The organism is Alcanivorax sp. DP30 (assembly GCF_009882945.1).
Lineage (GTDB): Bacteria > Pseudomonadota > Gammaproteobacteria > Pseudomonadales > Alcanivoracaceae > Alcanivorax.
On record NZ_WTUY01000003.1, the window covers coordinates 57,672 to 115,050 of the forward strand.

The 57,379-nt window shown below is 57.9% G+C and carries 53 protein-coding genes and 2 tRNA genes (2 of these 55 only partly in view); 24 read left to right on the forward strand and 31 right to left on the reverse strand.

Annotated features, from left to right (window positions below):
* The 4 genes from relA to cysM form a co-directional block, all read right to left on the reverse strand.
* Window positions 1-2,115: the 5' portion of a GTP diphosphokinase gene (gene relA, locus GQF00_RS04725; RefSeq protein WP_161318021.1), read on the reverse strand. The gene continues 123 nt to the left of window position 1, outside the view; only the first 2,115 of its 2,238 coding nucleotides appear in the window; it begins with the start codon at window positions 2,113-2,115; the stop codon falls past the left edge of the window.
* A 95-nt stretch (window positions 2,116-2,210) separates the two neighbouring features.
* Entirely contained in the window at window positions 2,211-3,551 is a 1,341-nt protein-coding gene (rlmD, locus tag GQF00_RS04730) for a 23S rRNA (uracil(1939)-C(5))-methyltransferase RlmD (protein ID WP_161318022.1), read from the reverse strand.
* Window positions 3,552-3,668: 117 nt separating this feature from the next.
* The gene (locus tag GQF00_RS04735) at window positions 3,669-4,439 is read right to left on the reverse strand and encodes a 3'-5' exonuclease (RefSeq protein ID WP_161318023.1); all 771 of its coding nucleotides are present in this window, start codon (window positions 4,437-4,439) and stop codon (window positions 3,669-3,671) included.
* Window positions 4,436-5,341 carry a cysteine synthase CysM gene (gene cysM, locus GQF00_RS04740; protein WP_161318325.1) on the reverse strand — a complete coding sequence of 302 codons (906 nt, stop codon included), beginning with the start codon at window positions 5,339-5,341 and terminating at the stop codon, window positions 4,436-4,438. The genes GQF00_RS04735 and cysM overlap by 4 nt, the downstream gene beginning before the upstream one ends.
* A 150-nt stretch (window positions 5,342-5,491) precedes the next feature.
* Between cysM and GQF00_RS04745 the strand changes: the two genes are divergently transcribed.
* From GQF00_RS04745 to GQF00_RS04760, 4 genes are all read left to right on the forward strand, one after another.
* Window positions 5,492-8,188: a response regulator gene (locus GQF00_RS04745; protein ID WP_161318024.1), complete on the forward strand. Its 2,697-nt coding sequence runs from the start codon at window positions 5,492-5,494 to the stop codon at window positions 8,186-8,188.
* A 49-nt stretch (window positions 8,189-8,237) separates the two neighbouring features.
* Complete coding sequence (mnmH, locus tag GQF00_RS04750) at window positions 8,238-9,332, forward strand: tRNA 2-selenouridine(34) synthase MnmH (protein WP_161318025.1); 1,095 nt, start codon at window positions 8,238-8,240, stop codon at window positions 9,330-9,332.
* A 161-nt stretch (window positions 9,333-9,493) separates the two neighbouring features.
* Window positions 9,494-10,801: an acyl-CoA dehydrogenase family protein gene (locus tag GQF00_RS04755; RefSeq protein ID WP_161318026.1), complete on the forward strand. Its 1,308-nt coding sequence runs from the start codon at window positions 9,494-9,496 to the stop codon at window positions 10,799-10,801.
* A gap of 14 nt (window positions 10,802-10,815) precedes the next feature.
* On the forward strand, window positions 10,816-12,021 hold the full coding sequence (locus tag GQF00_RS04760) for an acyl-CoA dehydrogenase family protein (protein ID WP_161318027.1): 1,206 nt from the start codon (window positions 10,816-10,818) through the stop codon (window positions 12,019-12,021).
* Window positions 12,022-12,110: 89 nt separating this feature from the next.
* Here the strand turns inward: GQF00_RS04760 and GQF00_RS04765 are convergent, their stop codons facing one another.
* Together GQF00_RS04765 and GQF00_RS04770 are read right to left on the reverse strand one after the other, a co-directional pair.
* Window positions 12,111-12,548, reverse strand: a complete 438-nt coding sequence (locus GQF00_RS04765) for a hypothetical protein (RefSeq protein WP_237440400.1) — start codon at window positions 12,546-12,548, stop codon at window positions 12,111-12,113.
* A complete protein-coding gene (locus tag GQF00_RS04770) occupies window positions 12,545-12,874 on the reverse strand; it encodes a helix-turn-helix transcriptional regulator (RefSeq protein ID WP_237440401.1) in 330 nt (109 codons plus the stop codon). Before GQF00_RS04770 ends, GQF00_RS04765 begins: the two co-directional genes overlap by 4 nt.
* A gap of 103 nt (window positions 12,875-12,977) precedes the next feature.
* Between GQF00_RS04770 and GQF00_RS04775 the strand changes: the two genes are divergently transcribed.
* Window positions 12,978-14,231: an NADH:flavin oxidoreductase/NADH oxidase family protein gene (locus tag GQF00_RS04775; RefSeq protein ID WP_161318028.1), complete on the forward strand. Its 1,254-nt coding sequence runs from the start codon at window positions 12,978-12,980 to the stop codon at window positions 14,229-14,231.
* Between the two features lie 392 nt (window positions 14,232-14,623).
* On the opposite strand, the gene GQF00_RS04780 is transcribed toward GQF00_RS04775, so the two are convergent.
* Window positions 14,624-16,642, reverse strand: coding sequence for an NADPH-dependent 2,4-dienoyl-CoA reductase (locus GQF00_RS04780; RefSeq protein WP_161318029.1), 2,019 nt, complete (start codon window positions 16,640-16,642; stop codon window positions 14,624-14,626).
* A gap of 153 nt (window positions 16,643-16,795) precedes the next feature.
* On the opposite strand from GQF00_RS04780, the gene GQF00_RS04785 reads away from it, so the two are divergent.
* From GQF00_RS04785 to GQF00_RS04795, 3 genes are all read left to right on the forward strand, one after another.
* Entirely contained in the window at window positions 16,796-17,389 is a 594-nt protein-coding gene (locus tag GQF00_RS04785; protein WP_161318030.1) for a TetR/AcrR family transcriptional regulator, read from the forward strand.
* Window positions 17,390-17,576: 187 nt separating this feature from the next.
* Window positions 17,577-19,685: a molybdopterin-dependent oxidoreductase gene (locus GQF00_RS04790; RefSeq protein ID WP_161318031.1), complete on the forward strand. Its 2,109-nt coding sequence runs from the start codon at window positions 17,577-17,579 to the stop codon at window positions 19,683-19,685.
* Between the two features lie 286 nt (window positions 19,686-19,971).
* Entirely contained in the window at window positions 19,972-21,087 is a 1,116-nt protein-coding gene (locus GQF00_RS04795; protein ID WP_161318032.1) for a helix-turn-helix transcriptional regulator, read from the forward strand.
* A gap of 114 nt (window positions 21,088-21,201) precedes the next feature.
* Here GQF00_RS04795 and GQF00_RS04800 read toward each other — a convergent pair whose 3' ends face one another.
* Complete coding sequence (locus GQF00_RS04800) at window positions 21,202-22,488, reverse strand: acetyl-CoA C-acetyltransferase (RefSeq protein ID WP_161318033.1); 1,287 nt, start codon at window positions 22,486-22,488, stop codon at window positions 21,202-21,204.
* 327 nt (window positions 22,489-22,815) lie between these two features.
* Here GQF00_RS04800 and GQF00_RS04805 point away from each other — a divergent pair, with 327 nt between their 5' ends.
* Window positions 22,816-24,234: a 3-oxoacyl-ACP reductase gene (locus tag GQF00_RS04805; protein ID WP_161318034.1), complete on the forward strand. Its 1,419-nt coding sequence runs from the start codon at window positions 22,816-22,818 to the stop codon at window positions 24,232-24,234.
* A 258-nt stretch (window positions 24,235-24,492) separates the two neighbouring features.
* Here the strand turns inward: GQF00_RS04805 and GQF00_RS04810 are convergent, their stop codons facing one another.
* Window positions 24,493-25,446 carry a sterol desaturase family protein gene (locus GQF00_RS04810; protein WP_161318035.1) on the reverse strand — a complete coding sequence of 318 codons (954 nt, stop codon included), beginning with the start codon at window positions 25,444-25,446 and terminating at the stop codon, window positions 24,493-24,495.
* Window positions 25,447-25,535: 89 nt separating this feature from the next.
* Here GQF00_RS04810 and GQF00_RS04815 point away from each other — a divergent pair, with 89 nt between their 5' ends.
* From GQF00_RS04815 to GQF00_RS04830, 4 genes are all read left to right on the forward strand, one after another.
* Window positions 25,536-26,441 carry a LysR substrate-binding domain-containing protein gene (locus GQF00_RS04815; protein WP_161318036.1) on the forward strand — a complete coding sequence of 302 codons (906 nt, stop codon included), beginning with the start codon at window positions 25,536-25,538 and terminating at the stop codon, window positions 26,439-26,441.
* 71 nt (window positions 26,442-26,512) lie between these two features.
* A complete protein-coding gene (locus GQF00_RS04820; RefSeq protein ID WP_161318037.1) occupies window positions 26,513-27,010 on the forward strand; it encodes an FxsA family protein in 498 nt (165 codons plus the stop codon).
* A gap of 342 nt (window positions 27,011-27,352) precedes the next feature.
* A complete protein-coding gene (locus tag GQF00_RS04825) occupies window positions 27,353-28,681 on the forward strand; it encodes a Na+/H+ antiporter family protein (RefSeq protein ID WP_161318038.1) in 1,329 nt (442 codons plus the stop codon).
* Between the two features lie 396 nt (window positions 28,682-29,077).
* A complete protein-coding gene (locus GQF00_RS04830; RefSeq protein ID WP_161318039.1) occupies window positions 29,078-30,553 on the forward strand; it encodes an AbgT family transporter in 1,476 nt (491 codons plus the stop codon).
* A gap of 157 nt (window positions 30,554-30,710) precedes the next feature.
* Here GQF00_RS04830 and GQF00_RS04835 read toward each other — a convergent pair whose 3' ends face one another.
* The 7 genes from GQF00_RS04835 to GQF00_RS04865 form a co-directional block, all read right to left on the reverse strand.
* Window positions 30,711-31,097, reverse strand: a complete 387-nt coding sequence (locus GQF00_RS04835) for a DUF4870 domain-containing protein (RefSeq protein ID WP_161318040.1) — start codon at window positions 31,095-31,097, stop codon at window positions 30,711-30,713.
* Window positions 31,098-31,153: 56 nt separating this feature from the next.
* The gene (gene queF / locus GQF00_RS04840) at window positions 31,154-31,978 is read right to left on the reverse strand and encodes an NADPH-dependent 7-cyano-7-deazaguanine reductase QueF (RefSeq protein WP_161318041.1); all 825 of its coding nucleotides are present in this window, start codon (window positions 31,976-31,978) and stop codon (window positions 31,154-31,156) included.
* Window positions 31,979-32,041: 63 nt separating this feature from the next.
* Window positions 32,042-32,815 (reverse strand): ABC transporter permease, encoded by a 774-nt coding sequence (locus tag GQF00_RS04845; protein ID WP_161318042.1) that lies wholly within the window; start codon window positions 32,813-32,815, stop codon window positions 32,042-32,044.
* Window positions 32,812-33,744, reverse strand: a complete 933-nt coding sequence (locus GQF00_RS04850; RefSeq protein ID WP_202560388.1) for an ABC transporter ATP-binding protein — start codon at window positions 33,742-33,744, stop codon at window positions 32,812-32,814. The genes GQF00_RS04845 and GQF00_RS04850 overlap by 4 nt, the downstream gene beginning before the upstream one ends.
* Before the next feature lie 44 nt (window positions 33,745-33,788).
* Window positions 33,789-34,457 carry a histidine phosphatase family protein gene (locus tag GQF00_RS04855; RefSeq protein ID WP_161318043.1) on the reverse strand — a complete coding sequence of 223 codons (669 nt, stop codon included), beginning with the start codon at window positions 34,455-34,457 and terminating at the stop codon, window positions 33,789-33,791.
* Between the two features lie 317 nt (window positions 34,458-34,774).
* Window positions 34,775-34,850 (reverse strand) — tRNA-Gly (locus GQF00_RS04860).
* A gap of 33 nt (window positions 34,851-34,883) precedes the next feature.
* Window positions 34,884-34,959 (reverse strand) — tRNA-Glu (locus tag GQF00_RS04865).
* A 173-nt stretch (window positions 34,960-35,132) separates the two neighbouring features.
* Between GQF00_RS04865 and GQF00_RS04870 the strand changes: the two genes are divergently transcribed.
* Complete coding sequence (locus GQF00_RS04870) at window positions 35,133-35,792, forward strand: glutathione S-transferase family protein (RefSeq protein ID WP_161318044.1); 660 nt, start codon at window positions 35,133-35,135, stop codon at window positions 35,790-35,792.
* Window positions 35,793-35,931: 139 nt separating this feature from the next.
* On the opposite strand, the gene GQF00_RS04875 is transcribed toward GQF00_RS04870, so the two are convergent.
* The 8 genes from GQF00_RS04875 to ccmA all read right to left on the reverse strand — a co-directional run bounded on the left by GQF00_RS04875 (window position 35,932) and on the right by ccmA (window position 42,385).
* Window positions 35,932-36,423, reverse strand: a complete 492-nt coding sequence (locus tag GQF00_RS04875; RefSeq protein ID WP_161318045.1) for a GDYXXLXY domain-containing protein — start codon at window positions 36,421-36,423, stop codon at window positions 35,932-35,934.
* Complete coding sequence (locus GQF00_RS04880; protein ID WP_161318046.1) at window positions 36,416-37,717, reverse strand: DUF2157 domain-containing protein; 1,302 nt, start codon at window positions 37,715-37,717, stop codon at window positions 36,416-36,418. Before GQF00_RS04880 ends, GQF00_RS04875 begins: the two co-directional genes overlap by 8 nt.
* A 287-nt stretch (window positions 37,718-38,004) precedes the next feature.
* On the reverse strand, window positions 38,005-39,492 hold the full coding sequence (locus GQF00_RS04885; protein WP_161318047.1) for a RimK family protein: 1,488 nt from the start codon (window positions 39,490-39,492) through the stop codon (window positions 38,005-38,007).
* 212 nt (window positions 39,493-39,704) lie between these two features.
* Window positions 39,705-40,166 (reverse strand): cytochrome c maturation protein CcmE, encoded by a 462-nt coding sequence (gene ccmE / locus GQF00_RS04890; RefSeq protein ID WP_161318048.1) that lies wholly within the window; start codon window positions 40,164-40,166, stop codon window positions 39,705-39,707.
* Window positions 40,163-40,342 carry a heme exporter protein CcmD gene (gene ccmD / locus GQF00_RS04895; protein ID WP_161318049.1) on the reverse strand — a complete coding sequence of 60 codons (180 nt, stop codon included), beginning with the start codon at window positions 40,340-40,342 and terminating at the stop codon, window positions 40,163-40,165. The genes ccmE and ccmD overlap by 4 nt, the downstream gene beginning before the upstream one ends.
* 1 nt (window position 40,343) lies before the next feature.
* On the reverse strand, window positions 40,344-41,102 hold the full coding sequence (gene ccmC, locus GQF00_RS04900; RefSeq protein ID WP_161318050.1) for a heme ABC transporter permease CcmC: 759 nt from the start codon (window positions 41,100-41,102) through the stop codon (window positions 40,344-40,346).
* The gene (gene ccmB / locus GQF00_RS04905) at window positions 41,103-41,771 is read right to left on the reverse strand and encodes a heme exporter protein CcmB (protein WP_161318329.1); all 669 of its coding nucleotides are present in this window, start codon (window positions 41,769-41,771) and stop codon (window positions 41,103-41,105) included.
* Window positions 41,768-42,385, reverse strand: a complete 618-nt coding sequence (gene ccmA / locus GQF00_RS04910; protein WP_161318051.1) for a cytochrome c biogenesis heme-transporting ATPase CcmA — start codon at window positions 42,383-42,385, stop codon at window positions 41,768-41,770. Before ccmA ends, ccmB begins: the two co-directional genes overlap by 4 nt.
* Before the next feature lie 132 nt (window positions 42,386-42,517).
* Here ccmA and GQF00_RS04915 point away from each other — a divergent pair, with 132 nt between their 5' ends.
* The 6 genes from GQF00_RS04915 to GQF00_RS04940 all read left to right on the forward strand — a co-directional run bounded on the left by GQF00_RS04915 (window position 42,518) and on the right by GQF00_RS04940 (window position 45,657).
* Window positions 42,518-43,069, forward strand: coding sequence for a lipocalin family protein (locus GQF00_RS04915; protein ID WP_161318052.1), 552 nt, complete (start codon window positions 42,518-42,520; stop codon window positions 43,067-43,069).
* A complete protein-coding gene (locus GQF00_RS04920; protein WP_370519462.1) occupies window positions 43,041-43,466 on the forward strand; it encodes a DUF4279 domain-containing protein in 426 nt (141 codons plus the stop codon). Before GQF00_RS04915 ends, GQF00_RS04920 begins: the two co-directional genes overlap by 29 nt.
* Window positions 43,456-43,926, forward strand: a complete 471-nt coding sequence (locus tag GQF00_RS04925; RefSeq protein ID WP_161318053.1) for a CYTH domain-containing protein — start codon at window positions 43,456-43,458, stop codon at window positions 43,924-43,926. Before GQF00_RS04920 ends, GQF00_RS04925 begins: the two co-directional genes overlap by 11 nt.
* Window positions 43,927-44,023: 97 nt before the next feature.
* On the forward strand, window positions 44,024-44,575 hold the full coding sequence (locus GQF00_RS04930) for a carboxypeptidase-like regulatory domain-containing protein (RefSeq protein ID WP_161318054.1): 552 nt from the start codon (window positions 44,024-44,026) through the stop codon (window positions 44,573-44,575).
* Between the two features lie 217 nt (window positions 44,576-44,792).
* Window positions 44,793-45,110, forward strand: coding sequence for a multidrug efflux SMR transporter (locus GQF00_RS04935; RefSeq protein WP_161318055.1), 318 nt, complete (start codon window positions 44,793-44,795; stop codon window positions 45,108-45,110).
* A gap of 82 nt (window positions 45,111-45,192) precedes the next feature.
* Entirely contained in the window at window positions 45,193-45,657 is a 465-nt protein-coding gene (locus GQF00_RS04940) for a DUF1456 family protein (RefSeq protein WP_161318056.1), read from the forward strand.
* Window positions 45,658-45,849: 192 nt separating this feature from the next.
* Here the strand turns inward: GQF00_RS04940 and GQF00_RS04945 are convergent, their stop codons facing one another.
* Entirely contained in the window at window positions 45,850-46,779 is a 930-nt protein-coding gene (locus GQF00_RS04945; RefSeq protein ID WP_161318057.1) for a LysR family transcriptional regulator, read from the reverse strand.
* A 383-nt stretch (window positions 46,780-47,162) separates the two neighbouring features.
* Here GQF00_RS04945 and GQF00_RS04950 point away from each other — a divergent pair, with 383 nt between their 5' ends.
* From GQF00_RS04950 to GQF00_RS04965, 4 genes are all read left to right on the forward strand, one after another.
* A complete protein-coding gene (locus GQF00_RS04950; protein ID WP_161318058.1) occupies window positions 47,163-48,140 on the forward strand; it encodes a DUF1852 domain-containing protein in 978 nt (325 codons plus the stop codon).
* Between the two features lie 22 nt (window positions 48,141-48,162).
* Complete coding sequence (locus GQF00_RS04955; RefSeq protein ID WP_161318059.1) at window positions 48,163-49,188, forward strand: methionine synthase; 1,026 nt, start codon at window positions 48,163-48,165, stop codon at window positions 49,186-49,188.
* Between the two features lie 83 nt (window positions 49,189-49,271).
* A complete protein-coding gene (locus GQF00_RS04960; RefSeq protein ID WP_161318060.1) occupies window positions 49,272-49,781 on the forward strand; it encodes a flavin reductase family protein in 510 nt (169 codons plus the stop codon).
* A 165-nt stretch (window positions 49,782-49,946) separates the two neighbouring features.
* Window positions 49,947-50,729, forward strand: a complete 783-nt coding sequence (locus GQF00_RS04965) for a sulfite exporter TauE/SafE family protein (protein ID WP_161318061.1) — start codon at window positions 49,947-49,949, stop codon at window positions 50,727-50,729.
* Window positions 50,730-50,893: 164 nt separating this feature from the next.
* Here the strand turns inward: GQF00_RS04965 and GQF00_RS04970 are convergent, their stop codons facing one another.
* The 6 genes from GQF00_RS04970 to GQF00_RS04995 form a co-directional block, all read right to left on the reverse strand.
* A complete protein-coding gene (locus GQF00_RS04970; protein WP_161318062.1) occupies window positions 50,894-52,060 on the reverse strand; it encodes a CmpA/NrtA family ABC transporter substrate-binding protein in 1,167 nt (388 codons plus the stop codon).
* A 201-nt stretch (window positions 52,061-52,261) separates the two neighbouring features.
* Window positions 52,262-52,849, reverse strand: a complete 588-nt coding sequence (locus GQF00_RS04975; RefSeq protein ID WP_161318063.1) for an ANTAR domain-containing response regulator — start codon at window positions 52,847-52,849, stop codon at window positions 52,262-52,264.
* Window positions 52,850-53,415: 566 nt separating this feature from the next.
* Window positions 53,416-54,594, reverse strand: a complete 1,179-nt coding sequence (locus GQF00_RS04980; RefSeq protein ID WP_237440402.1) for an alginate export family protein — start codon at window positions 54,592-54,594, stop codon at window positions 53,416-53,418.
* A gap of 127 nt (window positions 54,595-54,721) precedes the next feature.
* Window positions 54,722-55,561, reverse strand: a complete 840-nt coding sequence (locus GQF00_RS04985; protein ID WP_161318065.1) for an ABC transporter ATP-binding protein — start codon at window positions 55,559-55,561, stop codon at window positions 54,722-54,724.
* Window positions 55,562-55,577: 16 nt separating this feature from the next.
* On the reverse strand, window positions 55,578-56,579 hold the full coding sequence (locus GQF00_RS04990) for an ABC transporter permease (RefSeq protein WP_161318066.1): 1,002 nt from the start codon (window positions 56,577-56,579) through the stop codon (window positions 55,578-55,580).
* A gap of 28 nt (window positions 56,580-56,607) precedes the next feature.
* Window positions 56,608-57,379, reverse strand: the 3' portion of a protein-coding gene (locus GQF00_RS04995; protein ID WP_161318067.1) for a CmpA/NrtA family ABC transporter substrate-binding protein. 590 nt of this gene lie beyond the right edge of the window; the window shows 772 of its 1,362 coding nt (coding positions 591-1,362); its start codon lies beyond the right edge, outside the window; the stop codon is at window positions 56,608-56,610.

A 57,379-nucleotide genomic window follows, 5' to 3' on the forward strand; every position in this document is an offset into this window, starting at 1 on the left:
CTGGTGGGACTGGGTGTGCACCGCAGTGACATTCACCTTCTCGTTGGCCAGAACCGCAATCACGTCCTTGAGCAGCCCCTGGCGATCCCAGGCGCGCAGGAAGATGTCCACCGGGTAGGTAATCCGGTCTGCCTCCCCCCAGCTCACCTCAATCACCCGGTTGGGATCATCACTCTGCATGGCCAGCAGCTTTTCACAGTCCGCCCGGTGTACGGTGACTCCCCGCCCCTGAGTAATGAACCCCATGACTTGATCGCCCGGCACCGGCTGGCAACAGCCCGCCATATGGGTGAGCAAATTACCTACGCCCTGGATGGTCACATCACCACTCTGGGTGGCCTTGGGGCGGGAGGGCACAAAGTCCAGCTCCTGCTGGCTGTCATCAGGCTGGAGGGACTGCACCTGATTGACCACATGGCCGGGACGCAGATCTCCGGCCCCGAGGGCCGCCAGCACATCGTCCCCGCTCTTCAGGTTCAGATGCGGCGCCAGTTCATTCAGGTCCACCTTTTCCAGAGCCAGGCGGGACATCTCCTTCTCGAGAATCGCCCGGCCCTGGGTAATGTGTACGTCACGATCCTGCTTTTTGAACCATTGCTGAATACGGGCACGGGCAGAGGAGGTCGCCACATAGCCCAGGGACGGGGTCAGCCAGTCGCGGCTTGGCCCCCCTTCCTTTGTCGTAAGAATGGAGACCTGCTCACCGGTATTCAGAGTGTAATTGAGCGGCACAATATGGCCGTTAACCTTGGCCCCACGGCAGCGATGACCCACTTCGGTATGAATGTGATAAGCAAAGTCCACCGGGGTGGCACCGGACTCCAGATCCACCACGTGGCCTTCCGGGGTAAATACATAAACCCGATCGCTGGCCATGCCATGGCGCAACTCATCCACCATGGTATCCGGGCTGTCATCGCCCAGCTCTTCGTGCCACTCGAGCACCTGCCGCAGCCACGCAATACGCTGCTCATAATCGCTGACGCCGCCCTTGCCTTTCTTGGCGCCTTCCTTGTAGCGCCAGTGGGCACACACGCCCAGCTCCGCCTCTTCGTGCATATCAAAGGTACGGATCTGCACTTCCAGCATCTTGCGTTCCGGGCCGACTACCGCGGTATGCAGGCTCTGGTAACCGTTGCCCTTGGGGCTGGCAATATAGTCGTCGAATTCCTTGGGAACATGCTTCCACAGGGAGTGGACGATACCCAGGGCGGCATAGCAGTCACGCACTTCCGGCACCAGAATACGCACAGCGCGAACATCGTAGACCTCACCAAAATCCAGATGCTTTTTCTGCATCTTCCGCCAGATGCTGTAGATGTGCTTGGCGCGGCCGTGCACTTCGGCCCCGTGGATACCGCTTTCTTCCAGATACCCCCGTAGCTGCTCAAGCACATCCTGAATGTACTCTTCGCGGTCCAGCCGCTTTTCATCCAGCAACTTGGCGATTTTCTTGTAGGCACCGGGTTGCAGGTAGCGGAAAGACAAATCCTCAAGTTCCCACTTGAGCTGGCCAACCCCCAGTCGGTGCGCCAGCGGGGCATAGATATCGAAGATTTCCTGAGCCACCTTGCGCTGCCGATCCGGCTCAGCCTCTTTTACGGCCCGGATAATGACCGTCCGTTCAGCCAGCTTCACCAACGCCACGCGGACATCGTCCACCATGGCCACCAGCATTTTTCGCATGTTATCGAGCTGGCCATCCTGCTGACCCAGCACCGCCTTGCGGGTGGGATTCAGCGACGTACTGATGGCCGCCATGCGCAGCACGCCTTCGATCAGGCGAGCCAGATCCGGGCCGAACTCCTTTTCCACTTCCAGCAGGGACATTTGCCCTTCGCGCACTGCCCGGTAAAGCACCGCCGAGGGCAGCACATCGGTATCCGCGCCCAGATCCACCAGTACCTCGGCCATTTCCAGGCCGATGTCCAGACAGCCCTTGCCATAGGGCCAGTGGCGCCCTGCCGCCTCTCCAGCCTGCTGGCATTGTTCCGCCCGCTCACAGGCGAGTTCCAGCTGCTCCCGGTTTCGCAGGGGCGCGCGGGATTCCAACTGGGCCAGCCAGTCACGCCAGTGACTTGCCGCCCCTTCAGGCTGACGACGAACAGTTACCATTAAAGCCTCTCCGAGGCGCAGGATGCTGGGAGCCGAACACAGAACGCTGAGGGTCACTCCGCGTCAGGGGTCCGGTATCAGGCGTCCGGCGCTTATTATTTCTTTTCAAACAACGCGATGGACTCCACATGGGTGGTATGCGGAAACATGTCCATCACGCCCGCCGCCTTGAGACGGTATCCCAGGGCGGTGAGTTCCCCAGCGTCCCTCGCCAACGTTGCCGGGTTGCAGGAAACATACACAATCTTTTTTGCACCAAACCGGGGCATCAATTTAATCATCTCCAACGCACCGGTGCGGGGTGGATCAATCAGAATACGATCATACGCCTTTGACGCCCACGCCTGCCCTGCAATGTCCTGGCTCAGATCCCAGGCATGAAAGTCCAGATTATTCAGGCCGTTACGGGCGGCGTTTTCATAGCCTCGCTTGACCATGGCCTGACTGACCTCCACGCCTACCACTTTAGCAGCCCGCTTTGCGGCAGGAATGGTGAAGTTACCCAGCCCACAGAACAGATCCAACACGGTGTGCTCCGGCGCTATATCCAGCAAATCCAGTGCCAACGGCACCATCTTGCGGTTGATCTCGCCGTTCACCTGGGTGAAATCCGTGGGATGGAAGGCCAGCTCCACATCCGCCGAGGGATGGCGGTAGTAAAGCCGCTCTTCGTGCTCTGCGCCGGTGAGCGCCGGCCAGATACGATGCACCGTACTTTCATTGCCCGGTTGCAGATACAGATGCCAGCCAAGGGGCTGACAGAACGCCAGTAGCGCCTGTTGATCATCTTCCGGCAACGGATCCAGATGACGAATGATCAATGCCACGATCTCATCGCCAGCCGCCAGCTCAATCTGCGGAATGCGAGAGCGGCTTTGCAGGCTGTGCATGAGGGCACGCAATTCATCAAGGCGATGCCCCACCTGCGGCACCAGAACCTCACAGCCATGCAGCTGGGCGATGAAGCTGTTGCGCTTTTCCCGGAAGCCCACCAGGGTTTCATCCTTGGCTTCCACATACTTCACACCCATGCGCGCCTTGCTGCGGTAGCCAGTCACCGGGCCGGTCAACGGCGCCAGCCATTCCTTGGGCTCGAGACCACCAAAGTGCTGCAATTGCTCGCGCAGCACCGCTTCCTTGCGGGCAATCTGTACCTCCGGGCTCATGTGCTGCAGGCTACAGCCGCCACACAAATTGCTGTGTTCACAGGGCGGCGTCACCCGATCCGGTGAAGCCTTGACGATTTCTACCGCCTTGCCTTCATCGAACTTCTTGCGCATATAGGTGAACTTGAACATCACCTCTTCACCGGGCAGGGCGTTGTCGATAAAGGTAGTTTTGCCATCCCGACGGGCAATGCCCCGGCCATCGTGACTCAGGGATTCAATGCTGGCGGGTTCCGGGGTTTCCGGAAGAGGCTTGCGTTTACGTGCCATGAAATTCTCAACGTTGATGGCAGAGATTGGCTGACGCCAACTTCCGCACTACGGTTCATATACGGGTGGAGCGTATGGGCAGGGTGGAAATTGGCGTCAGTCAATCTCCGCCGGGGTTCACCCCTGCCAGCTATCAAGGAAAGACTGGAAATGCGGCAGGCCTTCTTCGGCAAGGTAGTCTTTCAACAGGCTCAACTCTTGCTCATAGCCGACTGGATCCAGATCCCCTCGCATGAGCAGGAAGCGCACATAGACCAACCAAGTATTAAGCACATCGGTTTCGCAGTAATCACGAATCCCCTTGATGTCACCGTCCTGGAAGGCATCAAATACCTTGGCGCCGCTCATACCCATCTTGCCGGGGAACCCCAGCAGGGTAGCGATCTGATCCAGCGGCGCATTGGCGCGGCCATTGTACATGGCCAGCACATCCATCAGGTCCAGATGACGCTGATGATAACGACTGAGGTAGTTGTTCCACTTGAAGCTGGAGTCTTCATTGCCGCTTTCCCAGTAACGGCGGGCCTGCACACCATGCCTGAGCGCGCGGTAATGGAGCACCGGCAGGTCGAAGCCACCGCCGTTCCAGCTCACCAGGTTCGGAGTGAACCGTTCGATGCCGTCATAAAAGCGCTCAATCAGCTCCTTCTCGGTGCTGTCTTCATCCCCCAGGGACCAGACCTTGATGCCCTGTGCAGAGCGCAGTACCACGGAAATCGCCACGATGCGGTGCAGGTGCAATCGCAAAAATTCGGTGCCGTTTTCCTGGCGGCGCAGGTTGAACAAGGCGCTTGCGGTGTCCTTGTCGCTGAGCCCATCCAGATCGTAAATCTTGCGGCCGCCCTCCAGGTCCGGAATGGTCTCAATATCGAATACCAGTACGTTCATGCCTGCTCCTCACTTGCCTGAAAGACGCCGGTGGAAAGATAGCGATCACCGCGATCGCAGATGATGGCGACAATCACCGCATTCTCCAGCTGTTCGCTGAGGCGTAGCGCCCCCGCCACAGCACCGCCGGACGATACACCGCAGCAGATGCCCTCTTCGCGGGCCAGCCGGCGCATGGTCTGTTCCGCCAGTGCCTGATCCATATCCATGACCAGGTCTACACGACGGTCGTCATAGATGGAGGGCAGGTATTCCTTCGGCCAGCGACGGATACCGGGAATCGCCGAACCTTCCGTGGGCTGCAGACCCACAATCTGGATGTCCGGATTCTGTTCCTTGAGGTACATGCTGCACCCCATGATGGTACCGGTGGTCCCCATGGAACTGACGAAGTGAGTAACCCCGCCCTCCGTATCACGCCAGATTTCCGGGCCGGTACTTTCGTAATGGGCCAGCGGATTATCCGGGTTGGCAAACTGATCAAGCACCCGCCCTTCCCCACGGGCCTGCATGGCCTGGGCCAGATCCCGCGCCCCTTCCATACCCTCTTCCTTGCTCACGGAAATCAGCTCGGCGCCATAAGCGGCCATGGCATCACGGCGCTCCTGACTCTGGTTGGCCGGCATGATCAGCTTCATCCGGTAACCACGCATGGCAGCTGCCATGGCCAGGGCAATACCGGTATTGCCGCTGGTGGCTTCGATCAAGGTGTCGCCGGGCCGGATCTCGCCACGGGCTTCTGCCTTGAGGATCATGTTCAGGGCCGGGCGATCCTTCACGGACCCTGCCGGATTATTCCCTTCCAGCTTCACCAGAATGGTATTGGTGGTCTCGCCCGGCATCCGCTGCAGGCGTACCAGGGGCGTGTTGCCCACAGTCTGTTCGATGGTTTTCAGATTCATGGCGCGAATTGTACCTAATTCCGTGGGCCTTGGCGGCACCTGTGAAAATGGCTTTGCTGTACCGGTTGCCGGCACCATGGCAGCGCCGGCATTCTCGGGCATAATGGACGCAAACAACCGCGAGTCATAACAACCGTCACCCGGGGATTCATGGCAAAACAAAGTCTGCACTCACGCCTGATGATCATGGCAGTCATGCCCGCCATGCTGGCTGCATTGCTGGTGGGCGGCTATGCGCTGATCAGTCACCTGGTCAACGTGCAGGACAGCAATGTCCGCCGACAGCAACTGATCGCTGACAGTTTTGCCGCCCAGCTGGAAAGCATGCCCCTGAATGACTCCGCGGGTCAGCGGGCACTATTACGTTCCCTGTTGGAGGAAGAGGATGTGCGGGCGGCCAACCTGACGTTCTACGATGGTCGCCCTCCCCAACATGCCGGCCCCCGACTGATTCCGCCCCCCAAAGGACTCACCCCAATAGATGGACGCCTGGATACCGGCCGGAGCTGGCAACTGCAGCGTGAGATTAACCCGGGCAACCCGGCCACCGTGACCATCGAATTTACCCGCCAGGGGCAATACGTGGCCATACTGGAAAGCGTGGTTACGCTTATTCTGATCATGTTGGGTGTCGTCCTGGTGGCGATGGTTCCAGCCCTGCGCTTTGCCCGCCAGCTGACCCAGCCCATTAACGAGATGGTATCGGCGGTGCATCGCATCCGTGACGGTGACCTGTCCATGAGTATCGATACCCGGGCCCGCGGCGAGTTGTCCGAGCTGGAAGTCGCCCTGCGTCAGATGGTGTCGGCCCTGGATGATGCCCAGACCGAACTGCAACAGAACGTGGATCAAGCCACCCAGGATCTGCGTGAAACCCTGGAAACCATCGAGATCCAGAACATCGAACTGGACATGGCTCGCAAGGAAGCCCTCAAGGCCAGCCAGATCAAGTCAGAATTCCTGGCCAACATGAGCCATGAAATCCGTACCCCGCTCAACGGTATTCTCGGTTTCACCAAGCTGCTTGAGCGTTCTGACATGACCCCCCGTCAGCAGGATTACCTGAGCACCATCCACAAGAGTGCCGACTCCCTGCTGGCGATCATCAACGACATCCTCGACTTCTCGAAGATCGAGGCGGGCAAGCTTTCCCTGGAGCACAGCCCCCTTAACCTGCATGACCTGATTGAAGATGTGCAAACCATGCTCGCTCCCATGGCCCAGGAGCGAGGACTTGAACAGGCAGCCATCATCTATTCTGATGTCCCGCTGAACCTTCTCGGTGATTCACAGCGCATCCGCCAGGTGCTCACCAACCTGATCAGTAACGCCATCAAGTTCACGGACACCGGGTCGGTGGTCGTGCGGGCCATGCTGGAAGAAAACCGCGGCGCAGAGGCGGTCATCAAGATGACCGTCACCGACACTGGCAATGGTGTCAGCGCGGAGCAGCAAAAGTCCTTGTTCAACGCCTTCACCCAGGCTGACCAGAGCGCCCGCCGCCAGGAAGGCGGTACCGGGCTGGGGCTGGCCATCAGCAAGCGGCTCGTGGAGGGCATGGGCGGTGAGATCGGCATTGAAAGCAGTGAAGGAAATGGCGCTACCTTCTGGTTTACCCTGCGGGCAGAGCGGGATCCCAAACAACGCCCTGCCATGTTCACCGAAGAACTCAGACACAAGACCGTAACGCTGGTAGAAACGGATGAATACGGTCGCCTGGGCCTGTACCACATGCTCAGCCACTGGCAGATGGAAATCCGCGAATATCACAGCCTCAAGCACCTCATGGACGCCGCCGACCAGGGTGAACTGGTAAAGACCGATTTTCTGGTGGTGGGTACACCCAATCTGAACACCAACCCGGATCTGCAGCAGCAGGTGGAAGATCTTGCCGCCCTGGGCAACCCCATGCTGCTGCTCAGCAACAACCCGGAAACCGTCTCTCGCTGGCTCGAGGATTTGCCCCATTGCCAGGTGCAGGGCAAACCCGCTACCCGGCAACGACTGCTTAACGCCCTGCTCGCCCTGAGCGGCGAAGAGGACGTGGACAGTCTCGCCATTCACCCCACCCTGGAACTGGAGCATCCCGTTTCGGTGATGGTGGTGGATGATCACCCCGGCAACCTGAAACTGGCGCGGGTCTTCCTGGAGGAACTGGGCGTGGATGTCACCGCCTGCGACAGCGGTGCCAGTGCCCTGGAAGCCTTCGCGGCAGAAGACTTTGATCTGGTATTCATGGATATCCAGATGCCCGGCATGGATGGCAAGACCACCACCGCCCAAATGCGGGCACAGGAAAGTGGTAGCAAGCACACCCCGATCGTGGCCCTCACAGCCCACGCTCTGGAAAACGAACGCCGGGATCTGCTCGACAGTGGGCTGGATGACTACCTGAGCAAACCCATCAGCGAGAAGCAGCTTCGCCACACCCTGGAGAAGTGGGTACTCAGAACCACCCGCGACGATCTGATCCAGAAGCCAGAAGAGCCCGATGCCAGCAATCTGGAGGTCTTTGATGCCGCGCTGGCCCGACGCCGTGCCGGCGGCCGGGAAGCCCTCGCCAATGAAATGCTGACCATGCTGCTGGACAGCCTGAGTCATGATCGGCCGGCCATTTCTGCCGCCTTTGATGGTGGCGATGACGACGCCCTGCTGGAAAAAGTGCACAAGCTCCACGGCGCCACCCGCTATTGCGGCACACCCCGGCTGGAACACGCGGCAAAAGCACTTGAGGAAGCGCTGAAAACCGGCGTCCCACGCGACAAGCTGGGGCCGCTGGTCATCACCCTCTGCGATGAAATCTGCGCGCTGGAGCATTACTGCCAGGCATCGGAAGTCACCGAATGAATACCGAAGCCGTGGTCTGGCAGAGAAACCTCGATTAAACTCGCCCACCATGCGCGACAATACCCGTGATTACCTCAACCTGTTTCTTGACGACATCCCCTTATTGGATGTCCGCGCCCCTGTGGAATTCAGCAAGGGCGCTTTCCCCAATGCCACCAACCTGGCCCTGATCAACGATGACGAACGGCATCAGATAGGTATCTGTTACAAGCAACACGGCCAACAAGCCGCTATCGATCTGGGCAATACACTGGTCTGTGGGGAAGAACGGGAGCGCCGCATGCTGGCCTGGCGCGAATGGTGGCAAACCCACCCCCAGGGCTACCTTTACTGCTTCCGTGGCGGCCTGCGCAGCCAGACCACCCAGGCCTGGTTACGGGAAGCAGGAATTGACGCACCGCTGATCACCGGTGGCTACAAGGCCATGCGCAACTTCCTGCTGGAAGAAATGGAAAAATGCATAGCCGCCCTGCCCTTCGAGATCCTTTGCGGTCGCACCGGTTGTGCCAAAACCCGGGTGATCGAAGCCCAGCCCAATGCCCTGGACCTGGAAGGCCTGGCCCACCATCGCGGCTCCGCCTTCGGCCGCCGCCCGGGCGGACAGCCCAGCCAGATCGATTTTGAGAATGCCCTGGCGATTGCACTCATCAAGATGCGCGCCAGTGATTATCCGACCGTGCTGCTGGAAGATGAAAGCAAGCTTATCGGGCGCTGCCACCTGCCCTTCTCCCTGCAGGACAGGATCAAGTCCCGCCCCCGCATCATCATCAACGAATCTCTGGAATCCCGGGTGCAAGTGACGCTGGAAGACTATGTGGCAGGACCACTGGAAGAATACCGCCAGCATTTCGGTGACCAGCAAGCCCTGAAGTATCTGGGAGATGAATTGCTTGCGGCCATGGACCGCATCAAGAAGCGCCTCGGTGGATTGCGCTATCAACAGCTGCGCCAACAACTGGAAGAAGCGCTGGCCGTGCAGGCCATCAACGGGGAAACAGAACTGCACCGTGAATGGATTCACGCGCTGCTGGCAGACTATTACGACCCCATGTACGACTACATGCTCGCCAAGCGAGAAGGAAACATTCTCTTCGAAGGAAGCCGGGACGAAGTCTCGACATTCCTGAATCAACGCCGGGGCTGAAGCCTTCCCGCCCACTCCTATCCTTTTCCAGCTCCAATAACCAGAGCTGTAGCGACTGGCGGTTGCCTACAGCGCAGACCCATCAGTCACACTGGTCAATGTGACTATCCCCTTCGCCGTCATAATCGAGTGCATTCGATATAACAACAGAGGCAACACCCATGGCTAAAGATGCAGTTGGTTATGCGCTCACCGCGCTGAACCGCCTCGCCAGTTCCGAAGTGCTGGACAAGATGGGCATGCGCAAGAGCGTCGAGCGCCTGGCCTACACCCTCACCAAGAGCGGCTTCCAGGTCATCACTACCACCGCGCGTACCTTCAAGTCCGACAAACCGGGCAGCAAACCGGCACGTCTCAATGCCCCCGGTCACACCCGTGATCTGTTCGATCTGGGCATTACTGACGAACAGCAAATGATTCGTGAAAGCATGCAAGCCTTTGCTCGCGAAGTGCTGCGTGAGCAGGCAGAGCACGCTGACGCTGAACAAAAGACCGGCGATGAGGTACTGGCCCAGGCGCAGGAACTGGGGCTGAACTTCTTTGCAGTACCGGAATCACTGGGCGGTGCCGCCAGTGAACGCTCCACCGTGACCACCATGCTAATCGCCGAAGATCTGGCACACGGTGATATGGGACAGGCTGTCGCCATCCTTGCACCCATGAGTGTGGCCAACGCACTCACCCAATGGGGCACCGCCCTGCAGCAGGACAAGTACCTGAGCGCCTTTGCGGAAGAGAACCCGCCCAAGGCCACCATTGCCGTGAGCGAACCGCGCCCGCTGTTCGATCCCATGGCCCTGCAGACTACCGCCCGCCAGGACGGCAACGAGTATGTGCTCAACGGGGAGAAATCCCTGGTGCCTCTGGCCGGAGAAGCCGAACTGTTTCTGGTTGCCGCCCAGACTGACGAAGGCCCCGCCGTATTCATCATCGAGGGTGGCACGGAAGGCCTGACAGTGGGCGAGGATCCTTCAATGGGGATCCGTGCCAGTGCCCAGCGCCCGCTGAAACTGGACAACGTGCGCGTGTCTGCCGAGAACCGCCTGGGTAATGGTGACTTCGATTACCGCGCCTTTGTGGATCTGGGCACCCTCGCCTGGTGTGCTCTGGCCATCGGTACCTGTCAGTCCGTGCTCGATTACGTGGGCCCGTACTGCAATGAACGCACCGCTTTCGGCGAGCCCATCAGCCACCGCCAGGCCGTGGCGTTCATGATTGCCGACATGGCCATCGAGCTGGATGCCATGCGCATGCTCACCTACCGCGCTGTGTGTCGTGCGGAACAAGGCAAATCCTTCCAGCGTGAAGCCCACCTGGCCCGCACCCTGGTAAAAGACAAGGCCATGAAGATCGGCACCGACGGCGTTCAGCTGCTCGGCGGCCACGGCTTCACCCATGAATACCCGGTCGAGCGCTGGTACCGGGATCTGCGTGCCATTGCCGTCGCCTTCGGCGGCCTGCACCTGTAAGGAGGGTCAATAACATGAATATCGAGATTCCCAAGAAGTTCAAACCCCTGATCAACAACGCCTATCAGGTGGCTCAAAGCACCCTCCGCCCGCTGTCACGCAAGTACGACCGTGGCGAGCACGAGTACCCCAAAGAGCTGGATATGCTTGCCTCGGTACTGGATGGCTTCAATGAGGGCGACCCGGCCAACTCCGCCGGCGCCGCCACCACTGGCAGCGGCAAGGTACAGGACGACGGCAGCGTCAAGAACGGTTCGAATATGGGCGTGTGCCTCGGCGCCATGGAAATGTGCTACGGCGATACCGGGTTCCTGCTTGCCATGCCTCGTCAGGGCCTGGGCAATGCAGCCATCGCCGCCGTGGCCAACGACGAGCAGCTGGAACGCTTCAAGGGCAAGTGGGCCGCCATGGCTATCACTGAACCCAGCTGTGGTTCCGACTCCGCAGCCATTCGCACCACGGCCAAGAAAGACGGCGATCACTACGTTCTCAATGGAGAGAAAATCTATGTGACGTCTGGTCAACGCGCCGACTGCGTGGTGGTTTGGGCCAGCCTGGATCCCAAACTGGGACGCGCCGCCATCAAGTCCTTTGTAGTGGACTGGGGCACCCCCGGCATGGAGCTGGCGCGCCTGGAGAAAAAGCTGGGTATCCGTGCCTCCGACACCGCGGCCATCAACTTCAATGATTGCCGGGTACCGGCGGAAAACCTGTTGGGTAGCCCGGAGATTGACACCAAGAAAGGCTTTGCCGGTGTCATGGAAACCTTTGATAACACCCGGCCACTGGTCGCCGCAATGGCTATCGGATGCGCCAAAGCCTCACTGGAGCGTATCAAGGAACTACTGAAAGACCATATTCAGTATGACTACAGCAAGCCGGTAGACAACTGTTCCGCCATTGAAGCCGAAATCTACAAGATGGAAGCAGACTGGGAAGCCGCCTACTGGCTGGCAGTGAAGGCCGCCTGGATGGCAGACAACAAGAAAGCCAACACCCTGGAAGCCTCCATCTCCAAGGCCAAAGCCGGCCGGGTGGGGAACGCCATCACCCTGCGCTGTGTGGAACTGGCTGGCACGCTGGGCTACACCGAGGATGAACTGCTGGAGAAGTGGGCTCGCGACTCGAAGATTCTCGATATCTTCGAAGGCACCCAACAAATTCAGCAGCTGGTGATTGCCCGCCGGGTACTGGGTTTGAGCTCAAAAGAACTGAAGTAACATCTGGCAAACCGGATGCGCTGCCCCGACAGGGGCAGCGTCACCCGACCACCCGACGCCCTATCCCCGCCGCGTAAACCCACACAGCTCTATCGCCACAGAAACCCTGCAAAAAGCACCAGAAACCCACCCACCTCGGCAACAATCAACAGCACCATGAACAGCACCATACTGGCGCCCGGCACGTGGACGCTGCCCAGTTTATGGGGAGACTGCAGCTGGTTGCGAGTATCCTGCATGTAGCCATGGAGGATGTAACTGCCCACCGCCAGGCCAAAAAACACCACGCTGGCCAGCACAGCCACCGTATTTACCGCATTGCTCCAGACACTGAGCGCGGCAAACCGCTCCAGCACCAGACAGGCAAAGGCGTACATCAGGCTGGCTCGGTGAGCCACGTCCACATAATAGTGCGCGCGGGACTTTTCACTTTGCGCGATCTGCCAGTATTTCCAGATCCCGGTTAACAACCCGGTCAGGAAAAACAGGCCACAGGCCCACAGGGCCAACTCTGCTGCGTTCATCATGCGCTCTCCAAATCAAAGAATGCGGCCAGCTGCGCCTGCATGGCAGGCTCCGCATGACAGTAACGGCGGCGCCCAACCCGCTCCACCCGAATCAGGCCCGCCTCGGCCAGTTCGCGCACATGGTGAGAGACTGTGGGTGCACCAATATTGAGACGCTGCATAAAATCCCCAAATGCACAGCCTGCCGGCACCTGATTCAGGTCAGCCTTACCGTGTTCACGGCAGTGAGAGACAATCACCTGATAAATGCGTAAACGATTGGTGTTGGCAAGCGCCCGAAATGCGCCTGCCAGCTGCTCTGCCGCCTGTGTGTCCTTCTGTGCCAAAACAAAAACCCTTCGCAAAATGGTTTGACGAATATCAAACTAACCAATAGTTTGATCAACATCAAACTAAACATCCAGTCCAATATCGTACCGGGAGGCCATCGTGAGTTACGCCGACACCCTGAAACAGTCCCTTGCCCTGCCCTGCGGCGCCAGCATCCCCAATCGTTTCGGCAAATCCGCCATGAGCGAAGCTCTGGGCACCATCGACAATCACGTCACCCCAGCCCTTGAAACCCTATACGGCCGCTGGTCTGACGGTGGAACCGGCCTGTTGATTACCGGCAACATCATGATCGACCGAAACCACACCGGCGAACCCAACAATGTGGTGCTGGAAAACGAAAATGATATGCCCATGCTCAAACGTTGGGCCGAAGCCGGCAAACGCCAGGGCAACCAGATCTGGGTGCAGCTCAACCACCCGGGGAAACAGATTCCGCGTATGCTCGCCAGTGGCGACACCCTGTCTCCCTCCGCCGTGCCGTTTAACAAGGATCTCAAGAGTGCGTTCAAGACGCCCCGCGCCCTGACAGAAGAAGAGATTCGCGACATCATCAAGCGCTTCGCCACCAGTGCCACCATTGCCAAAAAAGCCGGCTTTACCGGGGTGCAGATCCACGGAGCCCACGGCTATCTGGTCAGCCAGTTCTTGTCCGGCCACCACAACCAGCGTGACGATCAGTGGGGCGGCTCACTGGAAAACCGAATGCGCTTCCCGCTGGAAGTCTATCGCGCCATCCGCAAGGCCGTGGGTGATGATTATCCGGTAAGCATCAAGCTGAATTCCGCTGACTTCCAGCGCGGCGGCTTCACCGAGGAAGAGTCCATGGCCGTGGCCCAGACCCTGGCCGAGGAAGGCCTGGATCTGTTGGAAATTTCCGGCGGTAACTATGAAAACCCGACCATGGCCGGCGCCAAGGGCGTGCGTGAAAGCACCGTAGCCCGTGAAGCGTATTTCCTGGATTACGCCAACACGATCCGTGAGCGCGTCTCCATCCCGCTGATGGTCACCGGCGGCTTCCGTTCCGCCAAGGCCATGGCAGAAGCCGTGGAGAGCGGCGCCACCGACATCGTCGGTATCGCCCGGCCGCTGGCCGTAGAGCCGGACCTGCCCAAACGCATTCTCGCTGGCCAGGAAGGCGTGGTCAGCCGCGTCACTCCGCGCAAGACCGGCATCAAGATGATCGACGAAATGGCCATGATGGAAGTCTCATGGTTCTCCCGTCAGCTCCATCGCATGGGTAAGGGCCTGGACCCCAAACCGGACGAAAGCGTACTGCTTTCCCTGTTCAAGGTGATTGCCGGAATGGGCATGGGCAGTTTCCGCACCCGGCGGATGCGAGCTAACACCTGAAAGCAATTAATAGTTAATAATGAATAATTAATAATGAATAATTAATAACGAAACAAAAAAAGCCCCGCAATGCGGGGCTTTTTGTTAGTTCATCGCCGTTTTTCGGGAAAAGTCTGATTTAATCCTCCCTCCCCCCCTTTCCTTGGGAGCGTCGCTGGCGGCGCGACTCGAGACCAGAAACAAAAGCGTTTTCACCACAGAGAACACAGAGAAAACCGACTTCCCCAGTGATCTCTGTGTCCTCTGTGATAAATCTGCCTTTAATGACGTTGGCAATCGCGCCGCGAGCGACGCTCCTACGTGACGGTCTTTGATGTGAGCCATGCCCTTAAATTCGCGAGGAGCCTTTTTCATTTCCTTGTAGCTTGCGGCTTGAAGCTTGCAGCTGCCTGTTACAGCTTCGCCGCCACTTCTGCACCCTGACGAATCGCACGCTTGGCATCCAGCTCTGCGGCCAGGTCCGCGCCGCCGATCAGGTGGAAGTTATCCTTGCCTTCCTGGTACAACTCTTTCAGCGATTCCTGGCCCGCGCAAAGGATCACGTTGTCCACGTCCAGCACCCGGGTCTCCTCGCCAATCTTGATATGCAGACCGGCATCATCGATCTTTTCATAGCTGCAACCCGGCAGCATTTCCACATTGCGCGCTTTCAGCGTGGCACGATGCACCCAGCCGGAGGTCTTGCCCAGGTCCTTGCCAAGGGACGTGGTCTTGCGCTGCAGCAGGGTAATCTTGCGCACCGGTTCTTCCACATCCGGCTTCACCAGGCCTCCACGGGCATCGCTGTCCAGGTCCACACCCCATTCCTTCATCCACTCCGGCAATGGCTGCTCCCCGTCACGAGGTGACTCGGCCAGAAATTCGGAAACATCGAAACCAATACCACCTGCGCCGATCACGGCCACCTTCTGCCCAACCTCCGCGTTACCGCGCAGCACATCCACATAAGACAGCACCTTCGGATGATCCACGCCAGGAATTCCCGGTGTCCGTGGCGTCACACCGGTGGCCACCACGATTTCATCAAAGCCCTGCTTTTCCAGGTCTGCCACTTCAACGCGGGTATTCAATCGCAGAGTCACTCCGGTGTTTTCAATCCGCTTGCTGAAATAACGGATGGTGTTGTGGAACTCTTCCTTGCCGGGTATCACCTTGGCCATATTGAACTGACCACCGATTTCGCTGGCCTGATCAAACAGGGTCACATGGTGCCCACGCTCGGCGGCAACCGTCGCACAGGAAAGCCCCGCCGGGCCCGCACCCACCACAGCAACCTTCTTCGGTTTGGAGGTTTTCAGGTAAAGCAGTTCGGTTTCATGGCAGGCCCGGGGGTTCACCAGACAGGAGGCACGCTTGAGCTGGAAGGTATGATCCAGACATGCCTGATTACAGGCGATACAGGTATTGATCTCGTCGGCACGCCCTGCCGCTGCCTTGTTGACGAATTCAGAATCCGCCAGCAGCGGACGCGCCATGGAGACCGCATCGGCCTGACCATCAATGAGGATCTTTTCCGCCACATCCGGATCATTGATCCGGTTGGACGCCACCACCGGGATGGAGACATGCTCCTTCACCTGACGGGTTGCTTCCACAAAAGCGGCGCGGGGCACTGACGTGACGATGGTAGGTACCCGGGCTTCATGCCAACCGATACCGGAATTGAGCAGGCTGGCGCCGGCAGCTTCCAGCTCACGGGCCATGTCCAGCACCTCTTGCCGGGTGCAGCCATCCGGCACCAGATCAATCACTGACAGACGAAACATGATGATGAAATCATCCCCGCAACGTTTGCGGGCCTCGCGAACGATTTCCACCGGGAACCGGCGACGGTTTTCGGCACTGCCGCCATATTTGTCGGTGCGCTTGTTGGTGCAGGGGGCGGTGAACTGGTTAATCAGATAGCCCTCGGAACCCATGATTTCCACACCATCGTAGCCAGCCTTTTTGGCCAACCAGGCAGTGTGGGCAAAATCCTTGACCGTCTGCTCTACCTCTTTGGTCGACATGGCCTTGGGCTTGAACGGATTGATCGGGCTTTTGATCGCCGAGGCAGAACGGGAAAACGGATGGTAGCTGTAACGCCCCGCATGCAGAATCTGCAGAGCGATCTTGCCCCCTTCCTGATGCACCGCATCCGTTACCTTGCGATGATTACGCACATCCAGGCGACTGTTGAAAAGACCGGCAAACGGATAAAACCACCCCTTCTTGTTAGGGTTGAAACCGCCAGTCACGATGAGGCCAACACCACCCCGGGCACGTTCGGCAAAGTAAGCAGCCAGTTTGGGGAACTGCCAGAAACGATCTTCAAGGCCGGTGTGCATGGAACCCATGATCACCCTGTTCTTGAGCTGGGTATGTCCCAGATCCAGTGGGGAAAGCAGATTCGGGTAGTGCTTGGCTGTCATGGCGGCGTCTCCGGGGTTCACCATTGATGGCTGTTTTGTATCTGGACAGCGTCAAGTTAAGGGGTTATGTTGACGGTGTCAAGATAGCATCAGAGACACCACAGGCTTCCCGCATCAGGCAACACGCGAAAGGCCCGAAAAGACAGGACACGCATGACACAGAGCGCCCGATACCACCATGGAGACCTGCACGACACCCTGCTGCAGGAGGCCAATACCCTGCTCAATGAACAGGGCGTGGAGGGCCTGTCTTTGCGCAAGCTGGCGGAGCGGGCCGGTGTGTCCCGTACCGCGCCTTATCACCACTTCCGCGACAAGAATGCCCTGCTTTGCGCCCTGGCCACCCGCGCCTTCGCCCAACTGGACGCCCTTATTCAGCGTCAGCTGGACACTGCTGCAAGCGAGCCTGATATCCAGGCCTTTGTGATCGAATACCTGCGTTTTGCCACCGAAAACCCGGAACAATACGAGCTGATGTTCGGCCGCACATTGTGGAAAAGCGGTGAACCTACTGCAGAACTGAAGGCCATTGCCTATCGCAGTTTCCGCCACTACGCCGAAGGTCTCAGTGCCCTGCTGCAGGGGCGCCTGCCCGTTGGCACCGACCCTCTGCGTGTTGCCCAGGCAAGCTGGGCGACTATCCACGGCCTTTGCCGTCTCACCATTGATGGCATCTATGTGAACCAGGAAGACATGGAAGCCGTGAGCCAGCAGGCTGTCGCCCTGATCATGGCCGCATTGAAATAGTTACTACCCTGTTCCGCAGCACCTCCCTGAAGTGCCTCATTGCGAAAAAATCTTCACTGATAAGTCCCACACCTGGCCGGATACGACGGATACACCGCGATTAACGACCCTCTGACGACTCTGGTCATGTCACTCCCGGGACCATTGAGGCAGCCTGAGAATAAGGGAGAGACAGAAGACGAGAACCATGAAAACAATACCCACGTTCTGCCGAGTCTGTGAACCATCCTGCGCCCTGGTGGCCCAGGTAGAAGACGGGAAAGTACAACGCCTGCAACCGGACAAGGACCACCCGGTGACCCGGGGCTTTGCCTGCCACAAGGGCGTCAATTACCTGGCCATTCACCAGGACCCGGATCGTCTTGATGCTCCGCAGGTTCGCAAGGGCTCGCGCCAGCCCGGCGAAGGCGAATGGCAGACGCTGGACTGGGACAACGCCACCGCCGACGTGGCCGCCGCTCTCAACCGGATTCGCGAGCAACATGGTGACGACGCTGTGGCAGGCTATATTGGCAACCCCACGGCTTTCAACGCCTTGGGCAGTCAGGCCATTGGCGAATTCTTCATGAGCCTGGGCAGTCGGCGGGTGTTCAACTCCGGCACCCAGGATTGCGCCAACAAGTTTGCCGGCGGGGAAGCCGTGTTTGGTACCAGCACCCTGCACCCGTTACCGGATTTCGATCACACCGATTGCCTCCTGATTTTTGGCGAGAACCCCAAGGTCTCGCATATGAGTTTTATCTCCATTGCCGACCCCATGGCCAAAATCCGTGCGGCCTGCCAACGTGGCGCCAGCGTTTACTACATCAACCCGCGCAGGATCGAATCCGCCAGTCCCAGGACCGGCGAGGTGATCCAGATTCTTCCTGATACCGATCTTTATTTGATGGCGGCACTGCTGCATGAGATTGATGTGCTGGGGCGCTTTGATGAAGAGGTGCTTCATGAGCATGGCAAGCATGTGCGGGAACTGCGTGACTTTATCGCCCCCTACTCCGCCGATGCAGTGGCAGAGGTCGTGGGGCTGCCCGCACAACAGATTCGCGCCCTGGCCGATGAATTCAGTGGCGCAGAACGGGCCTCCGTGCACATGTCCACCGGGGTGAACATGGGTCGCCATGGCACCCTGTGCTACTGGCTGCTGCAAATGCTCAGTTTCGTCACCGGCAATCTCGACAAGAAGGGCGGCAACTTCTACAGCGAAGGTTTCTACCCTGCCGCCAAGGCCGGACGGGTGCGCAGCGACAAGGTGTTCTTCAACAGCAACTACGGCGAGATGCGTCTGATCCGTGGCGCCCTGCCCGGCAACTTGCTGCCGGACCTGATTCTTGATGACGACAATCCCATTCGCGCGCTGGTGGTGATCGCCGGCAATCCACTGCTCAGCGTCGGCGGCGAAGCTCGCTGGCGCCAGGCGCTGGAGAAACTGGAACTACTGGTGGTCATTGATCTGTTCCGCAATGCTACCGGCGAATACGCCCATTACCTGCTGCCGTCGGCGGACATGCTGGAGCGGCCAGATCTCAATATCTGTGGTTTGGGCATGCAGTACCAGCCCTATGTGCAATACACGGATGCGGTGGTGTCACCGGCAGCAGAACGCAAGGAAGAATGGTGGATTCTGTCGCGGCTGCTGCAACAGATGGGCATGCCGTCATCCCTGCTGGATCAGCCCGGTAATCCGTTTGGTCGTCTTGAACACATGATGTCGCGGCATAACCTGACTGTGGACAGCCTGAAGGCGGCCCCCTCGGGTACCGCGGTGCTCAATACCCAATCCATTGGTCGCTTCTTTGACGATTTCCTGCAGACCGATGACAAGCGGGTGGACTGTTGCCCGCCACTGTTCAGTGAATCCATGGCCCTGGCGAATCATCAGTTTACAGAGATCAAGAACGCCGCCCCGGCGTTCCGACTGATCAACCTGCGGACCAATTACATGCACAACAGCTGGTACCAGAATGTGCCGAAACTGAAACGCGGCAAACATGATCACAACCCGCTGCACATGAGCCCCGAAGATATGGCGGCACTGGGTCTGAACGATGGTGACAGCCTGACGGTAAGCAACCAGTACGGTGAAGTGAAAGCCCAGGCGCGGGCCGATGACACCCTGCGTCCAGGCGTGGTGGCCATGACCCACGGCTGGGGCAACCAGAAAACCCCCGGCATGACCGTGGCCAACCGCTACCCCGGCGTCAACATCAACGCCCTGCTGCCCAATGGCCCCGGTAGCTACGAGAAGTTGAGCAACCAGGCGTTCATGAGTGGGGTGCCGGTGGATATTCGCACCTGACGCTATAGATGAAACCGCTGCGGAAGCTTGCTTGCAGGCAAGCTCCTACGGGAAACCCGATGGGCCGTATTAGCGGTTTGAGCCCCCAGCCCAGCGGCCAGGCAGCACCCTCGCGGCCAATATACCAATGTGACACAATTCTCATAGCTCAGAGACGCACCTATTGAATTTATTGTTACCCCCTAAAAAATGGGGGATATGCAATGAGGGATTTGCGATTAACCAATTCCACATTACTGCGCCATGGGGGGATTTGGGACACAGTAATGCGTTGAGAGGAATGCCAATGGAAGCCTTGCTGGATTTCGTGGGGGAAATCTATGAAGCCGCCTACAAGCCCGATCACTGGGATCATGTGGTGGAACGCCTTTGCTGTGATTTGCTGAAGGCCAAGTCAGGGGCCTTATTGTTCGAAGACAGACAAACCAACACTCGCAGCATGATTGGTGCCTACGGTCTTCCCGCTGCTGTTCGGGCGTCATACCGATTCGGTATCGCCAAATACGACCACACCTTCCAGCTGCAACGGGAAATGCCGGTCGGTGAAGCATCACAAATCACCGATGCCGAACAGGTTCGCAAGAACCATCCCTTCTATTACCGAATGATCCTCAAACCCAACGACATTGGCTTTATTTCTGCCATCAACATCTATAACGACGACGAATGGCATGTGGGTATCGGACTACACCGCTCCTTTTCCGCACCGCCGTTTTCCAAGCAGGAGTGCAAGACGCTACAGCTACTCTATCCACACTTCAGCCGTGCTCTTCGCATCCACCGGGAATTTCATCGTCTTCGCACTCGCCAACAATCACTCCATGAAGCGCTTTCCCGCTTCATGGTGGGCCTGATTATTCTCGGCCCGGATGGCAGGGTCACCTATAAAAACCCGGTTGCTGAGCAGCTGATGACGCAGCACGCCGGGCTGACACTCCATCAGGACAGACCCAAGGCGCACTATGCCGATGAAGACCAGCGCCTACAGCGCCTGATCAAGAAACAACTACACAGCGACCCCGGCAATGTGGATAACCGCACGGAAGCGCTGGGGGTGCATCACCCGGATCGTGAAATGAACATGAATATTATTGTTACGCCCCTCGCTGGAGCCGATAGGCTTTCGGAGCAACCTGGCAGCGTTGGACTCTACCTTTCGGACCCGGATTCCGCTTTGAACCTGCCCGCCACAGCACTGCAGTCGCTATACAACATGACGCCAAAGGAAGCCAATGTGGCCATCGCGCTGTCCAATGGTTTGTCCCCCAGCCAGATCAGCGAACAGCATGGCGTCTCCATCGACACCGTTCGATCCCAGCTGAAAAGCATTTATTCCAAGATGGGGGTGAACAAGCAGCAAGACGTAATCCGGGTACTACTATCCAGCGCACAGGTGCAATAGAGCTCAGGACTCTGAGCATGCCTTCCAGATACCCGGCAAGGGGCAGAGCCTGTTGTCATCGCACAGCAAAAAAAACCGGCCACGAAGGCCGGTTTTTTTAAAGCTCAGTAGCGATTACTTCTCGAGGATCGCTACCACGCCCTGACCGCCAGCTGCACACACAGAGATCAGTGCACGGCCGGAGCCTTTTTCGTTCAGCAGCTTGGCCGCGTTGGCGATGATACGGCCACCGGTAGCAGCGAACGGGTGACCGGCTGCCAGAGAGGAGCCTTTCACGTTCAGCTTGCTGCGGTCGATGCTGCCCAGCACCTCTTTGCGACCCAGGGTTTCCTTACAGAACTTTTCGTCTTCCCACATCTTCAGGGTAGACAGTACCTGGGAGGCAAACGCTTCGTGGATTTCGTAGAAATCGAAGTCCTGCAGGGTGATGCCTGCCTTGTCCAGCATGCTCGGTACCGCATAGGCCGGGGCCATCAGCAGGCCTTCTTTCTTGCCGATAAAGTCTACAGCGGCGGCTTCACCCAGGGTCAGGTAAGCCAGCACCGGCAGACCACGTTCCTTGGCCCACTCCTCGGTGGCCAGCAGTACCGCAGAGGCACCATCAGTCAGCGGAGTGGAGTTGGCCGGGGTCATGGTGCCGTCTGGACCACCGAAGCAGGGCTTCAGGGTAGCCAGTTTTTCCAGCGTGGAATCGCCACGCATGTTGTTGTCGCGGGTCAGGCCCTTGAACGGCGTGATCAGGTCATCCTGCCAGCCATCTTCATAGGACTTGGCCAGGTTCTGGTGGGATTTCCATGCCAGCTCATCCTGCTCTTCACGGGGGATGGCCCACTCTTTGGCGGTAATGGCCTGATGATCACCCATGGCCAGGCCGGTGCGCGGCTCGCCGTTCTTGGGGATATCAGGCATCAGGGATTTCGGATTCAGCAGCTTCAGGCCCAGCTTGGCACGCTCGCCATTGGTCTTGGCACGGTTGAGCGCCATGAATACCTTGCGCGCGTCTTCGTTAACGCCCAGGGGCGCATCAGAAGTGGTGTCCACACCGCCGGCAATGGCGCAATCGATTTGACCCAGAGCAATCTTGTTGGCCACCAGAATGGCCGCTTCCAGACCGGTACCGCAGGCCTGCTGCAGATCATAGGCCGGGGTTTCCGGAGCCAGCTTGGAACCCAGCACACATTCGCGTACCAGATTGAAGTCACGGGCGTGCTTCATCACCGCACCCGCGGCCACTTCATCAATCTTTTGACCATGCAGCTTGAAACGATCGACCAGGCCATCAATGGCAGCGGTCAGCATTTCCTGGTTGCTGGTATCAATATAGGCAGTGTTGGAACGGGCAAACGGGATACGGTTACCGCCAATAATGGCAACCTTGCGTACGGCTTTACCTGCCAGCATAAGTATGTCCTCTAACAGAATCAGGGCAGCCACCTGTGGTGGCATCGGTGGCCAGCGCGACCACGGGTATTCACTACTTAGAGCGCAGTCTACTCCCCAGCGTCAATGCCTCATTGGCTCAAACGACTGTTTGAACTTGGGGGCCGGTCAATACACCGGCAACATTGCAGTGATTCAATACGCGCCAGTGTGCGACAGGGCCTGCTTTTTGGCCCTACGAAAGAAGACTGATTTTCCCACTTCTTTCGCTGGCACCCCTTTAAACCCGCTCCGGTTGGCATAAGGTTAACCGGACACATTCATCTCACGATGGCGAAGGACAGAATCATGAGCGATACCTATCAGGCGATTGCCAATTCTCCCATGGGCAAGGCGCTGTTTGGCGCAATCAATCTCCCCATTCCGGTCATTCTGGACCGCTGGCAGCCGGGTCAGGCCTCCTTTATCAAGGGCCGTGTACTGGTCGGCGCCGCCAATGGCTCCACTGGCATTGATGCCATTCTGTCCACTCTGAAAGGTGCGCCGGAAGCCCAGCTGAGCGTCCTGGCCAACACCAGCACCGCCACTGAGCTGCAGCAAAAAGCCGGCAAGGCCGGTGTGGATGCGGAGAACTACACCGCTACCCGCGAAGACGATGCCAAGTTCAAAGGTCTGGTTTTCGATGCCACCGGTATCCAGAACCCGGACGAACTGAAAGCCCTGTGGGAATTCTTCCACCCGGTGATCCGCAAGCTGGAAAAATGCGCCCGTGTTGTTGTGATCGGCCGCACCCCGGAAACCCAGTCCGGCGCTGCCCGAGTGGCCCAGCGTGCTCTGGAAGGGTTTACCCGATCCGTGGGCAAGGAAATCAAGAAGGGCGCAACTGTTCAGCTAGTCTATGTGGATGAAGGCGCTGAAGCTCAGCTGGCCTCTCCCCTGCACTTCTTCCTGTCACCCAAGTCTGCCTATGTTTCTGCACAGGTTGTGCGCGTGACCAAGTCTGGCTTCAAGGCCGCCAAGTTCGATTGGAACAAGCCCCTGGCCGGCAAGAAAGCCCTGGTCACCGGTGGTTCCCGTGGTATTGGTGCGGCCATCGCTGAAGTGCTGGCCCGTGACGGTGCTACCGTGACTGTGCTGGATATCCCGCCCATGGCTGAAGACCTGAGCAAGGTTGCTGGCCAGATTGGCGGCGACACCCTGGAGCTGGATATCACTGCACCGGAAGCACCGGACGCCATTGCCGCCAAGGGCAAGGAAATCGGTGGTTTCGACGTAATCGTCCACAATGCCGGCGTGACCCGCGACAAGATGCTCGGCAATATGCCGGAGAAATTCTGGGACATGGTGCTGGACATCAACATCGCCAGCCAGCTGCGCATCAATGAAAAATTGCTCGCCGATGGCGCCATCAACAAGGGCGGCAGCATCATCTCCATCAGCTCCATTGCCGGTATTGCCGGTAACCTGGGCCAGACCAACTATGGCGCCTCCAAGGCTGCCGTGATCGGCATGATCGACGCCTTCAAGGATGACTACGCCGAGAAAGGCATCACCATCAACGCCGTGGCTCCGGGCTTCATCGAAACCCAGATGACCGCTGCCATTCCCTTCACTATCCGTGAAGCAGGCCGTCGCATGAACGCCATGAGCCAGGGCGGTCAGCCGGTAGACGTGGCCGAAACCATCGCCTTCTTCGCCAGCCCGGCCTCCCAGGGCCTGACCGGCAACGTTGTGCGGGTGTGTGGTCAGATGCTGCTCGGGGCATAAACTCAAGCAGGCATCACGCTTCTCGCAACAGGGAAGCCTGAGCCCACCACAAAAGAGCCGCGCCGCAAGGTGCGGCTTTTTTGTGGCCGCTCCGTGGCGAAAACAATGCCCCGAGGGCACGCTCCTGCAACGGCTTCACTGGCTATGGTGTGATGCATGAGGCGTGCAGCCCCCCAAAAAAAAGACCCCGCCGGGTATCCGGCGGGGTCCTGAAATCCAACGCTCTCCCGAGATGACGTTGGGCACACTACTCTCGAATCAGGCTGCTTCCGGGGCCTTTTTCTGTTCTTCAATGGCGGCTTTTTTCGCTGCTTTGGCTTCGGCTCGCGCTTTTGCCTTGGCGGCGCCACCTGGCATGAAGTTACGCACATCCCAGTAGAAATAACGCTTGAGGACACTGTTGGCTTCCTCTTCATTCTGCCGCCAGCCATACATCTTCGGCTTTTCCTTCTCGATGGCCAAAGTGCCGAAAATCAGCCAGTCATAGATCGCCAGGGTCGAAGTCACATTCTTGGCAGAATTGGGACCACGGGAGTGGTGATGGTGGTGCTGGGTCGGAAAGGTAATGATGTGCGCCAGCGCCCACATGGTCTTGCGTACCCAGGCCCACTGGTGATTGTGAAAATACAGGTCCCAGTTCCAGTTCACATGGGTCTGGGCTGCCCACAACCCCTTGAAGGCAGTAGCAACCAGGAAAACTTCCACCAGCCCCAGATACAGACAAACCAGCTGGAACGTGTAGTTGGGCATGATGAACCACCAGGCCCAACCATTCACAAAGGTCTGGGTAACAGACAGTTGCCCCTTGTTGTCCTGACCGCCGGCCAGGTGATGGGGGCGATGACTCATCTTGTAGAACGCCTGAATCCACTGCAGCACCTTGTTGTTGGGGCGGCGGCTGTGAGCAAACAGGTGGAAAGAGCCATGCAGGAATTCTTCGATACAGAAGAAGCCAATGAGTGTCGGCCAGAAATACTCGTTTTGCAGCCAGGCAAGGGAACCGGCACTACCCGGAAACAGCCCCGTGAGCCCCACGGTGATCAGCAACAACACCAGCGGGCGCTGAATAGCGACCATCATGAAGGTGGCAAGAAACGCGACTTTCCAGTCCTGGCGAGTCTTTCGACCATCGCGGGTTCGGCCTGCAAAAACCTCCCAGATGGCGGTGACGATAATGAAAGCGGTGACCGACAAGGTCAGTAACTGGTCCATGGGTAGTCTCCCGTTTGTTGTTATGCGCCCCACCAAAGTAGACAGGCTGTACTTATTTTTCTAATCGATATTTGATATATGTAATATCCATGAAGCTGAACTTACGAAGTGTCGATCTGAATCTGCTGCCGGTGTTTGCCGCCATCATGGAAGCCGGGCAGCTGTCCCGTGCCGCCGAGCAGCTGGGCATGAGCCAGCCCGCCATCAGCGCAGCCCTGCAGCGACTGCGCCATACTTTCCGGGATGACCTTTTCGTGCGCACCCGTCAGGGCATGGAGCCAACACCCCGCGCCCGGGAGCTGCATGCCCAGCTTGCGCCGCAACTCAATGCACTCCGTGACGCCCTGGATCCTGGCAACCGATTCGACCCAGCTACCAGTGAGCGCCATTTCCGTATCATTAGCGTGGATTACTTTGAGATGGTGGTACTGCCGCCACTGCTGGCGCGAATCCGGAAACAGGCCCCCGACGTCCAGCTGGAGATCATTACATCCAGCGACACCATGACCGACGACCTGCACAAGGCCAGGGCAGACCTGGCTGTGGACGCCTTCTTGCCGGATGATGACCGCCTGCAGCGAGAGGTACTGCTGGAAGAAGAATTGGTGGTGGTAGCCCGAAAAGACCACCCGATGCTGAAAGGACGATGCAGCAAAACGCAATTTCTGAAAGCCGAGCATGTGGTGCTTCCCGACCGCAACCGCCGCCTGCCACTGGACCAGATTCTCAATGCACCCGGCTGGCAACGCCGAACGGGCGCCCGTGTCACCCAGTTTGCCAGCATGCTGGCCACCGCCGCGGGCTCCGACATGATAGCCACCGCACCCAAACGCCTGGCCAACCAGTATGCCGCAGCCCTGAACATTCAGGTGCTGCCCTTCCCGGTACCGATTCCTCCTGTGCCTATTTATCTGCTCTGGTCCCCCTCCCGGGACCAGGATCCGGCACACCAGTGGCTGCGAGACCAGCTCGTCGCCACTCTGTCGGCCTTGTAAGTGTGGAACCCGGCCTTGAATCGAAGTCCAATCATCACCACATACTGAATACACTCCTCACAGGATTGCCCATGAGTTTTGGCCGCATTTTCTTTTTTATCTTCGGTTTCGCCCTGCTGGAAGTGCTGGTGCTGGCCAAGGTGGCCGGCCTGATCGGCTGGCCAATTACTATCATCGCCACTGTGGCCACCGCTCTGCTGGGCAGCTACCTGTTCCGCAGCCAGGGGCTGGAAACCTGGGTACGTCTCAACCGGAAAATGCAGCAAGGCGAAATGCCCGGTCAGGAAATGGTGGAAGGCATCATGCTGTTGCTCGGCGGCGCCCTGCTGATCACCCCCGGCTTCATCACTGATGCGGTGGGCTTCGCGTTGCTACTGCCCACCTCCCGCCGCTTGATGGCCCGCAAGGTCATCGACAAAGGCACCCTGCAGAGTTTCACTTCTGTGCAAGGTGGCGGCTTCAGCTACACCAGCTATACCCGCACCGGTGGCAACCCTTTCCAGCAGCCCACCAAGCCAGACGATGGCCATATCACCATTGATGGCGAGTCCCGCCGGGAAGACAAATAGGAGATTCTGCAACTATGCCGTTTGCCGAAGAAGCATGCGGACTAAACCTGTGGGAACCGGAGTGCAATGAAGGTAACAGCCGAGGGCTGGCCCGAAGGATGAGCAAAGCGAATAACTTGCTTGCAAGCGATCCGAGCCTCATCCAGGGATGAGTGGCGATTTTCTAAAGGCACAACACTACAGATAGTGCGGGCTGTCTGATTTTCGAAACTCGTGACTTGAAACTCGTCTCCTCATTGCTTCCCTGTGCCATTCATCGTCACCGGTTAGGAAGCACTCGCTGTCCCTGCTAGACTTCGCCTCCCCGGCCCCGGCGGCCGGCCGATTTGCTGCGGAGGCCCCATGCCCCCCACCCTGCTCAATCCCGTTGTCTGGTCCGTGCTGCTCCTCATGGGGCTGAGCCTGGCCCGCATGAATGTGGTGCTGGCACTGCTGTGTGCGGCGCTGGTGGCCGGTCTTGGCAGTGGGCTGGACCTTTCCGGCACGCTTGCCGCATTCAGTGACGGCCTCGGCGGTGGCGCCAATATTGCCTTGAGTTATGCGTTGCTGGGTGCCTTTGCCGTTGCCATTGCCCGCTCCGGCATTACCGAATGGCTGGCAGGTCGCATTATCGTTCGCCTGGGCGGCACCCCGGCGCCCTCCCAGCTTCGCCGTATCCGCACCCTGGTGCTCAGCGTGCTGCTGGTCGCCGCGATCATGAGCCAGAACCTGGTGCCCATTCATATCGCCTTTATCCCGATTCTGGTGCCCCCCCTGCTGGAAGTGATGCACCAGTTACGCCTGGACCGACGTCTGGCCGCCTGCGTGCTAACCTTCGGCCTCATCACGCCGTACATGGTGTTGCCGGTGGGCTTTGGCAGCATTTTCCTGCACACCCAGCTGGGCCCCAGCATGGCAAAGGCCGGTCTGGCGCTGGACAAGGCCGACCTGCCCATGGCCATGCTCCTGCCCGCCGCCGGGATGGTTTTCGGTCTGTTGCTCGCGTTTATCCGCTACCGCAAACCCCGTGATTACCAGCCCGTGCACTTGCCAGGTGAAGAACAGCATGCGCCGCTTTCTGCGCGGAATGTGCTGGTGGCTGCGGTGGCGTTGATCGCTGCTCTGGTGCTTCAGCTGTACAGTGATTCCATCATCCTCGGCGCCCTGGTGGGTTTTCTGGTCTTTACTGCCGGTGGCGTGGTGCCCTGGAAAGAGTCACAGGATGCATTTACCCAGGGTGTGAAAATGATGTCGCTAATCGGCTTTATCATGATTGCGGCCAACGGCTATGCCTCCGTCGTTCAGGCAGGAGGCCAGGTACCGGTGTTGGTGGAAGCGGTCACCAGCGGTTTGCAAAGCCCGCCCCTGGCGGCGGCATTACTGTTGTTGCTGGGCCTGTTCGTGACACTGGGGATTGGCTCGTCATTTTCGACTATTCCGATTATCACTACCCTCTACGTACCACTCTGCATTGCACTGGGTTTCTCTCCGCTGGCCACCGCGGCGCTGGTGGGCAGCGCGGCCGCTCTGGGTGACGCCGGCTCCCCGGCCTCCGATTCCACCCTGGGCCCCACCGCCGGCCTCAACGCGGACGGTCAGCATGATCATATTCGCGACACAGTGATTCCCACCTTTATTCATTACAACCTGCCACTGATGGTGGCAGGCTGGCTGGCAGCGATGTGGCTTTAACGCAGCATGCGGCACGCAACGCGCTTAAAACGAAAAGCTTAAAGGCGGATTTACCACAGAGGACACAGAGCTCACTGAGGAAAACAAAGGGTTTGCTCCGTGCCTCATGCCTCTGTCCACTCTGCGCTAACAACGCAATTGACCGTCAACCATTAGCCTGCCTACGGAGTCGCTGCAAGAGTTCCCTTCCAGGGGGCGAGTCCGAGTTCAAGCGAGGGCTTATCGCCCTTGGGTCGATTCCGTGCTTCGCACGGTTCGTCCCCTGGAAGGGAACTCCTACTTGCTTGGCACAGGTGATTATTAACCTGCCAAGCAAGTAGGCTGCCCACGATCCCTACAAGACAAACCCCTTCCCGCGTTGTAGCTTGTACCTTGAGTCTTTTTCAAGGACACGCCATGGCGCGCCACAATTTTCTTGCCCGGCTGGAAGCGCTGGGCAATCGACTTCCGCATCCAACATTACTGTTTGTCTGGCTCTGCCTGTTGCTATTACCGCTCACAGCCGTGCTGCAGGGACTTGGCCTGACCACAACCCATCCGATCACTGGCAACACGGTGGCGGTTCGCTCGCTGGTGGATGGCGAAGGCCTGCGCTATCTGTTCACCTCGCTGGTGGGCAACTTTACCGGTTTCGCCCCTCTGGGCGTGGTGCTGGTGGCCATGCTCGGGTTAGGCGTAGCCGAGCAATCAGGTTTGCTCTCCGTCAGCCTCGCCGGACTGGTAAAGCGAGCCTCGGGGAAAATGCTGGTGATCACGGTGGCCTTTGCCGGGGTGCTCTCCAGCCTCACGGTGGATGCCGGTTATGTGGTGCTAATTCCCTTGGCAGGGCTGGTCTTCCAGCTGGCGGGGCGCTCACCGCTGGCGGGCATCGCCACCGCCTTTGCGGCGGTCTCCGGGGGCTTCAGTGCCAACCTGCTGGTCGGGCCGGTGGATGCCACCCTGGCCGGACTGACCACCGAAGCCGTGGCCCTGGTGGATCCCTCCCGCACCGTGGAAGCCACGGGCAACTACTGGTTCATCATCGCCTCAACCTTTGTGGTAACTGGCCTGGTGAGCATGGTCACCTTGCGACTGACCGAACCTCGACTGGCACACCAGGGAAACAACGTACCGGTAAGCGTTGAGGCTCCGATGAGCGACCCACGCGCTTTACGCTGGACCCTGACCGCCCTTGCCGTTCTGCTCCTCGCCATTGCCTTGCTGGTGGTGCCTGCCCAGGCCCCCCTGCGCCATCCGGATACCGGCAGCGTACTGGGTTCGCCGTTTATTCATGGGCTGGTGGTGATCGTGGCGTTAATCGCCGGAGTGTGCGGCGCCGTCTATGGACGGGTCAGCGGTCAGTTCCGAAGCAGCGGCGATATCATTACGGCCATGGAAACCACCATGGCCTCCATGGCCGGCTATCTGGTGCTGATGTTTTTTGCCGCCCAGTTTGTCGCCTGGTTCAACCACAGCCAGCTTGGCCTGGTACTGGCGGTAGAAGGTGCGGCCTGGTTAGGCAGCCTCGCCATTCCCAAGGTTGCCTTGCTGCTGTTGTTTGTCCTGCTGGCAGCCGCCATCAATCTGATGATAGGCAGCGCCTCGGCCAAGTGGTCCATCCTGGCACCTATCTTCGTGCCCATGCTGATGCTCATCGGCATCGACCCGGAAGCTACCCAGGCCGCCTATCGGGTGGGCGATTCCAGTACCAACATCATCACCCCGCTGATGCCCTACTTCGTACTGGTGCTAGGCTTCGCCCGCCGCTACCAGCCAGACACCGGCATCGGCACCCTCATGGCCATGATGCTGCCTTACAGTCTCACGCTGTTATTGGGATGGTCGGTGTTGCTGGGGGTGTGGATCGGGTTTGGATGGCCGTTGGGGCCTTAAAGACAGCTGCGAGCTGCTAGCTACGAGCTGCGAGGAAAAGATAAACCCATCGTCGGATTCGGGTATTTATCCCACAGCCTGAATTCCTGACAATAAAAAACGCGCCATTCGGCGCGTTTTTTACTCGCAGCTCGTAGCTAGTAGCTCACAGCTGCTTTTAGTTAATCAACCGAATCGTCAGCGGGTAACGATAGGCAATCCCGTCGTTGGCTTTCAGCCCGGCGATGATGGTCACCACCAGCCAGAAAATGCCGAGGATCGGCAGCAGGATAGCGCCGATCACTACGAAGGTGAGCAGGAAACAGACGAAGAAGGCAATCAACATGGTGATGTTGAAGTTCACCGCTTCCTTGCCCTGGTCATCTACAAAGCTGCTTTCATCTTTCTTGACGACCCACATGATCAGGGGACCGATCAGGTTGCCAAAAGGAACGATGAAACCGATTAATGCAAGCAAATGGCAGGCCATGGCCTGCCCCCGTTCTTCCTTGCTCGGTGCTGCTTGCTGCTCTGCGCCGCCTTGAGTTTGTTCAGTATCTGTCATGGTGTGCTTTCCCTGTTTGATAACAACGTCCGATTATAGACTTCTCTGTACAATATTTACTGCCGTACAGTTCTCCGATTGGGCAGCGCCTGTTCGCTGTTGGAGCGAAACGGGTTGATATCGATACCTCCACGACGGGTGAAGCGTCCATACACCGTTAAATGGCGAGGCGAGCACTGGGCCATAAGATCTACAAACATCTGCTCAATGATCTGCTCATGGAAACCCTGATGATTTCGCAGGGACACCACATAACGTAGAAAGCTGGCCGGGCTGATGGCACGTCCAGTGTAACGCACCACCACCGTGGCCCAGTCAGGCTGATTGGTTACCGGGCAATGACTGCGCAGCAGATGGGAATACAACTGGCCGGTCTGCTCTGGGCCCTGGTCACACAACAGAAGATCAGGATTGTAATCGTAGTGTTCAAAGTTCAGGTCAATGGTGTCGACACATTGCCCCTTGTCTTCCCAGAGAGGCAGCCGGGCAGCATCTTCAAGAGAGAACAGCAGCACCTCAATATTGCCACCAACCGTCTGTCCCACATCTTTTTCGATGGCCGCTCTTACCTCATCACGGTTGGCAAACCGTGTGTTGGCAAACGAATTGAGATACAGCTTGAGAGATTTTGATTCGACAATATTCGGCGTGGTACAGGGAATACGTAGTTCGCACATGGCCACTACCGGCTTGCCCTTCTCCGTAAGCCAGGACAGCTCATAAGCATTCCAGATATCCGTGCCGTGGAAAGGCAACGCAGTGTCTTCCAGCTCCAGTGACTCACGGGCGTCCCAGCGCGGCACCGGACACAGCAGGGCCGGGGTGTACTCATCCACATAATCGCTGGAGCGTCCCAACGGGGTATCTTTCAAGTAACTCATACTCTCTCTCCCGGGCCTGTATCCCTTGCCTCAATAAATCCCTTTCATGACTTTCCATGATAGTTAATGTCGGATGCCGGTACCACGTCGCAGCATCCACAACGCGATCACAAAAAACACCGCCACAAAGCCGGCAATGGTGGCCAGCGAGGCATACACATTCACGTCGCTGACACCCAGTACGCCATATCGGAAGGCATTTACCATGTACACGATGGGATTGGCCAGGCTCACCGTGCGCCAGAACTCCGGCAACATATCAATGGAATAAAACACCCCGCCCAGATAGGTCAGCGGTGTCAGCACGAAGGTCGGCACAATCGAAATATCATCAAACTTCTTGGCAAGAATGGCATTGATAAAGCCACCAATGGAAAACAGCGCCGCCGTCAGCACCACCACAACTACCGTCACCATCACATGCTGCAAGGATAGATGGGTGAAGAAAAGACTCAGCATACTGACGATCAGCCCCACCAACATGCCACGCACCATCCCCCCCACAACAAAACCACCGAGGATAATCCAGGAAGGCATGGGAGAGACCAGCATTTCCTCGATGGAATGCTGGAACTTGGTGGAGAAAAAAGAACTGACCACGTTACCGTAGCTGTTCTGGATCACGCTCATCATGATCAGGCCCGGCACGATGTACTGCATGTAATCGAAGCCGCCCATTTCCCCTACCCGGCTACCAATAAGGTTGCCGAAAATCACGAAATACAGCGTCATGGTGATGGCCGGCGGCAGCAATGTCTGCGGCCAGATGCGGGTGAAGCGACGGATTTCCTTGGTCACGATGGTCAGGAACGCGACCCATTGCTCGCGAGGGCTCATGCAGATACCTCCCCTGCAAGATTCTTCTCTACCAGACGCACGAACAATTCTTCCAGCCGGTTCGCCTTGTTACGCATACTCATCACTTCAAATTGCTGATCCGCCAACGCCACAAACAGCGTATTGAGGCTCTGCGTCTTGGGCACCGCCACTTCCAGGGTCTGGGAATCCTTCAACAACACCTCAAAGCCATCCAGGACGGGAGCGGACTCAACCGGCCTGGCCAGATCGAGAATAAACGTTTCCACCTGCAGCTTTTCCAGCAAGGCACGCATGCTGGTGTTTTCCACAATAGTGCCGTGATCAATGATAGCGATATTGCGGCACAGGGATTCGGCTTCTTCCAGATAGTGGGTGGTCAGAATGATCGTCTTCCCCTCCTGGTTGATGCGGGTAAGGAAATCCCACATGGAACGGCGCAGCTCGATATCCACCCCGGCGGTGGGCTCGTCCAGAATCAGCAGATCCGGCTCATGCACCAGTGCACGGGCAATCATCAGTCGTCGCTTCATGCCACCGGACAAGGTGCGAGACTGCATGTCGCGCTTTTCCCACAAGCCCAGTTGACGGAGATACTTCTCCGCCCGCTCTCGTGCCAAGGGTGCCGGGATACCGTAAAAACCCGCCTGGGTCACCACGATATCGAACACCTTTTCAAACTGGTTAAAGTTGAACTCCTGCGGCACCACGCCAATTTTTTTCTTGGCCAGTGAGCGCTCGGCATCCAGAGAATGGCCAAAGATACTGACCTCCCCCCCGGTTTTGTTTACCAGCGAACTGATCACGCCAATGGTGGTGGATTTGCCTGCCCCATTAGGGCCCAGCAGGGCAAAGAAATCCCCCTGCTTCACCTCAAGATCAATGCCCTTGAGCGCCTCAACGCCATTGGCATAAGTCTTGGTGAGATTACGAATCGTCAGCGCTGACAAGATTCACCTCGAATTTGGATGACTAAAAAGAAAAGCAGACAGGCTTACAGAGCACAGTGGCCATGGTCGCCGCGCCAGATCCAGTGCATCCGGCCAGATGAAAACCATACCCACAGCCCCTCCATCATCCACGGCCAGTCCTCTTCGGTAATCTGTCGGCGGCCATGTAGCTCGGCCACCAGCACCGCAAGAATAGTGTCGTGGGTAACATGAACATTGAGATGTCCTGGGCTGGGTTCCCGCTCCTGAAGATAGGTGGCCAGTTTGGCGCGCCCTTCGGCGGGTGAAAGCATGCCCTCAAACGGCTCCTGGAGATGCTGATTGAGGAACCTGAATGCCCCAAGTTTGAAGAAGGTGGGGCCGATTTCGTTGATATCAACCACATAACACCCCGGCTCCACCAGAGTCGTGTCGACCTCAATATCCTCCGGGGTCTCAACCATCAGACCGGCTTTCACCGCGCCCTCAGCCATGGCCTTGGCAGTGTTTACGCAACGGCCCACCGGGCTGGAATAAAACGCCTCCACCGGGCGATTCAATTTAGCGCCCCAATCCCGCGCCATCTCCACCCCTTCCGGAGTCAGCGGCAGGCGGTAATCCGCAAACCCATTCTTGGCCAGCTCCCGCACAGAATGGCGGGTGAGCAGATGGACAGGCTTGTCCTTCGGCAGGAGATTGAGGGCTTCCAGTAATCGCGGGTGCAGGCGGGCCATAGTCGTATCACTTCTGGTCAGCCCTCAGTGTAGGCAGCTATGGACGGAATGCCAATGGTGGAAAGGAATGGATGGAGAGGAACGAGCAGCGAGTGACGAGTTGCGAAAATCGTTGGAGAGAGCAGCCTGTTGTATCTTGCTCCAAAACAGGCCCGACAGCACAAAGAACAGGGGGGCACAGAGCAACCCCACACTGTTTTTCCTCAGTGACCTCCGTGATCTCTGTGGTAAACCAGCCTTTAGGGTTTTGAATTCTGCCGTGAAGCCGCCACTGCGCGGCCATAAAAAAAGGGACCCGATTGGGTCCCTTCTTTATTTGGAGCGGGAAACGAGATTCGAACTCGCGACCCCGACCTTGGCAAGGTCGTGCTCTACCAACTGAGCTATTCCCGCTTGTCTTGCTGCCAGCTTACGCTAACGAATAAGTGGCGTCCCCTAGGGGAGTCGAACCCCTGTTACCGCCGTGAAAGGGCGGTGTCCTGGGCCACTAGACGAAGGGGACCCGGGCTTGACGTGGTACGTCAAAGCGGCGCGTAGAATAGGTATCTGAGCACCCTTCGTCAAGGAAAAATTTTGTCCTGACTCACCATTGACCCAAAAAAGTCACGCTGCTCTGATAAACAACAGCAGAAACATGCAAACCGCTTAAAAAACATTCAGTTATCGGGAGAGACCATGACCATCAAACTGTACGGCGCCGCCCTGTCGCCCTTTGTCCGCAAGACCCGTGTTGCACTGGCCCTGAAGGGTATTGAATACGAATCCGTACATGTGGATCCCACCAGTCTTCCCGAAGGCTACGAAAAGATCAGCCCCATGAAGCGGATCCCGGCACTGGAAGTGGATGGACAGTTCCTGGCGGATTCCGCCGCCATCTGTGCCTGGGCGGAGAAGATCAACCCTGAGCCAGCACTCTACCCCACCGATGCCATGGAACTGGGCCGTACCGTCTGGTTCGAGCGTTTTGTGGATTACGACCTGGCCATGCGCTGCACTTTCGCCGTGTTCCGCAACCGGGTAGTCATGCGCTTGATCGGCAAGGAGTGTGATGAGGAAAAGGTCCAGCACGCCCTGGAAACCACCATCCCCCCCCTGTTTGAGTACCTGGACGGCGAGCTGAAAGGCCGTGAATTCCTGGTCGGCGACAGCATGACCATCGCCGATATTGCCCTGGCCAGCCAGCTGGTCAATTTCCGCCATGGTGGTGAATCCGTGGATGCAGGCAAATACCCCCACCTGGCCGCGCATGTTCAGCACATGCATGCCCTGGAACCTTTCGCCAAGACCATCGAGAAGGAATCCGGGTTTGTGCAGAAAGTGCTGGGAAATCAATGAATAATTAATAATTAATAGTTAATAACGACGCGTTAGGGCACTTGTTTGCCTGAAACGCAAGAGGCCGCACCCATCGCATGGGCGCGGCCTCTTGCATTTGGCCTGCTGACACCTATACCGCGCAGCTATTAACTATTAATTATTCACTATTAACTCTCACCAGTGCCGCCCGCCCATTCGGCGCCACCTTTATCACTGCGACCGCGCCGTCACGCAGTTCCTTCTCCAGCGCCAGCGCTTTCTCTTTCGGTGCAAACAGGGCTTCAATACCAAAGAGGGCCCGGCGAGTATCTGCCCAGCGTGGGCCGGTCACCCGACCTCGCAGGTACAAGCCCTGTTCCGGCGGCTCGTGAAGCGCCTCCCCTGTGACCCACAGATCCCCCTCCTCAATCAGGGGCAGAAAAACCGGCTCTCCAGGCCTGAAATCAGCGCTATCGAGCGTCGTGAAGTCATAACCCAGCCGAGCATAGTTGCCCCTGAAAAGATCACGGGGATCCACTGGCCGGGTCTCCAGCCGCACTTCCTGACCCAGCCAGAGGGGATAAAATCCTTTCACGAATACCCCCGTCATGATTACCAGCTGCAGAATCACCGCAGCAATCAGAGCGGGTTTTAGCCATTGGTTACTCATGGCTCTGCTCCCCCTGCTGACGGTCACGCCAGTAACGGGCGGCACCAAACAGTATCGCCGCGGCAATCAGGAACATCACCGCGCCTCCCACATAGTCACCCACCAGATCCACATAGCGGATCATGGCCAGGATCAGCAGCAAACCCACACCACTGTAGAAAAACTGACTCAACCCCTTTTCCAGACCCTGCTGAATCAGCACGATGGCCGAGCCCAGCACCAGCAAATTCACCATCAATGCCATGGGCAAAGCCAGTGCCTCGGCATCTGTGCCATGGAACAGCAGCAACAACAAGGGCGCGATCATCACCAAACCGCGGGAAAGGGGATGGGCGTCGTTATGGCGCACCGCCAGCACCGCGGCCGGCACGGATGCCAGCAACCCACCCCACAACCCTGGATCCGCCAGGCCTGTCAGCTCATCCAGATAGGCTTCACAAAGCTCGACCAAGGTGAAAGGCACCAGCATTACCAGGTAGCCGCGCAGGGACCAAAGCGACAACAGCGTGCCAGCCCGTCGCAGATATGGCGAAGACGATGGCGCCAACCGATGACTGGCCATGAACAGCAAGGCCAGCAGCCCCATATTAAGGCTGATCATGCCGCCCTCGATTTCCGGGTGATACGGGTAGCCATACCACCAGCCCAAGAGTAGATTCAGCCAGCTCACCGCCAGCCCTACCGTCACCACCATCAGGCCAGCCGACGCCGCCTGGTAAGCCACCGCCAGCGCCGCTGCAAGAAACAGCACCATCTCCAAAGGCGGTGAAAACTTGCCCTCACTGAGCATCCACAGCGTGGCAATGGCCAGCATCAGCATGGCCAATACCCGACTACGCACCAGCCAGGCCACAGGTACAATGCCCAGCGCCCAGTAAAACAACCCATCGGGGAAATGTTCACCAAGGTGGTAGATCTGTGCGATCAACATAATCGAGGCACCGTAGCTGATGCTGCCGACAAACAGCCAGCCCAGTCCGGCTTCGCGCTTGAGATATTGATGCACCCCAATGCCATTGAGTGCCAGAGTGATGCCAATCAGGCCCAGCATGCGCAGGGCTCGGGGAATGTCCTCCCAGTTGGCAGACACCAGCAACAGCAATGCCATACCCACAAATAACAACGCAATCCCCACCAGCACCTTGTAGGCCAGTGAACCGTCGCTGCCATCCTCCAGGCTGGTCCCGTAGCGGGCCAGAATGCGATTTCCCTGCTCTGCACTGATATCCCCGTCTGCCACCCATTCACGGCATTCGGTCCGCAGCTCACGGCGCAGTAATCCGAGAAGTTGCATACACCTTTCCTGTATTTTTTCTTGATAGAAACGCAGCGGGAGCAGAAAGGCAACGGCGGGTTGTTACGGGGAATGAAATGCGGTGTTTAATAGACACGCATCACGCTGCACTCAATACGCGCCTGACCAGGATATGACCGCTTGTTGAAATGGCAGGAGTTCCCTTCCAGGGGACGAACCTCGCGAAGCGAGGCGACCGAAGAGAGTTTATCGATGCGGCTCTGGAATCTCTTCCTCGCTTAGGCCCGGATCGCTTGCAGGCAAGCTCCCACAGCGACGGGGAGCGACTACACCGGCAGGCCGATGCGCTTCGCTTCCAGCCGACGCAGGAATTCCAGCATCACCTGCCGATAAAGATCCTCGCCCAGCCAGGCATCTTCCACACCGGCATCGATGTTGGGATTGTCATTCACCTCGATCACCACCACGTCATCGCCGGACTGTTTCAGGTCCACACCGTAGAGACCATTGCCCATCAGTCGCGCCGCCTTCAGCGCAATTTTCAGCACCTTGGCAGGGACTTCCTGCACCGGCAGAGTGCGACTGTTGCCGGACTCGGTCTTGCCACTGCTCTGGTGATGATAAATCTGCCAATGGCCCTTACTCATGAAATACTGACAGGCAAACAGCGGGCGGTTGTTGAGCACGCCGATTCGCCAATCGTAATCGGTGTACATGAACGCCTGGGCCAGCACCACCGAAGACTGTTTCAGATAGCCGGCCAGCGCCGCGGCAAGCTCATCGCGGGTAGCCACCTTGCTGATACCACGGGAAAAACTACCATCCGGTATTTTCAGCACCATGGGCAACTTGAGCTCGTCGACCAAGCGATCGATCTGGGCATCATCATCCGAGAACACAAACGCCGTCGGCGGCACTGGCACCTTGTTGGCCTGCATCAGCTCGGCCAGATAAATCTTGTTGGTGCAACGCAGGATGGAGCCCGGATCATCAATCACCACCATGCCCTCCTGCTCTGCCTTGCGTGCAAACTGGTAGGTGTGGTGATCCAGCGCCGTAGTCTCACGGATGAACAGGCCATCATACTCACCCAGCCGGGTGTAGGCATCGCGGCCCACCATATCCACACGGATACCCAACTGGCGACCCGCCTTGATAAAGCGTTTCAATGCACTCTTGTCGCTGGGAGGCAGGGCTTCCTGTTCATTGACCAACATGGCCAGCTCGTAACGGTCGCTGCGACGACGACGGGGATTGCGCCACACCCGGGCATTGAACTGTTCCAGGGCCTGGGCAAACTGGTCTTCCTGGTTGCCTTTCAGCTGTTTGAGCGTCACTGGCTTCAGGGCTTCAATGCTCCAGCTGTCGCGACGACGAAATTCTACCTTCAGCAATGGGCACGGCAGCTGGTCAAAGATCTGACGACCCAGATCACCCAGTCCTTCCTGATCCGTTTGACCAAAGAACAACAGCAAAGTGAAGCGATCCGAGGCACTCCCCTTGCGCTTCATGGCTTTGTCCAGTGCCACCTCAAACTGATCAAAGTGCAGGCCGTACAGAGCCTTGCGGCTCAGATCATTCACCGTGCGTACCGAAGGCATCACCCGCTGGCCACGGGCTTCCGCCAAAAGCGAGCAATAGTAGCCTGGACTCAGGTATTTATAGCTGCGGCACAGGTTGATGACCTGCACCTTTTTGTCCGTACAGACCGGCTGGCCCGCCTGCAGATACTCACGGGCAGACAACAAATGGCGGGCGGGATAGTAGGCGGCCCAGTCGGCGGGATCGTCTACCAGAATGATGACCTGACTCATGAAAAGTCCTGACAAAAAGAGGCGTCACGAAGGGGCGCCAATAATCGCGAATGTAGGGCCTTTGGGAGGGGGAGAGCAAGTGAAATTAATAGTTAATAATGAATAATTAATAACGACGCGGACCGGCTCCTCTGGCCTCTAAACGCAGAAGCCGCGCCCATGGTCTGGACGCGGCTTCTGGGGGAGGGAAAACACCACGCTAACACGCGACGTTATTCATTATATTCACCACCTTTCTTCGCCCCCGGATGCCCGGCCTTTTCCAGAGCGTCCTGCACTTCCGGCGGCATGTAGGTTTCATCATGCTTGGCCAGCACTTCTTCCGCCTCGAAACGGGACGTGCTGATCAAGGTACCGTTGGCCACAATGCCTTGCCCTTCGCGGAACAGGTCCGGCAGGATGCCCTGATAGTGAACGGTGAAGCTGCCCTTGCCATCGGTGATGTCGAAGGCCACATCCAGGGTTTCCTCGTTGCGTTTTACCGACCCGTCTACCACCAGGCCGCCGACCCGCATCTGGGCACCCAGGGGGGCCTCACCGGCCACCACCTGCTGAGGGGTGTAGAACAGATTGATGTTCTGGCGCAGGGCATAAAACATCAGACCCACCGCAATGCCCAGGCCCACCAGTACCGCCAGCACCAGAATCAGCCGTTGCTTTCGTACGGAATTCATTTGTCTACCTCAGCTCTGCGCTGCTGTCGCGCAAGGGTTTGTCGTACCCGTCCCTGTCCACGTAGTGCCAGCACCATGCTGGTGATCACCAGAAACGCACTGATTCCGTAGGCGCTCCACACATAAAAACCATGCTTGCCCATGGCCAGAAAGTCGGCAAAGGATTCAAATGCCATATTACTGGTCTCCTTTCCGAATCAGGGTCTGCACCCACTTGCTGCGACGCTCGCGCCACTCCACTTCGGTACGGGCGCGGACCAATACATTCACCGCATACAGCAGCCACATCCCCAGCATGCTGATCAACAGCGGATATTTCATGGCCGGGTTGATGGTGGATTCCCCAAACAACTTGAGCGTGGATCCCTGATGCAGGGTCTGCACCCATTCCACCGAATATTTCACGATCACCACATTAATGACCCCGACAATGGCCAAAAGCCCTGCCGCCCGCGCCGCCTGACGGGGCTCGCGGATCACGTTCTGCAGGGCGATCACACCCACATACATGAACAACAGGATCAGCATGGAGGTCATCCGTGCATCCCACTGCCAGTAGGTACCCCATGTCGGCTTGCCCCACAGGGAACCGGTAATCAGGGAGATTGCCGCCAGAGCCGCGCCGAAAGGGGCGATGGCCTTGAGCATCACCTCCGCCATCTTCATGCGCCACACCACCGCCACCAGGCCGGATACGCCCAGGGCCATATAGCCCATCAAGGCACCGCTTGAGGCCGGCACATGAATGAAGATGATGCGGTAGCTGTTGCCCTGCTGGTAATCACTGGGTGCAAACACCAGCCCCCAGACCAGGCCTGTCACCAGGGTAATCAGGGCGATCGGGGTCAGCCAGGGCAGCACCCTGGAACTGAAGGTATGAAAATAACGCGGGGATCCCAGCATGTGATACCAGCGTTTGATCGTTTGCCAGACCATTTAGTTTCCTGAACTGATTTTGAGACCTGCCGCCACCGCCAGAGGGCCAAGGCTGGCAGTGAGCGCCAATAGCGCCCCGAGTATCGCCAGTACACCCGGTACTGGACCGCCTTCCACGGCGGTACGAATCACCCCGGCGCCAAAAATCAGCACCGGGATGTAAAGCGGCAACACCAGTACCGCCAATAATATGCCTCCCCGGTTCAGCCCCACTGTGAGCGCCGAACCGATGGCACCAATCACGGTCAGTGCCGGGGTTCCCAGGAGCAGACTGAGCATCACCACACCCAGTACCCGGTCGGGCAGTTGCAGCATGTGTGCCAGCACCGGGGATACCAGAACCAGCGGCAATCCGGTGAGCAACCAGTGGGCCAGCAGCTTGGCGGTCACCGGCACCACCGTCATCACCGGTGAGGTGAGCAGCTGTTCGAGCACCCCGCTCTCCTGATCGCGACGGAACAGGCCATCCAGCGACAGCATCACCGCCAGCAGCGCGGCCACCCAGAGCACCCCTGGGGCGATCAGCGCCAGGGTCTCCGGCCTGGGCGAAATGGCCAGAGGAAACAGGCTGATCACCATGACGAAGAAAAACAACGGATTGATGATCTCCGCCGGGCTTCGCCACAACACCAGCAGCTCACGGGACAGGGCCGCACGGAACGCCATTATGCCCGCACCTCCGCTCTGCCCTTGGCCAGATGCAGTCTGCGCACACCGTCGCCCACCTGATGATGGGAGGTATACAGCACCAAGGTACCGGCATCCGCTGCCTGCTGAATCTGTGCATCCAGCTGCGCCACGCCGTCCTGATCGATGGCGGTATAGGGCTCGTCGAGCACCCAAACGCCCTTACGCTCCAACCACAGCCTGGCCAGCGCCACCCGGCGCTTCTGACCCGCAGACAGATGTGCCGCCGGCACATCCTCGAAACCACGCAACCCCACCGCCGACAGCGCCGCCATGGGATCCCCGGACTGGGCGCCCAGGGCGCAGGTAAAACGCAGATTTTCCAGCGGAGTCAGCTCTTCACGCACTCCAGGCTGGTGGCCCAGGTACAGCAATTCGCTGCGCCAGCTTTCATCCCACCACTCACGCCGCCCCTCATAGAAGCCGTGCAGGCCCACCAGAATCCGCAACAGGGTGGTCTTGCCGGCCCCGTTGGCCCCGGTGATCTGCCAGATCTCACCGGCCCGGGCAGTCAGGGAGACATCACGGAACAGCTCGCGATCATCACGTTCGCATTGCAATTGTTCGAGTGTCAGTCGAAGGGTGGTATCGGACAAAATCGGGCTCCCTGAAACAGCGCCGGAGTATATCACGGGTAGCAGGCGTGAGGCTTGATGGACGACAGGGATGCTTGATTAACTGACCGGCTCCGCTAGCCTGTGGCAAAGACCTTTACCCCCGGAGCCTTAATGACACGTTTTCTGCTACCCCTGGTGACCCTTTTTCTCCTGGCCGGATGCGGCGAGGAGAAGCCACTCGCCACCGTCAAACAGGTGGATCTGAAGCAATACGCCGGCACCTGGTATGAGATCGCCCGGCTACCCCAATGGTTCCAGCGCGGCTGCTACGACTCCACTGCAACTTACAGCCTCAATGACGACGGCACCGTGAAGGTGGTTAACCGCTGCCAACGTCAGGGCGAAGACAGCAGCGAGGCGGAAGGCACTGCCCGAGTGGTCCCGGAATCCGGCAACGCCAAGCTCAAGGTCCGCTTCGATAACTGGTTCTCCCGGCTCATCCCCACCATCACCGAGGGTAACTACTGGATCATCGCCCTCGACCAGAATTACCAGACCGTAGTGATCGGCGAACCCAGCCGCGAATACCTGTGGATTCTGGCCCGCCAGCCGCAACTGCCGGACGACCAGTATCAGGCCCTGGTGCAAGTGGCCAGAAGCAAGGGCTTCCCGGTAGAACAACTGGAACGCAACCGTGACCTGCGCCCCCAACGCCATGATTGAACACCACGTCTATTTTGCCATCTTCGGTTTTGACCACGACCCCGCCCAGCTGGATGTGCTGATGGGACAAAGCGCTGATGACTACTGGCGCGAGGGGGAAAGCTTCAGCGCCACTGTGCCCGAGGCATTACGCCGCGAGAATCGCTGGATTATTTCCAGCCAGCTGGACGAAACCGCCAGCCACCGGGATCATTTCGAGAAACTGCTGCTCAAGTTGCAACGCCTCCACTCGCAACTGGACAACCTCCCCGATGACTACCGTTACGGCATCGGGGTCTCACAGTACTTTTTCATGGACGATCCAACCTTCTACCTGCCCGATGAGATTCTTGAGGGTTTCAAGGCACTCGGATTCGACATCAGCTTTGACCAACTGGGACTGGACCATGGCGCTTGAAATTGAACGCAAGTTTCTTGTTCGCGACACCGGCATCACCGACACCCTGCCCGGCGAACGCCTGACACAGGGCTACCTGAGCCACGACAAGAACGCCACCGTACGTGTACGCATTGCCGGCCACAGCGCCTGGCTCACTATCAAAGGCAAAACCACCGGGGCTACTCGCGCCGAATTCGAATATCCCATTCCCACAGACGATGCCCAGGCCATGCTCGCCGACCTGTGCGGTCAGGGGGTTATCGACAAGACGCGCTATCGTCTGCCACAGGGAAACTTATGCTGGGAAATTGACGTTTTTCACGGCGACAATGACGGTCTTGTGGTGGCAGAGATTGAATTACCCAGCGAAGACACTCCATTCGAAAAACCCGACTGGCTAGGGGAAGACGTCACAGGTGACGTTCGCTATTACAACAGTGCGCTGAGCGCCACGCCCTTCAAAGACTGGCAAGAATAACAAGCATACGGGATCTGCCAGTTTTTCTCTCTGGCGGCAGCATGACAACGGCGTCAAGGATTACGAGCCCACAAACAACATGACAGGATTGCCCCTGATGACGAATCTGAAAATCGCCCTGCTGAGCGCCAGCCTTCTGCTCCTGGCCGGCTGCATTCCCACCATCAAGAAACAATGGGATGTGCAGCCCGTAGAAGGCACGGTTGTGGATGCCGAAACCGGCCAGCCGATCGATGCCGCCACCATCATCAATCTGGATGACCCGACACTCACTACCCGCACCGACGACAACGGCCAATTCAGCATTGAGGAGCAAACCCACACCGGGTTCCACATGATGATGGCCGCCAGTTCAATGGATACCCAGACCTGGCGGATCAGCCACCCGGATTACCCGGATGCCGTAGCACAGACTCGCACCATGATCCCCCCCATTTCCCGGGAATTACACACACTTACTATTCCCCTGTTCAAAGCGCTGCCGGACTCACCCGACAATTGCCCGGACTATGGTTACCTGCTCAAGCTCGGGCAATGGCAGGCCGACAAGCAGATGGAAATGCACTTCGTGGAACCGCCCAGCTGCCATGACCCGGAGGCTCTGGATGCGCTCTATGAGGTATGGTTTCCCGAGCTCGACACTGAATAAGGGCCGCCCAGGGACGGGTAACGGAAATCCCCAAGTCACACCTCTGGCAAGACCGACATAAATGAGTAAAATGCCTCCGACACCAGCGGCAGGCGCCTGCGCGGTTTTGCCACACCCTCCTCGGGGGGAACCGGCGCCAACCTGACACCCAACCCATGCCCGGGGACGACCCCGATCACGGCATTATTCCGGGGACGACCCCATGCAGGAGTTCTGTATGGCATGGGTCTATATCTTTTTTGCCGGCTTACTGGAAATCGGCTGGGCCCTCGGCCTGAAAGCCAGCGAAGGGTTTACCCGCCCGCTTCCCACTGTTTTCACTCTGATCGCCGCCGCGTTGAGTTTCTGGTTGTTGGCCCTGGCCATGCGCGACCTCCCCGCCGGTACCGCCTATGCGGTGTGGAGCGGCATCGGAGCATTCGGCACCGTTGTGCTGGGCATTGTCCTGTTTCAGGATGCGGTCAGTGCCCCTCGCCTGCTGTGCCTGGGCCTGATTCTGGCCGGCATCATCGGACTGAAAATGTTTAGTTCCTGAACTCAGGCGACAAGGGGCGTGTCCATGTTACCGGTTCCCTGTAACATGGCCGCCACGTCCCTCCCGCTAATACAGGTTTTTCATGCTCAATAATGACGTTTTGCGCCGCGTTCGATATATCTTCGACTTCGACGATCACCGCATGATCGGAGTCTTCGCCGAAGCGGGCGAAACCGTCACCCGGGAACAGATCAGCGACTGGCTGAAAAAGGACGACGACCCGGCCTTCCAGAAGTGCAGCGATCGCACACTGGCCATTTTCCTCAATGGCCTGATCAATGCCCTGCGGGGCAAGAAACCGGGGCCGCAACCGGAACCCGAATCCCGCCTGACCAACAACATGATTTTCATGAAGCTGAAAATCGCACTGAATCTGCAGGCCGAGGATGTACTTGCCGTTCTGGAACTGGCCGACTTCCGCATGAGCAAGCACGAACTCAGCGCTTTCTTCCGCAAGTCCGACCACAAGCATTACCGGGAATGCAAAGACCAGATCCTGCGCAATTTCCTCACCGGGTTACAGCGACAGTTTCGCGACGGGGAATAACCGCTCTCACGCCGGCTATCGAACCCCGTCGCCAGCGTTACGGCAGAGTCTCGTCTCCCCCCATCAGCGCCATGCCAGCCATGGCACCACTGAACGCAATGCCTTGGCCGTGCAATGAAAATGCTCGGGGCGGGGCGAGCGTATTGCAAACCTGGCAGCCTGCATTCCCGCCGCAAGGCCGCTCGCCACGCTTTATGGTTCGTTGCCTTTCACCGCCTTCACTCCACTTAATGTCTTGAAGCAGGTGGCCTGCGCGGTGTCATTGAATTCCTGAATGTAGGGTAACCCCTCATCCTCGATACGCACTGCCGCATACAGCGTCCGCCACACGCCCTTTTCCCCCAGCCGCACCGTCTTGAGCAAATCATGCTCGGTGTACTCGGTCAGCGCCCAGCTCGGCAATGCGGCAACGCCGCGGCCTGCGGCAACCAATTGCGCCATCATGGGCGTCAGCTCAGCCGTGCGAATTGCGGCCGGTTCCACCCGAGCCGGTTCCAGAAATACGGAAAACACATCCAGCCGTTCGCGTTCCACCGGATAGGTAATCAGGGTCTGCTCGGCCAAATCCTCCGGCTCCATCCACTTCTGGGCCGCCAGCGGCGAGCGCACCGACACCGCCAGCACCAGCTCATAGCGAAACAGGGGAAGATACTTCACTGCGTCGTTCGCCACCGGATCGGAGGTAATCACCATGTCCAGATCGCCACGCAGCAGCGCCGGTAATGGAGCAAAACTGAACGCAGCCGACAGATCCAGTTCCACCTCCGGCCAGTGTTCGCGAAACGCATCCAGGGCGGGCATCAGCCACTGGAAACAGGAGTGGCAATCAATGGCGATATGCAGCCGACCCGACTGCCCTTCCGCCAGCCGCTTCAGCTCCCGCTCCGCCTGCTGCACCTTCGGCAGGATCTCCTCTCCCAGCGCCAACAATCGCGATCCGGCAGCGGTAAAGCGCACCGGCCGGGAGCGTCTGACAACCAGCTCCACCCCCAGACGGTGTTCCAGATCTTTCAACTGGTGCGACAGGGCCGACTGGGTGACATGCAGCCGTTCCGCCGCCTCCACCAGGGAGCCGGCTTCATCAATGGCACGAAGTGTGGCGAGGTGTCGTAATTCGAGCATGAAGACCTCCAACGTTTTTTGCGGGAGCTTGCCTGCAAGCGAAAAAAGGCCGCCCGAAATAATTGAGACAAACTAATAGTTAGCGATATTTTTTTGATTCTGCCTCAAGTCGGCTCACCAGCACAACAGCCGAAACGGGGCCGTCCAGGGGCCCCTCAATACAGCGACGGCCCCCATCCCATCAACGACGCCTTCGACCTGCAGGCGGACATCCGAATGACAGCGCCAGGCGACCAAGCATGAGCTCATCTCATGTTTCGATGAAATAATACCAATTACCCTCAAGTAACGCCTTGGGCATAATGGCCGCAAATCACGCTTCATCGCGTTTTACCAACCGCGATGCGAACCACGACAAGCACCGACACGGACGCCCTGGCACCATGAGCAATGAATTCACCTTCAGCATCAAACGCATTTATTTCGATGAGGATTACCGTCCAGCCGACAACACGCGCATTACCACCAACTTTGCCAACCTGGCGCGGGGAGAGCGGCGCAAGGAAAACCTGCGCGACACCCTGACCATGATCAACAATCGGTTTAACGCGCTGGCCCATTGGGACAACCCCAATGGCGACAGGTACGTCGTGCAGCACGAGATTGTGTCCGTGGATATCGATATTGAAGGCAATGGCGAAACCTTCCCGACCATCGAAATCCTGAAAACCACCATCTTTGACCGGCACACCAACAAACAGATTGAAGGGGTGGTCGGGAACAACTTTTCCTCTTACCTGCGGGACTATGACTTCAGCATCGCCCTGCAGAACCATAACAAGGACCAGCCGCACTTCAGCATCCCTGAGGATTTTGGTGATCTGCACGGCAAGCTATTCAAGCATTTCGTCAACTCAAGTGCTTACCAGGAAAACTTCAGCAAGCTGCCGGTGATCTGCATCAGCGTATCGGATAACAAAGTGTACACCCGCACCGAGAACCACCATCCCGTGCTGGGATTTGAGTACCTGCCCAATGAATCGTCACTGACCGAAAGCTACTTCAAGAAAATGGGGTTGAGCGTGCGCTACTTCATGCCGCCCCACAGCGTGGCGCCGCTGGCGTTTTTCTTCTTCGGCGACCTGGTGAACGATTACACCAATCTGGAGCTGATCAGCACCATCAGCACCATGGAAACGTTCCAGAGAATCTATCGGCCCGAGATTTACAACGCCAATTCCGAAGCGGGCAATCGCTACCAGCCCAGTCTGAAGCACTCTGACTACTCTCTTACCCGCATTCATTACGACCGGGAAGAGCGCAGTCAATTGGCCGTCAAGCAAGGCAAATTCACTGAAGAGAACCTGATCGAGCCTTACCGGACGGTGCTGAATCAGTGGTCTGCGAATTACGGTATTTAACTCATACACGGCAGAACAAATCATGAAACGATTGTTACCCACATCCACGGCGGGCAGCCTACCCAAGCCCAGCTGGCTGGCCGAGCCCGAAACGCTCTGGTCTCCCTGGAAGTTGCAGGGCGATGAACTCATCGACGGCAAACAGGATGCCCTGCGCCTAAGCTTGCACGAACAGCAGCTGGCCGGCATCGACATCGTCAGCGATGGCGAACAAACCCGTCAGCACTTCGTCACCACCTTTATCGAGCATCTGGACGGGGTGGATTTCGAGAAACGGGAAACGGTCAAAATTCGCGATCGCTACGATGCCAGTGTGCCCACCGTCGTGGGGGCGGTTAGCCGTCAAAAGCCGGTGTTTGTGGACGATGCCCGATTTCTGCGGGAGCAGACCCGACAACCGATCAAGTGGGCCCTGCCCGGCCCCATGACCATGATCGATACGCTTTACGATGCCCATTACAAAAGCCGGGAAAAACTGGCTTGGGAATTCGCCCGGATCCTCAACCAGGAAGCCCGAGAGCTGGAGGCAGCGGGTGTCGACATTATTCAATTCGACGAGCCCGCCTTTAATGTGTTCTTCGATGAGGTGAATGACTGGGGCGTGGCTACACTGGAAAAAGCCATTGAAGGGCTCAAGTGCGAGACCGCCGTGCATATCTGTTATGGCTACGGCATCCAAGCCAATACCGACTGGAAAAAGACGCTGGGCTCGGAGTGGCGGCAATATGAAGAAGCTTTCCCCAAGCTACAGGCTTCCAGCATCGACATGGTTTCTCTGGAATGCCACAACTCCCATGTCCCCATGGATCTGATTGAGTTGATTCGCGGCAAGAAAGTGATGGTGGGCGCCATCGATGTGGCGACCCACACCATTGAAAGCCCCGAGGAAGTTGCCAACACCTTGCGCCAGGCGCTGCAGTTCGTGGATGCCGACAAGCTTTACCCGTGCACCAACTGCGGCATGGCGCCGCTGCCTCGCCAGGTTGCCAGAGGCAAGCTGCGCGCATTGAGTGCCGGTACCGAGATCGTCCGCAATGAACTTGCCTGAATCCTGTGGAAAGAACGAGCGCCAGATCGCGCCGTCGCTTCCCTGAGCTACCCGTTTGCGTTACACCCTATTCTGGAATCACTATGTCACTGACCACCACGGCCATCGACCCTCTGCAGTTTCGCAAAGCGCTCGGCCATTTCGCCTCCGGGCTCACTGTGATTACCTCGCACATCGATGACGAACCCATCGGCTTTACCTGTCAGTCGTTCTACAGTGTATCGACAGCCCCGCCGCTGGTGTCATTCAGTGTGAAGCGCGATTCTTTCAGCTTCCCCAAGATCCGTCGTGCGGGCCGGTTTGCGGTGAACATCCTCTCTGACGAACAGGCCGCGGTATCCAACCTCTTTGCCCAACAGGGCGCGGACAAGTGGAAAGAAACCGATTGGACAACGTCTCCTCTGGGCAACCCGGTGATTGGTGGCAGCCTGCACTGGCTGGACTGTGACATTCATGCCGAACACGAGGCCGGCGATCACCTGATCGTGATTGGGGAAGTCCGAGCGCTGAGTCTGCAGCAGCCCAACACCACACAGCCCCTGCTGTACTTCAAAGGGCAATACTGCAATCTGGACGCCTCGGTTACCAGCTGAGGCCCTTTACGCCCAGTCACCCCGAATCCAGCATGGGTTTAACGGGGTATTTCGCATGGGAAAATGATTATCGGGCATGAACCCGCGCAGGCAACGGCAGACTCTCGCCATCCCATTCTAACTGTTACTACATCGCCAACATTTGTGGCTTGCCAAGGTTTTAATATGGAATTTTTGCTTTATTTGGTTCTGGGTGCAGCGGCCGGGGTATTGGCCGGTCTGTTTGGGGTCGGCGGCGGCATCATCATCGTGCCGGTACTGGTTCTGAGCTTTACCGCCCAGGGCGTCGACCCGCAAGTATTGACCCATCTGGCCGTTGGCACTTCACTGGCCACCATCGTGTTCACTTCCATCAACTCCGTCATGGAGCATCACCGCAAAGGGGCTGTGCAGTGGCCCATTGTGGCCTGGATGACTGTGGGTATCCTGGTCGGCGCGGGGCTTGGCTCGCTCACTGCCGCGTCAATTCAGGGCCCGATGCTGCAGAAGATCATTGGTGTATTTGCCGTCGTTATTGCCATTCAAATGGCGCTGGATCTGAAACCAAGAGCCAGCCGTGCGGTGCCTGGCAAGCTGGGGCTAACGGCCGCAGGCGGAGTCATTGGCTGGGCCTCGGCGATCTTTGGCATCGGGGGCGGCACCCTGAATGTGCCTTTTCTCACCTGGCGCAGCCTGCCCATGCAACAGGCGGTGGCGACCTCCTCCGCGTGCGGACTGCCCATTGCCGCTGCCAGCGCCTTGAGCTTCATGCTGATTGGCTGGAGTCAGCCACAATTACCCGAGTGGAGCCTGGGGTACGTGTATCTTCCGGCCATGGTGGGTATCGCGTTTACCAGCATGTTCTTTGCCCGTTTTGGGGCACGTTTGGCACACAGACTCTCGCCGCGCCTGCTAAAGCGCCTGTTCGCCCTGTTGCTGCTTTGCGTGGGGGGGAGTTTTCTCGTTTGAGGCGCACATGAGACGCTATGCCTTACGGATGTCGTGGTAACGTTTGCAGGGCAATGAGTGCAATGCTCAGTTGCAAGGGACGAGGCACGAGTTTCGAAATTCAAAAACCTGCAATCCTTACTGTTTAAAGGTTTTCGCAACTCGAAACTCGCTTCTCGTCCTCCTCAGCTTTCTGCCTGATCCTCGATCACTTTCAATAACCGATCCGGGCCCAGTTCCACCGGCTTCGGCTCACCGGGCAATTCCCAATGACCGGCATGACGCTCGTCAGGCTTGCTGTCCATCAATGGGAGGCTGGTGAGATCGGCCAGGGCATCACGGAACAAATCCGTGCGGTAGCACTGCGCGGCAAACGTCTGCTTTTCTTCCAGAGAGCATTGCCGCCAGCGCTGCATTTCTTCCAGCATGAAACGGGCATCCGAACGCCAGGGGAAATTGGCATGGAAACCGGCAAACACATGGAAATGATGCGCCGGAAACGGCTGACCGGTTAGCCCACCCGGCAAGCGCTGACTGAACGGCGCACGAATGATTTCCGCCGGCACATCCAGCCACGCCGGATGCGCCAGCAATGACAGACTGTCCACCAGATTTTCATCGGCATAACAGGCCGCTTTATACAGGGCACGCAACATGGCGCGGTGTTCATCCGGGTGGCGGGCCACCCAATCGCGTGACACGGCCAGCACCTTCTCTGGCGCATTTTCCCAGATCTGATAGCCCGACAGGATACAGTGCCCCGCTCCGGTGAGCGCCGCCAGACTGTTCCAGGGCTCCCCCACACAGAAGCCATCGATATGCCCCATGCGCAGGTGATCTACCATCTGCGACGGCGGCAAGACCACCAGTTTCACATCATGATCCGGGTCCAGCCCGGCCACACTCAGCCAATGCCGAAGTTGGTAGCTGTGGCAGGAAAACGGGAAAACTACCGCCAACACCAGAGGGGCCTCGCCTCCACTTGCGCGTGCCGCCACCAGCTTGTTCATGGCGCTAGCCATGTCGTTGGCCGTGGGCCCTTCGGACAGTGCACACAACCCCTGAAACAACATGGGAGACACCGTAATGGCGTTACCGTTCAGGCCCATGGAAAAGGCGGTGGCCAGAGGTTTCTTGATGCAGCCCAGCCCCAGAGAGGTGGCCAGCATCATTGGCGCCAGCATGGGCGCGGCATCCAGCTGGCCCACCAACAGGCGATCACGCAGACTGGCCCAGCTCCATTCCGGCTGCAATTCCACATCCAGACCTTCAGCGGCGAAAAAACCCGCTTCCTGAGCGACGGCAAGGGGAAGGCTGTCTGTCAGCGGCATATAGCCGATACGGATTTTCATGAGTCCTGCTCCGCCAGTACCTGACGCCGAACACTGGGTGCCGGACGCCGTAAAGGTTCACACAATTCAACGGGAGGCCTTGCCCTGCTGACCGGTTTGGAGGAACTATCCACCAAACTACGGGACTTTTTCAAAGGCATCACACGTCGCATGTTTTCTCCTTGTTTTGCGTCAGGCATCCGACTTCAGGCCTCCAGCATTTCATCCCTGGGCCTTCAGCATCTCTGCATAATCCAGTACTGAACGGGCCACCTGTATCAGGGGCTGGCCGGTATTCATGGCCTGGCGTCTCAGGGTGCTGTAGGCATCCTGTTCATTGAGGCGGCGGCGCTGCATCAACAGTCCTTTCGCCCGTTCGATAATCTTGCGCTCAGCCAACGCTTCCCGGGTTTCTTCCAGTTCTTCCCGCAGAGCCTGGTATTCCCGGAACCGGGCAGTGGCCACCCGCATCACGCCACGCACCCGGGTCAGGTCGGTTTCACCGGCCACATAGGCACTCACACCGGCACGCAGGGCCGCCACCACCAGCTCTTCATCATCCTGATTACAGAACATGACCATGGGGCGCGGAATATCCCGCTGCACCAGCGCCATGCTTTCCAGAGTGTCACGATCCGGAGCATCCATATCCACGATAACCACATCCGGATTGCTGCTGCGCACCTTCTCCGCCAGGCCGGCGGCGCTGGTCAGACGGCACAGGATCTCGTGGCCCTCATCAATGAGAGCCCGCTCGAGGATCGCGGCGCGCGGTGGCTGGTCATCAACCAGCATGATTTTCAGAGCCATAACGTCGGGGGCATCCGAACCAAAAGAGTTACCGGATTGATTTGCAACGGTTGTGCCAGTCACGTCTTCCATAACCTATTGTTTTCAAGTGTGTTTTATTTTTCACCAATAAAGCACCGGAAAAGTGCACGCAAACAGTGCACTTCCCGGTGCCAAAACGACCGGTTTCAGGCGGACATCAATAGTCCGCTGCGTCGATCATCGCCATCCGCTTCTGGCCCTGCGCTTCCATGCTGCCCTTGAATAGCAGCCTGAGGCCCGGATCATCGGTAAGTGGAACAGGGCTGCTGCCTGGCCCGCGATGCTTCCAATCAACGCTCTTGTGCCTGTGCAATCGGTTCCGGAGTCATGGAGTTTCCTTGTGGTAAACGCATTGGGTGTTTGGCGAGTCAACGCAAAAGCTTGAACGGCGCCGCCCCCCTCCCACACAACAGCGGCCTCAACCTGATATCGGCAGAGACCTCTCGGCGGCATCCCCTCAACCTGCTTGCCAAGTCCAACTCATGAAATCCAGATGTCATGGATGCCCATACTCCAAGCGCGGACCGACCTGACAATGCCGCAGATCAGAATTTCAGTTCTGCCCAGGCCCAGTACTTGCTGGTATCAGACTTGAAGTCATCGGCGCTGTAGTCGGCGTATTTCAGACCCACCACGTAATTCTGTCCGATCGGGCGCGCTACCAGCACATTGGTTTCCGTACCGTAGTCAGTGCTACCTTCGTTGGACTTGAAGTCATGGAACACGGCCAGCAGTTTGAAGCCAGCCACCTTGCCGCCCACAGACACGAAGGTATCTTCCAGACCATCCGCCGGGGTCGCCAGGAACTGATCTGACCAACCGTTAAAGGCATGCTTGGTAGCCAGTGGGGTCTGGAACGCGACAGTACCGTCATCGGAACCAAGCACTTCCTGTGCCACTTTTACTGTCACTCCAGCCACTTGTGCGCCCAGCTCGGCAAAGTAGTACTCGGTATCACCGGCTTCTACTTCCTGCTGCGCCCCTTCCAGCGTCAGCAACAGTTTCAGGGAATCCAGATCAAAGGCACCGGCATAACGCAGACCGAAAGTGTCGTTGTCGGAATCGGGCACATTGTCGGTTTCCAGCAAATAGCCGTAAGCAGTTAGAGAGCCACCCGGCGCGCCGGCCCAGCTTGCATTGAACAGATAGTTGGACGTATTGGCGTCATACAGGGGGGTGATGCCGTTCACCTGGGTCAGGTACGCCGTGGAAAATTTCAGATCACCGACACCATAATCCAGCTTGGCGCCGTCAAACGTTTGTTCGTCCTGACGCCACCCCACATTGCCCACAAAGCGCGCGTTGTCATAAATGATGCGTTGACGACCGTACGTAGCGACCAGACCTTCCAGCGCATCGCTACCGGTATAGCGGATGGCTGCGCGGTTCAGTTCGGTGACTTCCGGATCCGCAATGATCGGGTAGCCCGCCTGCTCCGGGGCAAAGTTATCCACCTGGCCAACGATACGGGTGTCTTCGAACTCACCCATCACATCAAAACCGTAGAGCTTGCCACTCTGGTAACCCAAACGGGTACGCAGAGTGAGCGCCTGACCTTCATCAGTGACGCCATCAATGTCCACTTCTTCATACCGCAGGCGCATGTTCAGCAGTGGTGTACCGTCTTTCAGTGCGGTGATAAAGGCGTCGTCTTCGGCGTTAGCTGTACCTGAAAAACCTAGCGTGGACAGAAGGACACCGGCAGCAATGGCAGAATATTTCATCATCGTTTCCTCAACACTTCCCAAAATTAAAAAGTTAACGTCGTAAATTCAGGGCGCACCTTCCCTGTTCCCGCTTTTCGGTGCGCGAAAAAAGCGGAAGAGTTAATCCAGGTTTTATGCGTTTAAATCAGGCCCGTTTACGTGCCGCCTCAGCGTTTTCGCTATTGCGTTTCGGCATCGGCTCTACCTTGCGCTGCTTCTCATACAGGAACTGAAGCACCTGCTGACGGCAGCGTACAAAGGTCGCGTCATCCGCCAGCGCAAGGCGATCCCGTGGACGTGGAATATCCACATCGAGAATTTCGCCGATGGTGGCGGACGGGCCATTGGTCATCATTACAATGCGGTCGGACAGCAATACCGCTTCATCCACATCGTGGGTGATCATGATTACCGTGGTTCCGAGTTGTGCATGGATTTCCATCAGGGAATCCTGCAAGTGAGCACGGGTCAGGGCATCCAGTGCACCAAAGGGTTCATCCATGAGCAGCACCTGGGGCTGCATGGCCAGCGCCCGGGCAATCCCGACACGTTGCTTCATGCCACCGGAAATTTCGTCCGGCTTCTTGTGCATGGCATGGGCCATGTGAACCAACTCCAGGTTATGCTCCACCCAGTCACGAATTTCCGTCTTGCTTTTGGTCTTCTTGAACACCTGCTTGACCGCCAGCTCCACATTTTCGAATGCGGTCAGCCAGGGCAGCAGCGAATGGTTCTGAAATACCACTGCCCGTTCCGGACCCGGTTCAGTCACTTCATGCTTGTCCAGAATCACACCACCATCGGTGGCCTGAAGCAGGCCCGCGACGATGTTCAGTACGGTGGATTTACCGCATCCGGAGTGACCGATCAGCGAGACAAATTCGCCGGACTCTATTTTCAGATTCACATCTTTCAGCGCTTCGAACTGGCCTTTCGGCGTGTCGAATTTCATGCCGACGTTGGAGAGTTCCAGTAATGCTTTCATGTCGTTTCTCCTATCCTTAGCGCTGCACGGAAGATTTGTCCCACACCAGAGCGCGCTGCAGCATGAGCATCAGGCGATCCAGCAGGAAACCGATCAGACCAATCACGATCACGGCCACCATGATCCGGCCCAGAGACTGGGAACTGCCGTTCTGGAATTCATCCCAGACGAATTTTCCCAATCCCGGGTTCTGCGCCAGCATCTCTGCGGCAATCAGCACCATCCAGGCAATACCCAGACTCAAACGCAGACCGGTGAACATCATTGGCAGCGCAGAGGGCAGTACGATCTTGCGTACATGGCTCAGCGCGTTAAGACGCAGCACCATAGAGACATTGGTCAGATCCTGGCTCACAGATGTCACCCCCACCGAAGTGTTCATCAGGGTCGGCCACAGACAGCAGAGCGAGACGGTGAACATGGACGTCAGGAACGACTTGGCCACCAGTGGATCATCCGTGACATACACCGCACTCACCACCATGGTTACCAGCGGCAACCAGGCCAGCGGCGAAACCGGCTTGAACAGCTGAATCAGGGGGTTCATGGCCGCATGGGCTGTGCTGCTCAGGCCGATAACAATGCCCAGAGGAATCGCGATCGCGGAGGCCAGCAGGAAGCCACTCATTACCGTGATCAGGCTGGTGCCAATCTGATCAAAGAACGTCGGCGCACCGGTGTAACTCCGGTAAACCGGTTCCCATTCCGGCTGCTGCTGCAACCGGGAGGCAATGTATTTTTCCTGGCGTTCATGGAATGCCGCTTCCTTGGCTCGGGACGCCTGGTGCTCATCCACCAGAGATCCCGCCTGCTCCCAGACATCAACCGGTCCCGGGAACTGCCCCAGCGAGGTGTCAATACGCTGGGCTGCCAGTTGCCAGAGCAACAGGAAGGTCGCGATACCCATCACCGGCCAGATCAATTGGCGCAGCAGTGCCTGCCACTGGTCACCAGTCATCTTGCCGGTGGCCAACGCGCGGTAGGGTTCCATCCAGGTCGGGAAAGTCAGGGTCACCATGATTGCTTCTCCTCAGGTGAGCGCGCCCTTAAAGCGCGTCACCCTCTTTCAGGCCAATCGGAAACTTCGCCAGGTAGTCGTTAGGCTTGCGGCCGTCGTAGGTGATGTTGTCGATAAAGCCTTTCTGCGGCGGCTTGAAGCCGTCTTCAGAGGCGAAATCGGGGAACTGGTCAGCCGGGATCTTGCCTTCGGCGATCAACGCCTTGGCAGCCTGGGCATAGATGTCCGGGCGATAGACTTTCTTGGCCACATCCATGTACCAGCTATCCGGCTTGGTATCGCTGATCTGGCCCCAACGACGCATCTGGGTGAGATACCAGATGGCATCGGAGTAGTAGGGATAGGTGGCGTTGTAACGGAAGAACACGTTGAAATCCGGCACCTCACGCACGTCACCTTTTTCGTACTCGAAGGTGCCGGTCATGGAGTTGGCGATCACGTCATAGTCCGCGCCTACATAGTTCGGCTGGGACAGAATCTTCACCGCTTCCGGGCGGTTGGCGTTGTCGTTCTCATCCAGCCACTTGGCCGCACGGATCATCGCCTTGACGACACGTATGTGAGTGTTCGGATACTTGTCGGCCCAGCCCTTGCTCACACCGAATACTTTTTCCGGGTTGTTTCTCCAGATTTCATAGTCGGTAATCACCGGTACACCGATACCCTTGAAGACCGCTTGCTGGTTCCAGGGCTCACCCACGCAGTAGCCATAAATAGTGCCGGCTTCAAGGGTGGCCGGCATTTGCGGCGGCGGCGTCACGGACAGCAGCACATCAGCCTGCAGCTGGCCACTGGTGTCG

Excerpts from the sequence above, each read along its gene's own strand:
- GQF00_RS04955 (WP_161318059.1), top strand. The coding sequence starts at position 48,163 with ATGAAACGATTGTTACCCACATCCACGGCGGGCAGCCTACCCAAGCCC.
- GQF00_RS04980 (WP_237440402.1), bottom strand. The coding sequence starts at position 54,594 with ATGAAATATTCTGCCATTGCTGCCGGTGTCCTTCTGTCCACGCTAGGT.
- GQF00_RS04950 (WP_161318058.1), top strand. The coding sequence starts at position 47,163 with ATGAGCAATGAATTCACCTTCAGCATCAAACGCATTTATTTCGATGAG.
- GQF00_RS04835 (WP_161318040.1), bottom strand. The coding sequence starts at position 31,097 with ATGACAGATACTGAACAAACTCAAGGCGGCGCAGAGCAGCAAGCAGCA.
- GQF00_RS04870 (WP_161318044.1), top strand. The coding sequence starts at position 35,133 with ATGACCATCAAACTGTACGGCGCCGCCCTGTCGCCCTTTGTCCGCAAG.
- GQF00_RS04745 (WP_161318024.1), top strand. The coding sequence starts at position 5,492 with ATGGCAAAACAAAGTCTGCACTCACGCCTGATGATCATGGCAGTCATG.
- GQF00_RS04815 (WP_161318036.1), top strand. The coding sequence starts at position 25,536 with ATGAAGCTGAACTTACGAAGTGTCGATCTGAATCTGCTGCCGGTGTTT.
- GQF00_RS04975 (WP_161318063.1), bottom strand. The coding sequence starts at position 52,849 with ATGGCTCTGAAAATCATGCTGGTTGATGACCAGCCACCGCGCGCCGCG.
- GQF00_RS04965 (WP_161318061.1), top strand. The coding sequence starts at position 49,947 with ATGGAATTTTTGCTTTATTTGGTTCTGGGTGCAGCGGCCGGGGTATTG.
- GQF00_RS04760 (WP_161318027.1), top strand. The coding sequence starts at position 10,816 with ATGAATATCGAGATTCCCAAGAAGTTCAAACCCCTGATCAACAACGCC.
- GQF00_RS04940 (WP_161318056.1), top strand. The coding sequence starts at position 45,193 with ATGCTCAATAATGACGTTTTGCGCCGCGTTCGATATATCTTCGACTTC.
- GQF00_RS04960 (WP_161318060.1), top strand. The coding sequence starts at position 49,272 with ATGTCACTGACCACCACGGCCATCGACCCTCTGCAGTTTCGCAAAGCG.
- ccmC (WP_161318050.1), bottom strand. The coding sequence starts at position 41,102 with ATGGTCTGGCAAACGATCAAACGCTGGTATCACATGCTGGGATCCCCG.
- GQF00_RS04990 (WP_161318066.1), bottom strand. The coding sequence starts at position 56,579 with ATGGTGACCCTGACTTTCCCGACCTGGATGGAACCCTACCGCGCGTTG.
- GQF00_RS04935 (WP_161318055.1), top strand. The coding sequence starts at position 44,793 with ATGGCATGGGTCTATATCTTTTTTGCCGGCTTACTGGAAATCGGCTGG.
- GQF00_RS04820 (WP_161318037.1), top strand. The coding sequence starts at position 26,513 with ATGAGTTTTGGCCGCATTTTCTTTTTTATCTTCGGTTTCGCCCTGCTG.
- GQF00_RS04855 (WP_161318043.1), bottom strand. The coding sequence starts at position 34,457 with ATGGCCCGCCTGCACCCGCGATTACTGGAAGCCCTCAATCTCCTGCCG.
- GQF00_RS04800 (WP_161318033.1), bottom strand. The coding sequence starts at position 22,488 with ATGCTGGCAGGTAAAGCCGTACGCAAGGTTGCCATTATTGGCGGTAAC.
- GQF00_RS04970 (WP_161318062.1), bottom strand. The coding sequence starts at position 52,060 with ATGAAAATCCGTATCGGCTATATGCCGCTGACAGACAGCCTTCCCCTT.
- cysM (WP_161318325.1), bottom strand. The coding sequence starts at position 5,341 with ATGAATCTGAAAACCATCGAACAGACTGTGGGCAACACGCCCCTGGTA.
- GQF00_RS04765 (WP_237440400.1), bottom strand. The coding sequence starts at position 12,548 with ATGATGAACGCAGCAGAGTTGGCCCTGTGGGCCTGTGGCCTGTTTTTC.
- GQF00_RS04885 (WP_161318047.1), bottom strand. The coding sequence starts at position 39,492 with ATGAGTCAGGTCATCATTCTGGTAGACGATCCCGCCGACTGGGCCGCC.
- GQF00_RS04735 (WP_161318023.1), bottom strand. The coding sequence starts at position 4,439 with ATGAACGTACTGGTATTCGATATTGAGACCATTCCGGACCTGGAGGGC.
- GQF00_RS04880 (WP_161318046.1), bottom strand. The coding sequence starts at position 37,717 with ATGCAACTTCTCGGATTACTGCGCCGTGAGCTGCGGACCGAATGCCGT.
- GQF00_RS04925 (WP_161318053.1), top strand. The coding sequence starts at position 43,456 with ATGGCGCTTGAAATTGAACGCAAGTTTCTTGTTCGCGACACCGGCATC.
- GQF00_RS04830 (WP_161318039.1), top strand. The coding sequence starts at position 29,078 with ATGGCGCGCCACAATTTTCTTGCCCGGCTGGAAGCGCTGGGCAATCGA.
- GQF00_RS04985 (WP_161318065.1), bottom strand. The coding sequence starts at position 55,561 with ATGAAAGCATTACTGGAACTCTCCAACGTCGGCATGAAATTCGACACG.
- GQF00_RS04780 (WP_161318029.1), bottom strand. The coding sequence starts at position 16,642 with ATGACAGCCAAGCACTACCCGAATCTGCTTTCCCCACTGGATCTGGGA.
- GQF00_RS04945 (WP_161318057.1), bottom strand. The coding sequence starts at position 46,779 with ATGCTCGAATTACGACACCTCGCCACACTTCGTGCCATTGATGAAGCC.
- queF (WP_161318041.1), bottom strand. The coding sequence starts at position 31,978 with ATGAGTTACTTGAAAGATACCCCGTTGGGACGCTCCAGCGATTATGTG.
- rlmD (WP_161318022.1), bottom strand. The coding sequence starts at position 3,551 with ATGGCACGTAAACGCAAGCCTCTTCCGGAAACCCCGGAACCCGCCAGC.
- GQF00_RS04875 (WP_161318045.1), bottom strand. The coding sequence starts at position 36,423 with ATGAGTAACCAATGGCTAAAACCCGCTCTGATTGCTGCGGTGATTCTG.
- ccmD (WP_161318049.1), bottom strand. The coding sequence starts at position 40,342 with ATGGCATTTGAATCCTTTGCCGACTTTCTGGCCATGGGCAAGCATGGT.
- GQF00_RS04810 (WP_161318035.1), bottom strand. The coding sequence starts at position 25,446 with ATGGACCAGTTACTGACCTTGTCGGTCACCGCTTTCATTATCGTCACC.
- GQF00_RS04845 (WP_161318042.1), bottom strand. The coding sequence starts at position 32,815 with ATGAGCCCTCGCGAGCAATGGGTCGCGTTCCTGACCATCGTGACCAAG.
- GQF00_RS04755 (WP_161318026.1), top strand. The coding sequence starts at position 9,494 with ATGGCTAAAGATGCAGTTGGTTATGCGCTCACCGCGCTGAACCGCCTC.
- GQF00_RS04805 (WP_161318034.1), top strand. The coding sequence starts at position 22,816 with ATGAGCGATACCTATCAGGCGATTGCCAATTCTCCCATGGGCAAGGCG.
- GQF00_RS04915 (WP_161318052.1), top strand. The coding sequence starts at position 42,518 with ATGACACGTTTTCTGCTACCCCTGGTGACCCTTTTTCTCCTGGCCGGA.
- GQF00_RS04930 (WP_161318054.1), top strand. The coding sequence starts at position 44,024 with ATGACGAATCTGAAAATCGCCCTGCTGAGCGCCAGCCTTCTGCTCCTG.
- GQF00_RS04825 (WP_161318038.1), top strand. The coding sequence starts at position 27,353 with ATGCCCCCCACCCTGCTCAATCCCGTTGTCTGGTCCGTGCTGCTCCTC.
- ccmE (WP_161318048.1), bottom strand. The coding sequence starts at position 40,166 with ATGAATTCCGTACGAAAGCAACGGCTGATTCTGGTGCTGGCGGTACTG.
- GQF00_RS04785 (WP_161318030.1), top strand. The coding sequence starts at position 16,796 with ATGACACAGAGCGCCCGATACCACCATGGAGACCTGCACGACACCCTG.
- GQF00_RS04790 (WP_161318031.1), top strand. The coding sequence starts at position 17,577 with ATGAAAACAATACCCACGTTCTGCCGAGTCTGTGAACCATCCTGCGCC.
- mnmH (WP_161318025.1), top strand. The coding sequence starts at position 8,238 with ATGCGCGACAATACCCGTGATTACCTCAACCTGTTTCTTGACGACATC.
- GQF00_RS04795 (WP_161318032.1), top strand. The coding sequence starts at position 19,972 with ATGGAAGCCTTGCTGGATTTCGTGGGGGAAATCTATGAAGCCGCCTAC.